The 57,671-nt window shown below is 72.1% G+C and carries 30 protein-coding genes (1 of these 30 running past the window's edge); 15 read left to right on the top strand and 15 right to left on the bottom strand.

What is annotated here, in order from left to right:
* The 3 genes in view from EF879_RS08155 to EF879_RS08145 are tightly spaced (at most 5 nt apart) and all read right to left on the bottom strand, a layout consistent with a single transcriptional unit that may run on beyond the window.
* Positions 1 to 20,273, bottom strand: partial view of a DUF6531 domain-containing protein gene (locus EF879_RS08155; RefSeq protein ID WP_123556360.1) — the 5' portion only. It extends 3,913 nt beyond the left edge of the window; 20,273 of the gene's 24,186 nt are visible here — the first part of the coding sequence; the start codon lies at positions 20,271 to 20,273; its stop codon lies off the left edge, out of view.
* A gap of 5 nt (positions 20,274 to 20,278) precedes the next feature.
* Complete coding sequence (locus tag EF879_RS08150; RefSeq protein WP_148086382.1) at positions 20,279 to 20,599, bottom strand: hypothetical protein; 321 nt, start codon at positions 20,597 to 20,599, stop codon at positions 20,279 to 20,281.
* A 5-nt stretch (positions 20,600 to 20,604) separates the two neighbouring features.
* Complete coding sequence (locus tag EF879_RS08145) at positions 20,605 to 21,009, bottom strand: YbaB/EbfC family nucleoid-associated protein (protein ID WP_123556356.1); 405 nt, start codon at positions 21,007 to 21,009, stop codon at positions 20,605 to 20,607.
* Between the two features lie 23 nt (positions 21,010 to 21,032).
* Here EF879_RS08145 and EF879_RS08140 point away from each other — a divergent pair, with 23 nt between their 5' ends.
* On the top strand, positions 21,033 to 22,241 hold the full coding sequence (locus tag EF879_RS08140; protein ID WP_158624135.1) for a S8 family serine peptidase: 1,209 nt from the start codon (positions 21,033 to 21,035) through the stop codon (positions 22,239 to 22,241).
* 5 nt (positions 22,242 to 22,246) lie between these two features.
* Here EF879_RS08140 and EF879_RS08135 read toward each other — a convergent pair whose 3' ends face one another.
* The 6 genes from EF879_RS08135 to eccD form a co-directional block, all read right to left on the bottom strand.
* The gene (locus EF879_RS08135; RefSeq protein WP_123556352.1) at positions 22,247 to 22,552 is read right to left on the bottom strand and encodes a WXG100 family type VII secretion target; all 306 of its coding nucleotides are present in this window, start codon (positions 22,550 to 22,552) and stop codon (positions 22,247 to 22,249) included.
* 2 nt (positions 22,553 to 22,554) lie between these two features.
* Complete coding sequence (locus EF879_RS08130; RefSeq protein ID WP_123556350.1) at positions 22,555 to 22,893, bottom strand: WXG100 family type VII secretion target; 339 nt, start codon at positions 22,891 to 22,893, stop codon at positions 22,555 to 22,557.
* 37 nt (positions 22,894 to 22,930) lie between these two features.
* Positions 22,931 to 24,448, bottom strand: a complete 1,518-nt coding sequence (locus EF879_RS08125) for a hypothetical protein (protein WP_123556348.1) — start codon at positions 24,446 to 24,448, stop codon at positions 22,931 to 22,933.
* A 15-nt stretch (positions 24,449 to 24,463) separates the two neighbouring features.
* The gene (locus EF879_RS08120) at positions 24,464 to 24,925 is read right to left on the bottom strand and encodes a hypothetical protein (RefSeq protein WP_123556346.1); all 462 of its coding nucleotides are present in this window, start codon (positions 24,923 to 24,925) and stop codon (positions 24,464 to 24,466) included.
* A 65-nt stretch (positions 24,926 to 24,990) separates the two neighbouring features.
* Entirely contained in the window at positions 24,991 to 26,400 is a 1,410-nt protein-coding gene (eccB, locus tag EF879_RS08115; protein WP_158624134.1) for a type VII secretion protein EccB, read from the bottom strand.
* A gap of 129 nt (positions 26,401 to 26,529) precedes the next feature.
* Positions 26,530 to 27,918 (bottom strand): type VII secretion integral membrane protein EccD, encoded by a 1,389-nt coding sequence (gene eccD, locus EF879_RS08110; protein WP_123556342.1) that lies wholly within the window; start codon positions 27,916 to 27,918, stop codon positions 26,530 to 26,532.
* Positions 27,919 to 27,963: 45 nt separating this feature from the next.
* Between eccD and eccCa the strand changes: the two genes are divergently transcribed.
* From eccCa to EF879_RS27170, 4 genes are all read left to right on the top strand, one after another.
* Positions 27,964 to 31,929 (top strand): type VII secretion protein EccCa, encoded by a 3,966-nt coding sequence (gene eccCa, locus EF879_RS08105; RefSeq protein WP_123556340.1) that lies wholly within the window; start codon positions 27,964 to 27,966, stop codon positions 31,927 to 31,929.
* A 66-nt stretch (positions 31,930 to 31,995) separates the two neighbouring features.
* The gene (locus EF879_RS27175) at positions 31,996 to 34,083 is read left to right on the top strand and encodes a hypothetical protein (protein WP_158624133.1); all 2,088 of its coding nucleotides are present in this window, start codon (positions 31,996 to 31,998) and stop codon (positions 34,081 to 34,083) included.
* A gap of 83 nt (positions 34,084 to 34,166) precedes the next feature.
* Positions 34,167 to 35,837, top strand: coding sequence for a right-handed parallel beta-helix repeat-containing protein (locus EF879_RS08095; protein ID WP_123556338.1), 1,671 nt, complete (start codon positions 34,167 to 34,169; stop codon positions 35,835 to 35,837).
* A gap of 9 nt (positions 35,838 to 35,846) precedes the next feature.
* Positions 35,847 to 36,875, top strand: a complete 1,029-nt coding sequence (locus tag EF879_RS27170) for a hypothetical protein (RefSeq protein WP_158624132.1) — start codon at positions 35,847 to 35,849, stop codon at positions 36,873 to 36,875.
* A 39-nt stretch (positions 36,876 to 36,914) separates the two neighbouring features.
* Here the strand turns inward: EF879_RS27170 and EF879_RS08080 are convergent, their stop codons facing one another.
* Positions 36,915 to 38,552, bottom strand: a complete 1,638-nt coding sequence (locus EF879_RS08080; protein WP_123556332.1) for a glycosyltransferase 87 family protein — start codon at positions 38,550 to 38,552, stop codon at positions 36,915 to 36,917.
* A gap of 240 nt (positions 38,553 to 38,792) precedes the next feature.
* On the opposite strand from EF879_RS08080, the gene EF879_RS08075 reads away from it, so the two are divergent.
* Together EF879_RS08075 and EF879_RS28035 are read left to right on the top strand one after the other, a co-directional pair.
* The gene (locus tag EF879_RS08075) at positions 38,793 to 39,950 is read left to right on the top strand and encodes a magnesium and cobalt transport protein CorA (RefSeq protein WP_123556330.1); all 1,158 of its coding nucleotides are present in this window, start codon (positions 38,793 to 38,795) and stop codon (positions 39,948 to 39,950) included.
* Between the two features lie 197 nt (positions 39,951 to 40,147).
* Complete coding sequence (locus tag EF879_RS28035; RefSeq protein ID WP_233604308.1) at positions 40,148 to 41,032, top strand: VOC family protein; 885 nt, start codon at positions 40,148 to 40,150, stop codon at positions 41,030 to 41,032.
* 146 nt (positions 41,033 to 41,178) lie between these two features.
* Here the strand turns inward: EF879_RS28035 and EF879_RS08060 are convergent, their stop codons facing one another.
* Entirely contained in the window at positions 41,179 to 41,937 is a 759-nt protein-coding gene (locus EF879_RS08060) for a FadR/GntR family transcriptional regulator (protein ID WP_123556328.1), read from the bottom strand.
* Positions 41,938 to 42,066: 129 nt separating this feature from the next.
* On the opposite strand from EF879_RS08060, the gene EF879_RS08055 reads away from it, so the two are divergent.
* The 7 genes from EF879_RS08055 (at position 42,067) to EF879_RS08025 (ending at position 49,479) form a co-directional block, all read left to right on the top strand.
* Positions 42,067 to 43,356, top strand: coding sequence for a sugar ABC transporter substrate-binding protein (locus EF879_RS08055; RefSeq protein WP_123556326.1), 1,290 nt, complete (start codon positions 42,067 to 42,069; stop codon positions 43,354 to 43,356).
* Between the two features lie 273 nt (positions 43,357 to 43,629).
* Entirely contained in the window at positions 43,630 to 44,559 is a 930-nt protein-coding gene (locus EF879_RS08050) for a carbohydrate ABC transporter permease (RefSeq protein ID WP_199736235.1), read from the top strand.
* Positions 44,559 to 45,374 carry a carbohydrate ABC transporter permease gene (locus EF879_RS08045; protein ID WP_123556324.1) on the top strand — a complete coding sequence of 272 codons (816 nt, stop codon included), beginning with the start codon at positions 44,559 to 44,561 and terminating at the stop codon, positions 45,372 to 45,374. The genes EF879_RS08050 and EF879_RS08045 overlap by 1 nt, the downstream gene beginning before the upstream one ends.
* A gap of 10 nt (positions 45,375 to 45,384) precedes the next feature.
* Positions 45,385 to 46,533 carry a galactonate dehydratase gene (dgoD, locus tag EF879_RS08040; RefSeq protein WP_123556322.1) on the top strand — a complete coding sequence of 383 codons (1,149 nt, stop codon included), beginning with the start codon at positions 45,385 to 45,387 and terminating at the stop codon, positions 46,531 to 46,533.
* A gap of 52 nt (positions 46,534 to 46,585) precedes the next feature.
* Positions 46,586 to 47,815 (top strand): D-mannonate dehydratase ManD, encoded by a 1,230-nt coding sequence (gene manD, locus EF879_RS08035; RefSeq protein WP_123556320.1) that lies wholly within the window; start codon positions 46,586 to 46,588, stop codon positions 47,813 to 47,815.
* Positions 47,805 to 48,374, top strand: a complete 570-nt coding sequence (locus EF879_RS08030) for a gluconokinase (RefSeq protein ID WP_123556318.1) — start codon at positions 47,805 to 47,807, stop codon at positions 48,372 to 48,374. The genes manD and EF879_RS08030 overlap by 11 nt, the downstream gene beginning before the upstream one ends.
* 406 nt (positions 48,375 to 48,780) lie before the next feature.
* Positions 48,781 to 49,479, top strand: coding sequence for an alpha/beta hydrolase (locus tag EF879_RS08025; protein WP_123556316.1), 699 nt, complete (start codon positions 48,781 to 48,783; stop codon positions 49,477 to 49,479).
* A 136-nt stretch (positions 49,480 to 49,615) separates the two neighbouring features.
* Here EF879_RS08025 and EF879_RS08020 read toward each other — a convergent pair whose 3' ends face one another.
* Entirely contained in the window at positions 49,616 to 50,797 is a 1,182-nt protein-coding gene (locus EF879_RS08020; RefSeq protein WP_123556314.1) for a hypothetical protein, read from the bottom strand.
* Entirely contained in the window at positions 50,794 to 52,407 is a 1,614-nt protein-coding gene (locus tag EF879_RS08015; RefSeq protein ID WP_199736233.1) for a hypothetical protein, read from the bottom strand. Before EF879_RS08015 ends, EF879_RS08020 begins: the two co-directional genes overlap by 4 nt.
* A 495-nt stretch (positions 52,408 to 52,902) precedes the next feature.
* Here EF879_RS08015 and EF879_RS08010 point away from each other — a divergent pair, with 495 nt between their 5' ends.
* Positions 52,903 to 53,952: an LLM class flavin-dependent oxidoreductase gene (locus EF879_RS08010; protein WP_123556312.1), complete on the top strand. Its 1,050-nt coding sequence runs from the start codon at positions 52,903 to 52,905 to the stop codon at positions 53,950 to 53,952.
* Positions 53,953 to 54,162: 210 nt separating this feature from the next.
* Here EF879_RS08010 and EF879_RS08005 read toward each other — a convergent pair whose 3' ends face one another.
* Positions 54,163 to 56,859, bottom strand: a complete 2,697-nt coding sequence (locus EF879_RS08005; RefSeq protein ID WP_199736231.1) for a polysaccharide lyase family 8 super-sandwich domain-containing protein — start codon at positions 56,857 to 56,859, stop codon at positions 54,163 to 54,165.
* 112 nt (positions 56,860 to 56,971) lie between these two features.
* Complete coding sequence (locus EF879_RS08000; RefSeq protein WP_199736229.1) at positions 56,972 to 57,187, bottom strand: helix-turn-helix domain-containing protein; 216 nt, start codon at positions 57,185 to 57,187, stop codon at positions 56,972 to 56,974.
* Between the last annotated feature and the right edge of the window lie 484 nt (positions 57,188 to 57,671).

Here is a 57,671-nt window from a genome sequence, read left to right as displayed (position 1 = left end):
CTGCCCGTGTACGGCAGCCCGCGAGCCTTGTCCTGGCCCGTGACGATCTCGCCCTCGGCACTGCGCAGCGCGGCCCACCGGCGGTACAGCCCCTCACCGACCCCGTAGACGGCCTCCTTACCCGCCTCGAGCGCGGCAGTCACCGCGATCAGCAGGTCGCTGTCCAGTCCACGCACCGTCTCGGGCAGGATGAGCTTGCCGGCGACCAGGATCGCCCCAACACGCAGCACCGCCGCCGGTCCGTGCTTCATCACGGCCACCGAGAGGAAGTGGCTGTCGGACGGGTCGGCGGAGCGGTCGCCGGCCACCGCACCTGATCCGCGCCGGAACCAGCGCCGCCGTTTCGAACCGCCGGCCTGGTTCGCCGGCGGCGTCGCCGAACGCGACGGCGCATTCGGGTCGCCGAGCAGCGCAAGGACCTGGTCCACCTCGTCGAGAGCCGCCTCGACGTGCCGCAGCGTGCGCAGCGCCGCGAGTGAGGTCTCGTCGTCGATCTCGTCGCGGCGGTGGAACACCCAGCCCTGGCCGAGGCCGAGCCCGGCCAACGCCGACGCGATCCCGGTCACGACGACGAAACCCAGGTTGCCCGGGGCGAGTATGGCCGTCATGCCGATGGTGGCCGCCGCGCTGACCGCGGTGGGGACCACCGACCGCAGCCAGTAGTGTCTGGCCGGGGCCATGCCGGGCGGCAGCGGGGTACTCGGCGTGCCGGCGGCAGGGGCCGCCGCCTGCCGTCGGGTGACCCGGCGGGCCAGCGCCGTCACCGCCCGTCCCGCGGCCTTGGCCGGACGCCCGAGGACGTCGCTGGCGAGGGTGCCCCTCCACAACATCCGACGGAGCCTGCGCCGCGTGCGGAGCGTCTCCCGATGCTTCGCGGCGTCCGCGAGCAGCTCCTGCCGGGCCCGTTCGAGATCGGCTCTGGCCTGCCGCCAGTTGTCGATCTCGCTCGGCGTGCCCGGCACCAGCGTCCCGGCCTCCGCCTGCCGGGTGAGTCGTTGTCGCGTCTCGGCGGCGACGTGATGCAGCTCCGCCAGTGTGGCGTCCCGCTTGCCGTCGGGCCGCTGGCGCACCTCGTGCTTGCGGTCCTCCCGCGCCTGCTTCTCCGGCCGCTCGGCCAGGTGGTCACTCGCCCCGGAGGCGCCCCCCGCGAGCAGCGGCTGCGCCAGGCCTGTCGCCGCCCGCGGACCATACTCGCCGAGCATGATGAACGCCTGGATGAGGGCTCCCAGCACCGCCGGCAGGGTCCGCTTGCGGTAGAAGGGCCACCAGTACGGTTTCGGCACGACGGGCGCATCCGAGGACGCCGGATCGCCGCCCTGCGGGCTGTTGGCGGGCGACGTGCCGGCAGGCGAGATACCGGCAGGCGACGCGCCGGCGGCCGGCCTCGGGCGTACCCGTCCCTGCAGCCGGTCCAGGTGCGCCTTCGCCGCCTTCGCCGAGTCCTCCACGCGACGCAGCGAGTAATCCTGATGAGGTTGCGCGATCGCGTTCCCCACCGTGCTGGAGGCCGTCTGGGCGAGCATCAGGGTCAGCGACCGTCCGGCCATGGTGCCCGAGGTCAGGGTGGCGACGATCGACGCGAGCGCACCGAGAATCCGCCCCGGGAAGTACACGCTCATCGGAGGCGACCCGGTGTCGGGCAGGTACGGCGCGACGGTCTCGGCCAGCTCACGACGGGCGGCCCGCCCGATCATCAGGCCGAGGGCGTGCTCCCGGGCCCGGTCGACCCGCCGGGTCGCCATCCGCCCGGCAAGCTGTTCGCCGGCGGAGATGACGAGGTTGCGCCGCTCCGACCACGACTCCGGCGGACCCACCCGCAGGGTGTCCACCAGCGCGACGACCTTCGCCCGGATCGCCTGCCGGGCCAGCCGGTCGGAGACCCCGTGCCGGTCCGCCAGATACCGCAGCTGGGCCGCGACCGCCTCGACGGCCCGGTTGTCGGGATCGGTCTCACCGCGCGCCTGGTGCACCAGGTCGGCCAACGCCGCGGTGGCCTCCAACCCCACCGCGTCCAGGCTCGCATCCGGTCGCAGCCGCAGCGACCATCCCTGCTGCGGGTCGCCGGTCAACGCCACGAAGCTGGGGCTGTCGGTGGGCAGGTCCACCCGCACCGCGACGTCGTACGTGCTGAACCGGTCGTCGTCCAGCATCACCCGCAGCGTCTTCCCGCCGTCGCGGAGCTCCGCGCCGCGCAGGCCCGCGTACCGGGCCGCCTCGGAGGCGACGTCCGAGAGCGCGTCCCGCGCCATCCCGGCGTCGGGATCCGCCCGCTCCCACCGGTGCAGCAGGGCAGCGACCGGTGGTTCCTGCGGCACGGCCCGGCGCGACCGGCTGATCGCCTGCCAGCGTCTGGCGAAGTCCTCCTGCCCTTCCAACACCCCCATCGACCGCAGCTGCTCAACCAGCCGGGCGTGCTCGACCTGGCGTCTCTTGCGCTGGCGGTTCTCGGTACCCGGGTCGAGCGACCGGCGCCGCGACAACGCGTCGTACGCCCGGGCCTGCGCGACGGCGGCCGTCCACTGTGCTGCCGCCGGACCTCCGAGCTGGTGGGCCTCCTCCGGCACCGGCACATCCTCGGCCAGGCGGTCGAGCCGGCGGCGGGCCCTGCGACGCGACCGCGGCTCGCCGGTTGTCGCCTCGGCGATGGCCCCGGCGACCCTCGGCGCGATGGCGCGGATGTCGTCACCCAGCGCCAGCGGCACCCGCACCAGGACCGAACCGTCCCGCCGCCGGATCGTCTCGACCAGGGTCTCGGGCGGCATGAAGTCGAACGCGAGCCGCAACCGCAGCGGAGCGCGACCACGACCACGCGACACCTCGAAGGTGCCGTCCTCGGCGACCCGAACCTGCTGTCCCGCGTACTCGGCCAGGTACGCCGCGACTCCGTGTCGCAGTGCCTGCCTCGACCAGTTCGGTTCGTGTAGGGCGGCCCAGTAGCGGCGAGCGGTCGGACCGAGGTTGCGCGTCCGCAGCTGCCGGTCGACGAGTTTCCACCGCCGTTGCGCGGAGCGGCCGTCGCGGGACGGGTCCAGCCCGAGGTGTTGGCGGATCGCCTCGATGTCCCGCACGAGCCTCGTCCATTCGTCCGGCTCGACCGCCACGGCGAGTTGCTGCACCTTCGTCTCCAGGTCAGCTATCCCGCCGATGTCGTGTGGGCTGAGCCGGTCCCGGCGCAGCCACCGCGCCGGCAGGTCACCGGGGGTGAGGAGGTTCTCCTGCTCGTGCTCGGGCCCGGCGTGCCACCTCCGCCGCCGCATCGCGGTGACGAGTTCCGCCGCCTCGTGGGCGAGCGTGGCGACGAGGTCGTCGGTGCTCGGGTGGTCCGGCGCGATCGCGATCCGGAACTCGGGCTTGCCGCTCTTCTGGTCGATGACGATCCGGCTCGCGGCCCGCAGCCGGGCACCCGACTCGTCGGTGAGACCTGTCTCGCTGATCCGGACCTGGGCGTCGACCGGCCGTCCCCGACGGGGATGCACCCGGATGTGCAGCACACCGCGCGTCCGCTCGGGTAGCGGCTCGATGCCCCGGACGAACGAGTCTCCGCGGGGTACCTGGCCGTCCGATCCCCCCAGTTCCCACCTGGTCTCCAGGTGCCGGCGCAGCGCGTCGAGCGTCTCCCGACGATGTTTCCGCCTGGCCCGTTTGGCGGCGGGCGTCGCCATCCGGTCCGCCACCTGTGTGCCGGGGACGACGGTGGCAGCGTGGTCCGCGACACCGGTCAGCCGCCCGCCCACCAGGATGGCGGCACGGTCCGCGAGGCGCGGTCCGGAGAGGCCGCTGTTCGCCAGCGCCAGCATCTCCGGGGTGAGGTCCACGGCGCGGGTCCGGTCACCGGCGGCGATCTCGACCACCCTGTCGCCATTCCACCAGGCGCGCATCGGAAGCCGCGAAAGGGCCTCGTCGATCGCCGCCCGGACCATGGCTTCCTCTCTCGTCGAGAGGTGGGACCGCCAGGTGGCGTCGGACGCGCGAACACGATCGACCACCTGTCGCAGCTCGCCGGAAAGATCGAGCATGGCGAGCCGGTCGTCCGCGTGCCGCGCCGCCGGGGCCATCGGATCGGGCACGCCGACACCGATCGCGTCCAGCAGCAGACCGAGTTCGCGTTCCAGGTCGGTCCGGCCGGCGGCCACCTCACGGGCCAGCAGCACGACCTCCGCGCGGTGACCGAGGTCGTGTGGACTCAGCTCGGTCCCGGGTGGGTCGCTGTCCGGGGTCAGGCTGTCCCTTGTGGATCCGCGCCTGAACCAGGTCTGGATGCGGTTCACCGGGCCGCGCGCGTGCAGCGCGTACGCCTCGCTCTGCTCGTGCAGGATGATGCGCCGGAGCTGGTCGGGGTCGGTGATCTCGTCCGACACCACGACCCGGACGTCGGGCGGCCCACCGGCCGGTTCACGGTCAGCGGAGGTGATCTCCTCCCGGTACGCCCGGATCCCCGGCGGGGTCCGGCCGACCTCGAACCTGAGCCGCGGAAGCCCCGACACGGGTGGCACCAGCAGCTTGTCGACAAACGTCCCCTCCAGGCCGGGGATCGACCGCATCGCCTGCGCGAGCGCCGAAGCCGCGACGTCGGGAGCCGGTCCGAACGGGTGCGCCGGGGCTCCGGGCACTTCCCGCGCGGTGTGCGACGTGTCCGGCAGCGTGCTCGGACCCGTGTCGGGTGAGGTCGGCGCCGAATCCAGCTCGCCGAACGTCCAGGTCCGGCCGTACCCGCCGGTCGTGAGCCGGCGCTTGACGTCGTCGACGTCCGAGGTGAGGAGCCGGAGGTGCGCCTGTCCGACGGTGCCGATCTGGGGCAGCCGTACCTGCCGGACCACCCGTTCGCCCGTGCTGCCGCGGCGTACGACGGTGATCGTCACCTCGTAGGCGACGTCGACGACGACGTGCGACAGCTCGCCCTTCCAGTGCAGGTTCGTCTCGTCGCGGTCTCCCCGGGTCGTCGAGGAGGTGGTGCTCGCCTGCTCACCGCCGGACAGCTGCACCCTGGTTTCCACGCCGCCGTCCTCGGCACTGGGCAGCCTCATGGCACCGGACCTGCTGACCGGCGACGGCCAGGTATGGGTGTCGGACAACGTGGAGGTCTGCTGACCGCGCTCGATACGGCCGAGCTCGCCCTCGCCGATCGGCTCGGATCGCAGGTTGGACGCCCGGGCCCGGACGTTCACCACCGCCATCAGGGTTCCCCGTCGGTGAACACGCCGGCCACGGACGAACCGCCGTTCCAGGATCGGTACCGTCAGGACGTCGTATCCGCTGTCATCGAACATCTGCAGCAGATTCGCGCTGGTGGTCAGCGAGTTGAGGGCCGCCTCGAGCTGCGACTGGTAACGCGTCATGCCCCGCGGGCCAAGGAGATCCGGGCGGGCAAGCCGGCGTCGAATGTCCTCGATCAGTGTGCCGTGCTGCACGAGGTCCACCCCGAACCTCGACGGCAGCGACACGGTGCGCACGTCACGCGGCCGGAACGGCCCCGTGGGCTCCGACCGTGTCGGCGGTACCATCTGCTGCACCGGCACCATCTGAAGAAACGCGACACCGAGCCGCAGGGTCGACTCGACCGGACGGCCGCTGACCAGACCGACCAGATCGACCACGTCATTCAGCACCTCGGGCTCGGAGCGCATGACCGCCTCGGGTGTGCGCTCGATCTCCGAGACGGAGACGGTACTGACCAGCACGCCCGTTCGCCGGACCAGGACGACGCCCTCCTCGCCGCCACTGCTGCGCAGCAGGAGCGTGTCCTGTCTGGTCGCCGATCCATCGGTGTCGCGGCCGGTTTTCGTACTGACGGCGGTGCTGGGCAGTGGTGGCGAATTGTCGGAGTCCTCCACAGGCATGCCGATGCCGGACACGTCCTCGGCGGACCGTTCGCCGGAGTGGCCCTCGCCGCTGGTCGAGCGGGCGCCGGACTCGCCCCGACTCGACTCCTCGCGGCTGTAGTGATGGTCGATCAGTTCCACGGTCGGCTCGCGGCCGACCGTCCGCCCCTCGTCGAGGTCGGTGATCCTGATCCTGACGGTGAGCACGGCCGTCCGGTAGCGCCCGACGGCGATCCGGGTGCTGATCTTCCACTCGTTGCCGTCGACGATCAGGTCGAAGAGGCTCTCCCAGCGTCTTCCGGACAGTTCGGCGGCGAGCCGCTCACCCAGACCGGGCATCTGCGACAGCGCGCCCGGCGCCACGGTCTCGATCTGCCGCAGCACCTGATCGAAGAGCTCGATGTGTTCCGGCGGCCCGCCGGACGACAGCGCCGGCGGCTGGGACGGCGGTCGCCGGGCCACCTGTGCGGGTGGGGACACCGGAGCGGGTGAGGACCCCGGGACGGGCCGGGAACCCGAGGCGGACGGTGGCGGCGGCGCGGGCGGGCCGGTTCCGACCGTCGCCCCCGCCGCGGGATCACCGGACGCGCTCGGCGTGGGCGACGGGGCCGCGGCCACGCCTGCCGCCGGGAAGCGGGTACCGACCTCGACGACGTGGTTGCGGCCCTGGTTGAGGGGAAAGAGCACCACGTCGTCGATGCCGGTGGCGCCGATCTGCTGGCGGTACCGGTTCGGCAGGCGCAGACTGGCGTCCTCGGGCGGCACGGGTGGCAGGGTGGGACCGTGCTCGAGCAGGTAGTCGATCCGGTCCACCGCGTCGGTGACGTCCTCCGGGAGGTCCACGTCCGGGAATGCCTCCATGAGGCGTTCCGCGAGCCGCGTCGCCAACCCGTCCGTGGTGTCGAAGCGCTCGTCGGCCAGGTCGCCCGGCCGTGGGCCACCGTGCTGACGCAGCTCCGCGCGGTACCGTCGTAGCACCCCGAGCGCGACGTGCCGGTCCAGGTGCAGGTACCCGCTGGCGTACCGCTCGATGGCATCAGCCACCTGGTCCATCGGCACCGGCAATTCTCCGTCGACCCACAGCGCCAGCGCCCTCGGCTCCGACCAGACGCGCACCACGGTCAGCCCGTCGACCCGCTCCGCTGCCACATCCGGGTCGCCGGTGATCCGGGCCCTGAACGGAATCCGGTAGACGTAATGGTTGACGACATTGACGGAGATCCGTTCGTGGCCTCGGCCGCTGATCGTCGTCTGCGAAACGCCGGCGACGCGGTCGGTGGCGACGTCGCCGCCGCCCACGTAGGGAGTGATCCGGCCTCCCCAACCGCGGCCCCGGTCGCGGCTCTGGGATACGCCGTCACTGACCAACGCGAGCATGACGTGCCCGATGTAGGCCTCCGGCCAGGAGCCCACGAACTCCGCGGGCTCGGTGTCGAACTCGACGGACACACCGGACGGCCCTGGCGCGGGCAGGAGCCCCGGATCCACCAGGGTGTCGGTTTCGTACGGGATACCCAGGAGCGGCCCGTCGTTGACCGCCATGGTCCCCACGTCGACCATCGCGCGCACCTTCTGCGCGCCACCGCGGGACGTGCCGCCGCGCAGGAGCACCCTGCGCGCCGCGCCGAGCAGTCCACGCCCGTCGATGGCCACCGTCTTTCCGAGCCGCTGCGCGCGCGGCGAGGGCGGCCGGTCCGGCGGCGGCGGATCGGGCAGCCGCCGCTGCGCGGTCTCCGGAAGCAGATCGGCCGGCAGTAGTACCGTGGCCGATCCCTGGCTCGTGGCGATCGGTGCCGAGCGGTTCGCTCCCGTCCCGGTCTGCGCGCCGTCGTCGACGAGCAACCATGCCCTCAGCTCGTGTCTGACGGTGAACACCGCCGTCGGCCCGGTCCCCTCGATGAGGGTCATCTGGTTGATCTGCAGCCTGTCGGTGACGCTGACGCTGTCGGTCACGTCCCCGGACAGGTCGACGTTGGCACCCGGCACCTGTGGGGTGGGCCCCTCCAGGCTCGCGTTGCCACCGACGGCCGTCACGCCGACACCCTCGTCGACCCCGACCGTTCGGGTGGTGATGCTCGACGAAAGGCTGCGGCGGACGACACCCTCGCCGGACGTGGTCCCCTCGAAGCACCAGTCGTCCTGTCTGAGCTGGACCACGATCGTGACGACCTTCGGTGGAAGGCTGGTACGGCGCAGGGTGAGGTCGACGCTGACCCCGTCCTGCGACGCCTGGTTGTACTGCGCCTCCAGCCACTCGGCCGAGATCGCGTTCACCGCCTGCAGGTTGTCGAGGTCGTCGACGATCTGCTGCGTGGACGGCCACTTCCCGTCGGGATACACCGGAAAGCCGTCCTGATCCACCTCCGGCAGAACCCCCTTCCGGGTCAGTGCCGCCTGCACCTGGGCGCGCAACCCGTCCGGGCCGTCGACGCCGGTCAGGTTCCCGGCGATACCGGGCCCCGAGCCCGGCACCTGGCCAGGTCCGTCACCCAGGAACACCGGCGGCTGGCCAGCCCGCCCCGGCGGCGGTTCGGACACCGGGTCATCACGCAACCGCACCCTGCCGTTGGGATCCCGCTGGAGAGCCTCCGCAGCCACCGGCAGGCCGTACCGGTAGGCGTCCGACTCGGTCATCCGGAACAGCGCCTCGCCCGGCACCGGGGTGAGGTGGATGGGTGTCGGCCCATCCTGGTCGAAGCGGTGCACGACGATCTCGTGCCGCAGCGGGATGTGGTATCCCTGGGTGTATCCGGTGGCACGCCGGTCGCTCACGTCGGTGTTGCTGAATTCCGCCGAGAACCCGTCGCTCCAGCCCCGACTTCCGTCGAACCTCGGCACGAAGCGCACCCTGGCGAGAAACTCACCGATCCCGGCGGCGATGTTCTCCAGCTGGGTGCCCTCGAACAACCTCTGGATCACCAGGGTCAGCTCCGCAGCACGGCCGCCGCCGGCCGTCGAGCCACCCGCGGTGTTGGCGAACGCGGTTCGCAACCTCTCCAGGTAGTACTTGAGAATCGGCCGGCCCACCATCCGGGCCTTCGTGTGGTCCGGAACGGTGCGGATCATGACCCGCGCCACCGGCTTGCCGTCGTCGGTGAGCACGGTGCTGATCCCGTGCGGATGGTTGGCCGCCTGCGCCAGCCGGGCCGGATACTCCTCGAACAGGAACACCGACAACTGCCGGGCCGGCGTGTCGCCCACCTTGCGGTTGTCGATGTCGAGCGTCGCCAGAATCGCGTTGTAGGCACGGGGTAGTCCGGTGAGCCCGGTCACCGAGTGCTCGGGGAACCGCTCGTCGCGCTCCCCCGGGTCGATCCGGACCACGTCGCTCGGAGGCGGTTCGGTGTACGGGTGTGGCACCCACATCCGCGCGGACAGGGGATCGTCGGGGGCGCCCCGGGTCAGTTTGACCCAGTCGCTCCACCCGTCCCCCCGTCCCGATTCCTGGGCCCGGCGCAGCGACTCGGCGGTGCGGACGCGGACTTCCCAGTAACCAGCGATGTCGACCAGTACCCCACCGAGCCGGTTGTCGCTGACCTGGCCGGGCAGGGCGTAACGGTCCCCCTTACCGAACGTCGAGAACCGTCGGGAGAAGCCGGCACCGATTCGAAGCTTGACCCTGTCACCCAGCAACTCCCGCACCGCGTCCCACACCGGAGCCCGCCCCGCCGGTATGAGGCTGGGGCTCAGCGTGAACGACGACTTCAGACCCAACTCTCGATTGAGGCCGGCACGGAGGCCGCGACTGCCCGGAGGATGCTGCGGCAACTGCGCCAGAATCATCCTGTTCGAGTTCGCCGGAGGTTGGGGAACCTCGACGGGCAGACCGGTCGGAACGAATCTGATGTGCACCTCGGCGTCCGAGCCGAGCTGGAACACCGTGCCGTCGTCACTCGCCACGTAACGCCAGCGAGTCAGGAGATCACGTTCCCAGCGCTCCGGAGCGAGCTCCGCCGCGACGGCGGTCGGCACCGGGCCCGACCGGCTCTCCGCCACCATGTCGTGGATCTTCTTCGCCAGCGCCCGACGGAACGGTAGGTCGCCGTCGGAAGCGGTGGCGTGCAACGCGACCCGCGGCATCGCCTGCATGAGGCGCGCCCGGTACGTGCCGTACTCACCGCGCGCCGCGTTCACCCGCTGCAGGAAGTCACCGACCGCCGCGGACCGCTGCGACGCGTCCGCGATGTCGAGCTGCGGCAGGTGGGCCACGAGCTCCGCGAACCGGTCACTCGCCGCCTTCGCCGCCGTGGCAGCTGCTTCGTAGGCCTTGGCCCGCCGCTCGTTTCGGGCGGCATCGTCCCTGGCGATCTGCAGCTGCGCACCCGCCGCCCACCTACGGCGCCACGCCAGGCCGTCGTAGCGGCTCCAGTCCCCACGGCGCAGCTCCGCATCCGACTTGTCCCTGGCCTCCTCGCGCAGATCCTGTCCACGCTTTTCTTCGGCCTTTCTCACCTGCTCGTCCGCGTCCCGTTGGGCCTTGCGGATCTCCTCGGCGCGGACACGCAACGCCTGCTCGGCCCTGGCTAGCTGGTCAGCCAGCGACCGAACAGCCTCATCGAACATCTCGACCAGGGCGGTGTGTTCGGGAAGGGCGCCGCTGGACAGCGCCTGCCGTGCCGCGGCGACCTGCCACCCCAACCTCTCGATCAGGCTGTCGAGGGTCCCAGACCGCAGCACCGCCACCTGTGGGTCGTCCTCCGGCGTTTCCGTCCGGGCGACCAGATCCACCGCCGACGTGGTCAGGCTGCTCTGCCGCGGAACGGTCGGCCAGTGCTCGGCGAGAATCTCCCGGGACACCTGCTCGATCGCCTCACGCAGCGCGGCCGCCTGGCGCTCCTGCGGCGCTGACGAGTCCGCGTGCAACCGGCCGAGCGCGACCAGGGCACCTTCCAGCGGTGTCCGGTCACCCGACCGCCACGCCACCGCGGCGCCGAGCCGGGCCGCGGCCTCGGCCCGGAGCCAGGAGAGGTCCTGGCCCTCCGCCATCCGCGACAGCAGCAGATCCCGCAGCCCGGTGTGGAAGGCCCCAGGTAGCTCCACCCTCTGGCCGTCGCTGCGGGTCAACCTGATCGGCGCGCCCGGTGACAGGTCCGTCGAAGGGGTCTGGACCTTCAGCTCGCCGAGCAGCGGCAGCGACTCGACGATCACCCGGTCGACCAGTCGAGGAGCGAGTTCCCGACGGAGATCGTCCGGCAGCGGTTCGTTGCGCAGCCCATCCAGATCGGCCATCGACAGGCCGTCGAGCAGGGTCCGTAGCATCCGGTCGTACTCGCCACGCCGGCTCGGCAACACCCGCTGCCGCAGACGGGCGAGAATCTGGACCGTCTGCAGGTCGCTGACCCCCGACCCCGGGTCGCTCTGGCGGACGACCTGACGGACGACCTCCACGGTGGCCCGCACCCGCAGTCGCTCGCCGATGTCAGCGGAGCCAACAAGCCTGTCGATCATCTCGCCGGCGACCGGTATGTCGATCGCCTTCCCGTCGCGGGTCCGCAACTCGCCCGGCCTCGGGGGCCATCCGCCGGTCTGCGGACCAGACCGCGTCAGCAGACCGACGTCGACGAGGTCGGCGACCGCCTGCCGGATTGCCTCGCGCACCTCCTGCTGCCGCGCCGAGGCACGCCACGGCGCCTCTGCTGCGGCGAGGCGCCGCAGCAGGGTCTCCGTCTCGTCCGGGTCGAGCGCCGGGCCGCCCCCCGCCGTCGTCGGATCGACCACCTCCCGGACGAGCCGGCTCAAGACTGCGTCGCGGACGGCGTCGGTTGTCGCCATGGTTGCGCCGGTGCCCGCCGGAACGGGCCGACCGACCCCGAGCCGGTCGAGCAGCCGGCCGATCCGCCGGTCGTACTCGGCGCGGCGGTCCTTCGCCGACCGGGCCCGGTCGACCAGCGCGGTACGCAGTTCCGCGACATCCTCCGGCCGGAACGCCACCCGCGAGGCCGCCCACGCCGCGGCGGCCTGCGCGGGATCTCCGCCCCGCCGCCGGTCGCCAGAGATCTCCCAGAGAGTTTCCCCGACCAGCTGGGCCACGGCGCGCCGGACGGCCGACGGCCGATCCTGGACCGGGATCGTCGGCGAGACGACGATCTCCACCTCGGTCACGCCGTCCGGGGTCTGCCGGCCCATCCTCCGGGTCGCCGTCCCGGCGTCCGCGAGCGGCTCGGAGACGACTCGGAACGCGACTGCCGGGGCGCGGCTGCCCTCGCCCGGCTCGGCCACCAGTGTTTCCAGGTCGGAGCGGAACGTCAGGGTGTACCCGGCGGGCGCCCGGGGGGTCCCATCAGCCGGCGTCGTCTCCAGGCCCTGGAGCGCTGCCAGAGCGTCGGCCCGGGTACCGGCCGGGTCGGCCGGAGCACCATGGTCGGGCAGACCGGTCACCGACCGCGGCGGCACGACCAGCTCCGGACGCGGTCCGGATGGGGCCGGGGTACCCGACCCGGACGGACCGGTCCGGGGCGGGGTGAGGCCCGATCCCGGGTCCCGGCGCCGGGACGTCCACCGTCGGCCTGTGGACCGTTCTATCAGGCCGGTGAGCCAGGCTGTGACGTCGTCATCCAGGTTGGAGGCCGTCCTCGGCAGGTTCGCCGGGTCCGGGAACGTCCCCGCACCGAGCAGGGAGATCCGGACGGGACGCCGCGCCCGGACGCGTGCCCGCCAGCGCCGGTCCGGGATCAGCCGCAGGACCGCGTCCGAGCCGAGCGACACCCGGTAACCAGGGACGTTGATGGTGGGCAGCACCCGTACGACCGACTCCAGGACCCGCCGCTCCACCGGGGACAACCCGCCCAGTGTCTCGGCGATCTCGTCCACGCCGGCCACCTCGCCGCCCGGGACGTCCGGATCCTGACCGGTCGGCGAGAGCTGTCCCGCCCCCGCTGCCGGTACGACGGCGGTGGAGCTCGCCGCCGGGACCGCGCCCCGCCCGTCAGGTCCGACACCACGGGCGCGACGACGCTCGACGGCCGCGACCCACTGGCGCAGGTGTGGGGAGAGGAGCCCAAGGCCAGCCTGGTTCGGCGCCGGACCGTACTCTGTGGCGAGTAACCCGAACCGCTCGGCGCGAGCCTCGAACTCGGCGTCCAGTTCGTCGAGCAGCCGGCCGAAGTTCTCCAGCACCTCGTTCGGTTCGGCGCGGTCCACCGCTGCCGCCCAGCGGGCCGCGACCCGCTCCCGCAGCACCGCGAACCCGTGCAACTCGCCGACGTCCGGCAGCGCGGCCCGCTCGGCTTCGCTCAACCGGCTGCCCCGGTCGGCGGAGCGGGCGACGCCGAGCTGCCGCCCGACTGCCGGCAGTGCCCGGTCGACGGCCAGCTCGACCCCGGTGGCCGGCTGCCGGTCCAGCGCGGGCAGTGCCGCGAGGTCGAGAGTCGGCACGGGAACCGTCACGGACCTGTTCCCCGACCCATCCGGTGCCAGCTCGGGCAGGGTGACCGCGACCTGCCCATCGGGCTGCAACGCGGCGGCCCGGACCAGCCCGGCCGTCACCGAGGAGGCCGTGAACGCGGTGAGCGCGGCCTCGGCGGCGGCGATCTCACGCAGCCGGTCGGGGTCCGGATCCGGTCGTCGCCTCCCGTCCTGGTCCGGGCTGAGGCGGTCGACCAGGTAACGCTCGTACGCGGAAAGCGGCGGCTCGGCCGGGTCGGACCAGACGGTCGGCGGGCGGCCCTCGACCAGATCCCGCATCCGCTCCTCGAGCGGTGCCCGCAGCGACGCGGCCAGTCGGCTGCTGAGCGCCACCTGGTGAAGCCGGGCCAGAGCCTTGAACCGCGGTACCGGGCGGACGTCACCGGCCCGCGGGGGGTAGAGCTGGTCCACCACCGCCTCGGCGACCAGAGCCGGCAGGTGCTCACCGCGACGCCCGGCCTGGTTCCGGTCGACCGCCGGCAGACGGACGTCGACCTGCTCGCCGTCCGGGGTCAGCACCGCGAGCGTCTGCCCGTCGACCCACCACGCCGTTCGGATCAATCCGGCGTCGCGCAGCGCGGGAACCACCAGGCTGTCGGCGAGCCGACGCGCCGCCTCGGCCGAGGCGGCGGCCAGCGGAGCGACCGGCAGGTCCGCTCGGGGCGGGGTGGGACCCGCCGACGACGAGGGCCAGCTCGCCTCCGCGGCGAGCCGCCGCAGGTGGGCCCGGACCTCGTCGCCGCCGAGCACTCCCGCCAACCCGGCCTCGAACGCCCGGCGACCGTCCAGCCCGGCACGCTCGGCCAGCGCGAACTCCCGGCGCAGATCCGTGTGGAGAAACGCCGGATCCTCACTGTTGACGCTCACCAGGACACCGGCCCTGACGAGCTGGCGAACCCGCTCGACCGGGTTCGACACCGCACCGGTCCGCTCGTTGGAGGTGATGGCGACGTCGAGCACCACACCCCGGCGGGCCAGCTCCGCCATCAACTCCGGGTCCTCGGTGGCCCGGATACCGTGTCGGATTCGTACCGGGTCCAACTCCAGGGCGGCCCAGACCCCCTCCGGGCCGTCCGTCTCGCCCGCGTGCGGGACCACACCCAGGCCGCCGGCACGGGCGATCCGGAACGCCTCCGCGTACGGCGCGAGCGAGTCTCTGGAGACTTCTCCGCCCAGCCCGAACCCGACCACTCCCCGGTCGCGGTACGCCACGGCCCACCGGGCCACCTCCTCGGCCACAGCCGGCTCGGTGCTGGTGGAGATCTCCGGGGTGAGGCGGACGACGATGCCGAACCGCTCCGCCGCCTCGGCGATAGCGCTGGTGTAGCCGTCGAACACGGCACGCCAGTCGACACCGTCGAAGATCGCGCCAGCCGGGGCGAAGATCACCTCCATGTACACGACGCCCTGCTCGGCCGCGGTCCGGGCGTACTCCAGCATCACCTGGCGGAAGTCCGACTCCGTCTGCAGCACCGGCCGGATCAGGCGCCAGGCAACCAGGAAGTCGTCGAAGTTCCGGTAGCGATAGCGCTCGGCCAGCTGCGCCGCGGTGTCGACACCCAGGTCGATGCCGTTGCGGCGCGCGATCTCCAGCAGTGTGCCGGGCGGCACCGTTCCCTCGAGGTGCTCGTGCAGGACGATCCTCGGACTCGTCCGTTGCAGCTCGAACCTCGGTTCTGGCGCGACCGGCAGGGGCGCGGCCGGGGCGGCCAGGGCCGGCACCCGCCCGGTTCCGACTTGGTACACCGCCGGCCCGTACGGCCGCAGCTCCCGCTGCAGCCGCTCCCGTTGGCCGAGGTCACGAGCGGAGCGCAGGGCGTCGGCGAGGTCCCTGCGCCCGGGCGCCGCGCGCCACACGGCCTGGGCCAGCTGCCGGTACCGTCGGCGCCTGGCAAGCGCCCCGGTCCGCTCCAGCAGGTCGGCGATCCGGCGCCTGCTGCGCGCCTCGGCGGCCGTGAGTTCGTCCAGCCGGGCTGACAGTTCCGGAATCGCGGAGGGGTCCGGGCGCCTGTCCGGCCCGAAGAGGTCGGCGTAGGTGGGAATCAGGCCCGGGTCGACGCCCTTCGGGACCGTGGGTTCCCGCCCGGCGGCCCAGTCGAGCAGCATCGCCACGGTGCCGCGCTCCCGGACCAGCGAGCTGTGCGCCTGCAGTTCCCAACGGAGTTCGGCGAGGTCGGCGGCCCGGTTCTCCTCGGCCGGGGACGGTCGTGCCCGCCGACGGCGACGCAGGCGCCGCTCCCGTTCGACCGCCCGCGCCACCCCGGCCACGACCGCCGCCCCGACCACCCGGGTCAGATCGGGCTGCCGCACACCCAGCGGGGCGATCCGGTCGATGTCGAGCTCCAGCTCGGTGATCAGCGGCGATCCCGGTCGACCGTCCGCCACCCGCACCACGAATCCGTCCGGTGACCCGGTCGGGTCCAACGGAGGCCGCAGGGTGAGCCGGATCCGCGTGGCCTGGCCGCCCGGCGGACTGGCCACCAGCAGGTCGCCGTCGAGGGTCAGCCAGTCACTCCGGTCCACCGCGCGAAGCGCCGCCTGGTGCACCGCGTCGACGCGCGCCGCGACCCCCGACTGGACGACCTCTTCGGTGCTCCGGGGCTGGGCCGCCCCCGGCCTGGGGCCCGGACGCTGCGACCGGGTGTCCGGGCCGCCCCGGCGCGAATCGCGGTGCAGGTCCTCGATGGCGCGCACCTGGTCCACGAAGGCGCGCCGCCGCTGTTCCAGTCTGGTCCGCTCGGTGCGGACCACGGCGTCCAGCCAGTCGGCCCTGGCCTCCAGCCGGTCCGCCCGCCTCGTCAGCGCCCGACGCCCCTGCGTCCGCCGGCCGGCCCGGTCGCGGATCTGCTCGGCCTGGTACCGGAGACTGTCAGCCTCGACCGCCAGATCCAGCAGAACGCCGCGCCGGTCGAGCAGGCCCTGGTACGTCTGCCGGGCCGACTCCCACGCCCGGCGCAGCGCCTGGTGCTCCGCGAGCCGGGCCGCCCGCTGACCGGTGGTGTCCTGCGCCGGATCCTGCCGCCGCAGCCGCCGCTCGGCCTCCGCGTGCGCCGCGATCACGGCGTCGAGCCCGTGTTCGAACTCGGCCCGGGCCGTCGCCGCAGCCTGCCTCGCGGTCGGCAGCACGTAATCGTCGAGTTCGCCGAGACGCGCCAGAAGTGCGGCGCGCTCGCCCGGATCTCCGGTCTCGTTCAGCGCCCGAACCGCCCGGGCCCGCTCGACCTCGTACGCGTCCAGTCGCTCGCGCCGCTCACGGTACGACTCGTACGCCATCCGAAGGGCGCTCGCGGAGATGACGTCGGTCCCTGCCGGCTCGCCCTCGGGACCGGGGCGGGTGCCGGACCGGTCCGGGCCGGGGGAAGGGCCGGCCACGCCGGGCGCGGAGTGCCCGCCGGACGGGGCCGGGGTCGGGGACGGTCCCCGGGGGACCACCTGGGCCGCGTCGGCGGCGCGGTATCCGGTCGCCACCGTCTCCTCGGCCAGCGCGACCGACCTGCGCCGTGCCAACACCGGGTCCGGCCCCGGCCCGAACCGGTCCGTCACCAGCCCTCGAAGCCGGTCGTCCCGCAGGTCCTCGGCCAGGGCCCACGCCTGCTGTGGGGTCAGCCGCTCCAGCCGTTCCTGGAACCGTCGGCGGACCTCCCGCCTTGCCGGCTCGAACCGCTGGTCCCCGGGCAGACCCGTACGATGGCGCTCGGCGAGCGCATACGCGGCGAGGGCGTCCGCACTGGCGAACCGGGGTTGGTCACCATTGTGGCCACCAAGCGCGGTTCCGATCTCGGTGAAGAGCAGCCGGCTCAGCTCGTCGAGGGCCAGGGTGGACAGTGCCGTGCCGTACAGCCCGCTGTGCGACAGCCGGAGCAACAGCGGCCGGACATTCACCTGCCGGGGCGCCGCGCCGCCGACCTGCACCTGGATGCGCTCGCCACCGGCCCAGGTGACGTTGACGGTCACCGGCCTGCGTCTGCGGTGTGGGCCGGTAGCGCCGACCAGGGCCAGCTCGGTGAACGCCTCGGTCAGCGCGGTGCGGGTCCGCGTCTGCTCGTGCGGCAGCAGGTCGGTGCGCCAGGCGGCGTCATGGGGAAGCAGCGGGTCGACGATCGCGCGTTCGTCCGGGCTCAGGTTCAGCAGGTTCAGCCGCGCCGGCGCGTGCGCGGCCTCCGGGTCGTCCCGGGTCGGCGTACCGACACCGAGGCTGTCCAGGAGCAGGCCGAGCTGCCGTTGGACCTCACGGACGGCAAGGTCCCGGTTGGCGGCCCGGTGCTCGACCAGCTCCCGCACCAGATACCGCACCTCGGCCCGGTGGCCCTCGTCGTGCGGCGTCAGTCTGGTGGCGGCCGGGTCGGCGCCGCGGGCGAGGGCGTCGGGCTGGCCGGCGCCTCGTGTCCGGCCGCGGATCAGCCGGCGGGTCCGCGCCACGAAACCGCCGGCACGCAGGGCCCCGTGCTCGGCGAGTTCGTGCTCGACGATCCGGCTGAGCCACACGTCGCGCTGGGACCAGCCCGGATCGAGCCGCGCCCCGGGCGGCAACCGGTTGGAGATGACAACCCGGATGACCAGGCTTCCGTCCGCCAGGCGTTCCGGCGTGCTGCTGCGCTGCGCCCGGATCCCCTCCGGCGTCGAGGCCACGGTGAAGAGCAGGTCCGGACCACCGGCCGGCGCCGGAACCCGCGCGGTCCTGGCCGCCGGGTCGAACTGCACCGGGCCGCTGAGGCCCGTGTTCACCCGTTGCTGCAACACCGCCCAGAGGCGCTCGAAGATGCCAACCGGATCCGCCTCGCCCACCCCGGCCGGCGCGCCCGGCTGCTCGACCGCGGTCCGCGAGGTGTCGGTGGGTCCCGTGCCGGTGCCGACCAGATCGGGAGCCCGCACCGGGTCCCCGTGCACCTCTCGTGGCGGCCTCGGCCCGTCCGGCTCGCTTCCCGGCGGCGTGCGCCGCCCGGCGGGCCGGTGCGCCGGTTCGCGCCGGGCCGCGGCCGCCGAGGCATCGGAGTCGAGTGGCGGGCGTAGCGGTGACCCGTCGTCCTGCGGTGTGGCGTCCGGCGCCGGAGTCTCCGACCGGGGTCGCTGCGGGCGGCCATCACGCGGTCCGCCGGTCCTGCCGGCGACCGGCCGCGCCTCTCGACCAGGCGCGGACGACGGATCCGGCGCCGGGTTCGGCGTACCACCGCGGATGGCCGTGCCCGGTGTGCCGGCCGCGGTGGAGGGAGCGGAGGTGCCACCCGACGCGGTGGGGGTGGGCGTTCCGGTCGAGGGGGACGGGGTGGGCGTCGTGCCCGTCACCGCGGCCGCGTTCGACGGGGCGGACGCAGCGGTCGGGTTCGACGGAGCCGGCGGGGTGGCGACCGCACCGGTGCCCGCCGCCGAGGCAACCGTGGCCGGGATCTGCGACCCCGGCGGTACGGCCGGCTGCCCCGTACCGCCGACAGGCGCGCCGGCTCCGACACCGGTTGCCACCGTCCCGGGCTGGCCGGCCGGACCCGCCGCCGGGGCGACCTGGCCGACACCGGAGTCCGCGGTGGGCGAGGTGACCCCGAAGACGCCGGGGGCGGCCGCATCGGCGAGATGGGGTGCATCGGCGCCGGTCACCGGGGCGGTGACGGTGCCGCCGGCGGTGTCCGTGCCGGCAGACGCGCCCGGTATCTCCGTACGGCCCTCCGGCGGCCGCGACTGGCCGTGCTCCGCGCCGCCCGACGGATCCGCGGTCCGGACGTCTGGACGGTCGCCGGTCTGGCCGCTGGTGTCGGGGCCGCCCAGAATGGGGCTTTCGGGCGCGCTCGATCCGATCGGCGTGCCGCCCCCCTGGCGCGTCTGCTCCCCCGGCCTGGGCGACCCGGCGTTTCCGTCCTGGTTTCCGGCACCGCCGGACGACGCACCGCCGGCCGACCCACCGGAGCCCGTCGAACCGCCGATACCACCACCCACCGTGCCGCCGGAACCCACCGGAGCACCAGCACCAACCGACCCACCAGAGCCCACCGAACCGCCGGCACCACCACCCGTCGGCGTCGTCGTGGTGGTCGTGGTCGGTGCCGACGGGTGCGTCGCCGATGGGGTTCCCGTCTGGTCGGGCGCGGGGGCCACCGGAGGCGTGCCCAGGTTCGACAGTCCGAGCGCGTCGCCGATTCGCTGGTAGCTCTGGTGAGCCTGGTCGCCGATCCGTTCCCGAATACCGCCTGCGACGACCTCGCCCAGCCCGGGGACGAAGTCGCTCAGGTTGACCGGTTGGTCGTACACCAGGCTGTTGACCGTCGCATTGCCGACGCTGTTGGCGAACGAGTCGTGCACGCCCTCGAGGAGGATGTCGCCCGCACCCTTCACCACCGGGTTCTGGCCGAGGGCGGCCTTGCCGAGTCCGAGCGCCGGTGCGGTGAGCTGACCCGCGACGCCTCCTGCCGCGCCACCCAGGGCGCTGTCCCGCAGCAGCGTCGGGTCGAAGCCGTCGCGGGTCCCCTCGATGATCTGGGCGGCCTGGGCAAGGATCGAGGTGAGCACCTCCTGCAGCGCCTCCTCGAACCCCTCCCGCACCAGCTTCGACACGAAGATGCGCGACAGGATCTCCATCAGTTGCCTGGCAGCCTGCGCGACCGCGGAACGGGCGATGGTGATCGGCGCGGCGCCGAGCAGCGCGGCGAACCCCCCGGTGAAGAAAGTCGCGACGAGGATCGCCGCCAGCTCGAAGCAGCACCACAGCACCGACAGGACGATGCTGTACTTCTCGTACTCGATGGCGAGCGCGGCCTGGTCGGCCTGCTCGGCGAGGCCGTCGGCACCCTTGGACAGCTCCTGAACGGCGCCGAGGATGTAGTGGGCCTTCAGCCGGAACGCCTCGGCGTCCGGACCGTGCCACAGCGCGGCCAGGTCATTCAGGGACGCTGAGGTGTCCTGGCCGTACGCTTCCAGGTCAGCCTTGAGGGCGCGCCACTCGGCTGCCTTGGCCCTAACCTGGTCCTCGTCGGTCAGCGGCCATGCCGATCCCCCGGCGATGGGCGCGACGACGTACGTCCAGACCCACTCCCACCAGCCCAGGTCTGGCTTCTCAACACCCATCTAGGTCAGACGGAGACACTCACACCTGGCTGTCCGAAAGCCTTTCCGGACATCCGGTCCGCCTCGGCAAGAGTCTCGAGTGCCTTCGTGGGTGCGTCACTGCCCTGCGCGATCGCGTCGAGAATCTGCTGCGCTGCCGTCGCGTACTCCTCGCTTCGCCTGGCGAAATCCGCCGCCGCATCCGATGTCACGGCGTCACCGGGCACGAAAGGGCTGGAGGAGGCAACGGCCTGAACCCGGGCGACGATATCGTTGCCGCGAGCCGCCATCGTCGCGAAGCGCGCGGCGGCAGACTCGGCGCCGGGCAGGACCCTGATCGTGGCCATCGTCCTCACTCCCCCATGAACGGCATCTGACGCCGGAACCGCTCCATCGCGCCGGTGAGGTCGCCGTCAGCGTACTGCTGAAGGGCTTCCTCGGAGGCGAACGGGCGGCAGATCTCCATGACCCGCCGCCGCGCTTCCTCGCCGGCAACCTCGATGGTGTCGAGGATGGTTTCGGCGAGGCGCTGTGAGTCGGGCTCGCGGTAGATCCGCGCGTCCAGGGACAGTTCGCGTGGCTTGCCGTCACTGCCCACCGTGACCCGCACCAGTCCGTCGCGCGAGACCGCGGTGACCCGGATATCCGCCAGTCTTTCCTGCAGAGTGGACATCGACCCGGTCATCTGGCGAAGCCGGTTGGCGAGTTCCTCCGCCTGCGCGCGCATCGCCCGCACCGTCTCGGGGTCGACCGTCATGGGATCACGGTACGCTGCGGACCGTGCGAGGGAAAGTCGGGTGTGGACGGGTCGTTCGACGGCCCGCGGCGGCCTGGGCCGCGGTGCTGGTGTTGCTCGCCGGTGTCGCGCCGTCGCTGGCGGCGAGACCTGCCCTGGCCGCCCCCGGTTGCTTCGGCGGCAAGCCCGCACCGGCCCCTCGCGCCACCGGCGACCAGTGGGCGCAGCGCTGGCTCGACCCGCGTCGGCTACACCGGCTCGGCACCGCCAGAACGGTCCGGGTCGCCGTGCTCGACTCCGGTGTGGACTCCTCCCATCGTCAGTTGGCCAAGGCCGTCGACCGGGGTTGGGACCTCGTCGCTGACGAGGCCGGTGGCACCATCGACTGCGTCGGCCACGGCACCGCGGTCGCCAGTCTGATCGCCGCCCGCCCCGACGGGGACGCCAGCCTGGTCGGCGTCGCCCCCGAGGCCCGGATCATCCCGATCCGGGTCAGCGAGAACGCCACCGGCTCAACCCGGTACCGGGACGTCACACCGGGCCGGCTCGCGGCCGGTATCCGCCGGGCGATCGCGTTGAAGGCCGACGTCATCCACGTCTCGTTCGCGGTCGGCAGCGGCAGTGCCGGGCTGCGGTCCGCGGTCGCGGACGCGGTCAGGCGACAGATCGTCGTGGTGGCGGCGGTCGGCGACGACACGGTTGGCGAAACCTACCCGGCGGCATACCCGGGGGTGCTCGGAGTCGGCGCGGTGGACCAGTCCGGGCAGCGCTGGACGGACTCGGGCTCCGGCCCGCACATGGACCTGATGGCCCCCGGGGTCAACCTGGTCGCGGCGGCCCGGGTCGACGGGCACGTCGCGATCGGCGGTACGGCGGCGGCCGCGGCACTGGTCAGCGGCGCGGCGGCGCTGGTCCGGGGCAACCATCCGAAGTGGACGGCAGCCCAGGTGGCCGAACACCTCCTCGCCACCGCCGATGGCACGCCCGGCGGGGCGTACAGCGTCGACTACGGCTACGGCAGTGTGAATCCGTACCGGGCGCTGGCCGAGCCGATCGGCACCCCGGTGCCGTCGCCCAGCCCGAAGCCGATGCCGGCGGCGGCCGTCAGGCCGTCACCGGAACCGGGGATGCCGGCGACCACCCGACGGGCACTGCTCTGGGCCGGCGGCGTCGGACTGGCGACCGCGCTGGTGGCGGTCGGATACGCGGCGGCGGTGGCGCTGCTGCGCCACCGCCGCCGGGTATCGGGCTGAACCGCTCAGATCTGGCCGGCGCGGGTGATCCGCGCCATGTTCTCGGCCTCGGCCTGCTGGAAGAGCTGGCTCGTCTCGTTGATCGCCTTGGTGATCGCCTGCTTGGCGAGCTGGACGTTCTTCATTGCGTTGTCCCAGTCCGCCTGCATGTCGTCGTACGAGATCGCGGAGCCACCCTGCCAGACACCGCCGGCGATCAGTGCGTCGATCTTGCTACGCAGCTGCTTCGACAGCGCGTCCACCTCGTTGATGTTGGCGAGGAAGTTCCGCTGGAGTTCCTCAAGCGACGCAAAGTCCACCAACAGCTGCATGGTCACGCTCCCCTCAGGATCGACTGGACGCCGCCGTCGCTGACCGCCACGAACGTATTGCTGGCCTGGGAGTCGTTGACCGCGAGGTTGTCGACGGTGAATCCCATGGCCTGACCGAGCTGCTGAAGGACCACGCTCAGCTGGTCCGCGGCGGTGTTGCCGGCCTCGGCGGCCATTTGGAAGCTCTCCGCCGCCCGGCCCTTGAACCGGTCCTCCATGCTCCGGCAGAGCGACCGCAGCTGCGTCACCAGTGCGGCGAGTTCCTCGGCGTTCCGTTCCACGTCGGCCGAGGTGGCCTGCATCAGTTCAAGATCGCCCTGTACGAGGTTCGCGTTAGGCATACCCGTTCCTTCCTCCCGACGACGCGCTCACCGCCCGTCAGGCTCCTGTCCCCCGAATCGTTGGGCGCGGCTCGCTGGTCGCGCTCTTCTTCGCCGCGGCGGCGGCGCCGCCGCGGTCCACTCCGGTGCCCCGGCTCGGCTTCGCCGCGGCAGCCGGGGCCGCGCGTCGCCGCCCCTCGCCGAGCGCCCCGGCGCGCTCCCGTCCCGGACGCGGTCCGCCGACCGTCTCGGGCGGCGGCATCATCGCCCGCGCGCTGAGTACCTGATGCCAACCGGTCGCGGCGGCGACCGGAGCGCCCATCGGCCCGTCGACTGCCGACCCGAGCGCGGTCGGAGACGGCATCTCCACCGCCGGCAGCGGCTGCGCGCCGCGCGCGGAGAGGGCCGTCGGCAGAGACTCGCTCGACGGCGGCTGCGCCAGCGGCTCGCCGAACCGGCCGGCGAGCGTGGCGCCGGGTGGACCGGAGCCGGCCGACGTCGTCGCAGACCAGGCGCCGGGCTGGCGGGGCGATGCGGCCGGGTGGAGGGGCGGCACGCCGAGGAGAAATCCGCGGCCAAGCAGGGCGCCGCCGGTCCCCGCCCCGCCGCTCTCACCGGACGGCGTGCTGACGTCGCCGCTCGGCACCGTCGGACCGAACCCGTGTTGCGACGTCGACCCGGCGGGGAACGATGGCGACGGCCGGCCGGAGTCGCCGTACGGCGGGACGGCCTCGGTGGAGACGCCCGGCGGCAGCGGCCCGGGTCCGTCGTACTGGATCAGCGACAGTGGGGTGATCTCCGGCGACTCCATGGACGGAGGCGTGTTGACCAACGGGTCGCTGAACTGGAAGACGACCGGCGTCGGTGACACCGGATCCGCGGTGTACGGCCGCCACGGATCTGCCTGGTCCGCGCCCTGGAAGGCGACCGGCACCTTTCCCGCCGACCCCATCCACTCGGCTGCCTTGATGAACTGCTCCCCCAGCTTCTTGCCGACCTCGATGATCAGGCGCAGGTACTTCTCGTGGACCTCCGCGTAGATGGCGGCGATCTGCGCCTTCAGCTTGGCTTCCTCGTCGTCGGGTATCTCGGGATTGTTGCGGGAGAGTTTGGGCGGAAACCCGTAGAAGGCGCCGTCGGCGGGGATTTTTGCCAGGTACTCGGCCTTGAACTGCTGCTCCAGCTCCTCCGCCTTCGCGTGGGCGTCCGCGATGTCCGAGGAGAGCTGATTGAGACGCTCGATTTTTTCGTCGAAGTGCTCGACCCAGTGGTCCAACCCGTACAGCGTCGCTCCGGCGAACCAGAAAAAGCGCCACGCGGCCTTCCCCGCGGACCACGCCTCACGGAGCCGGTGTGCCTGGGCGTCCAGCTGGTCGGCGGTACGCTGGAACATGCCCTGGATCTTCCCGTACTCCTTGGCGAGCTTGGCCGGGCCCTCCGGCTTCTCGCTGAGGATGACGCCCTTCACCTCGAAGAAGCTCTGGAACTTGTCCCATTGGGTGCTCCGCGGCGAGTCTACCTCTATCGACTGGCCGTCCGGCGATTCGTCATCGGTGAAGTAGTCGCGGCTGGGCATCGGGGTCGACCCGGGTCAGACGACGCCGGTGGGGGACGCGGCCGTGGTGGGGGCGGCGGGGTCGCGCGGCGTGGCGAAGAGGGCAATATCCTCGGCCGCAGGCTCGAAGAGCCGGGCTGACTGACGGTCGGTCCTGTCGTAGGCGTCCCCCATCGACCCGGCGGCGTTGCCCAGCGCGGAGAGCCCGAGCCGGGTCTCCTGGGCGAACAGCGCCAGGGCCCGGGTCTGCGCCACGGAGACGCTACGGAACCAGTTCCCCTCCTCAAGCTCGGTGTTCGTGCCGCGGGCGATCGGCTCGAGGCTGTTGGCGAACGCGACGACCTCTTGCTCGAAAGCCTCGGACTCCCCGCCGACGCCGCCGAGTGGCCCACGCGAACCGACCAGCCAGGTGGCGAACTCTTCGTGTGCCTCCGGATCGGTTCGGATCATGTTTTCCGCCAGGCCGTCCGAGGACGGCCCGGCCCCGTCGATCGTCATCTGTGACTCCACAGTGGATGAGCATCAGCGAGTCGGATAAATCGATCGCTAGCCGATGCTAGCCCTCATGGTCCAGACCCTGCCAGAGTCAATTCGCTCAGCACCGGCCCCTGCGGGAGCCGCTCGACCAATGTGCTCGGTTGCCGTACCGCCGCGACGTTGCGGTAGCCGAGCCGATCCAGCGCGGTTGCCGAACCGATCGCGTACCGCCAGCCGGTCTCGGTGACGAGGTAGACCGGACCGTCGACCGCGCTCGGACTGGCCATCGACCGGACGAGGGCCCCGCGCCGGGGCGGGACGACGACCTCGTCGGCGAGCAGCGCCCCGGCCGCCGAGGCGGGGGCGGCGGGGGCGGGGACGGCCGCCGGGTCGCGGGTCGGCACCGTACCGCCGACCGTCACCGCCCGCTGGTCCGAGCCGTCGGCGGTCACCGTGCAGACCACGCCGTTGCTGCGCGCCGCCGGAACGATCGCCGGCAGCCGGCCGTCGCCGGCGAGCGGGGTCGGCATCGGCTCCAGCTGGGTGACCCCGGCCAGTTGCACGGGGTTGCTGGCGATCGCCGGTGAGGTGTCGTCGGCCGTCGCCCGGATCAGCGCCTCCTGGAGTTCGGTCAGCGGTTGCAGCCCGTTCGGCCGCGCGACGAAGCGCCGCGCCTGCGTGCCCTCCTGCACGACGACGATCTGCCCCACCTTCACGGCCGCGAGCCCCTTCACCGACCCGCCTCGCCCGGCCACCTCCAACCGGTCCAGCGGCGGTCCCGTCGGAATGGCGGCGAGCCACGCGGGGCTGACCGGGACGATGTCCGGCCGGTTGATTCCCAGGGCCTGGCTCACCACGTCACGGTCGCGTACCTCGTGTCGGCTGCCGCCGTGGATGAGGAAGAGCTGCCCGGTGACGGCGTCGGCGACCGCCACCGCCTCTCCCGGCCCGAGCTGGCTCGGCGCGCTCCCCCGGCCCGCCACGGGCTGACCGCCGACCAGCACCACGCTTTCCGGTCGGCCGTTCGGCTGCCGGGCCGGCCGGACGCAGTACGACCAGGCGGCCCCGATCAGGTCCTTGGCCGCGGGCAGGACGGTCGGGGCGCCGGGAATCCCGACCAGCATGCCCCGGTTCCAGGTCAGGGAGGCGCGAGACACCCGGATCGGCTTCTCCGAGACGCCGCGCAGCAGCGCCGCCGAGGCGAAGTTCGCCACCGGGTAGAGCACCCCGTTGCCGCAGACGTACGGCGCGCCGGTCTCCGCCTCGATGATGATCTGTTCGCAGGACTGCCACCGCTTGTTGCCGGCCGGGCGGATGAATCCGTAGATCCCGACCGCGGCGACGGCGATGACCAGCACCATCACCGCGACCAACGTCGCGGCCGGCAGTCGGACACCCGACCATTCGAGCGGGTCCGGCTGGTGGGTCACGAACGAGGCGAGCAGCCGCCGGCGCAGGAACTGCCGCGAGTGGATGAGGTCCCGTCTGGTCAGCACCCCGCCGCTCCCCTCCGCCCCAGCCGCCACGCGGGCGCGGCGACACCACGGTCAACCAACGAAACCCCGGACGTGGACTCGCGCCAGCGGCCAGCCGCCCGGGCCTCGCGCGTCACCTCACGCCCCCGGTCAGCCACTGAGGCCCCGCACGTAACCGAACAGCCCGGACAGCTCCGCGGCGAAGATCACGCTGATCACGATCAACACGAACTCCGTGAGGTCGCCGATCCGGCCGAGCTGCGGCGACGCCTGCCGGTGGGCGTACGTGCGCCCGCTCGCGTACGCGACGGCGACGGCGAGCAACACCAGCGCCAGCACGGGGGCGACCGCCCGGACCCGGTCGTCAACATCGACGTCTGACCAGGTCAGCACGGCCAGCGCCAGTGCGGCCACGATCGCTGCCGAGAGCAGCGGCACCCGGTGCCGTACCGCCGCGAACGCCCGGGCCCGCAGGGCGCAGATCAGCACGACCGCAACCGCGAGCAGTCGGGCCGAAATGTCCTCCGGATCGGCCACCACGACGACGGTGCCGACCAGTGTCGCGCAGATTCCCCAGAGCAGTCCGGTGAGTATGTCGTCGCCGCGGCGGACCAGTACGGCGATCTGGTCCGGGGGCGGGAACGGTTCGTCCTCCGGGACCTCCGCCGCCGGTCTCGGCACGGTTGGAGCCGGCATCCCGGCCTGGTACAGCGCGATCCGGGGCAGCCACGGCGAGACGAGCACCAGCGCGGCGGCCAGGCAGCCGGCCGCCGCGACCGGAGTCTGCACCGTGGTCAGCACGGCGCCGACCGCGCCGAGCAGGCCCGCGACGACGACCCCCAGATGCACCTCGCGGCGGACCGGCACCGCGAGCAGACTCACCACGCCGGTGAGGACCACCGTCGCGCACCCCACCAGCAGCGTCGCGACATCGAGCCGCAGCGCATTGGTGACCAGCAGGACCGAGCCGACCACCGCGTACGCGTATCCGGCTACCGAGAACAGCAGCGCGATTCCCCGGTCCCGCCAGATCCGGGCGACCAGTGCGGACGCGGCCACCGCCAGGACCGCGGTGACGAGCGCCGAGACGGCGGCCGCGGTCCAGTTTGGACCCGCCTGCAAGACGAGCACCATGCCGAGCAGGAGGAACAGTGCGGTGGCGACGCCAGCGGCCCGACGGGTGTGCCGGCCGTCCCAGACCGCGCCGAGCCGTTTCGCCTCCTGACCCACCGCCTCGGCCAGGTCGTCGTACTCCGGCTCGGGCCAGTGTTGGTCCTGAGGGGACAGTAAGAGCGTTTCACCGTCGACGACGCCCGACGCGCTGAGCGAGCGCGACGAGTCGAGTACCCGGCCGTCGAGCCGACGCAGCACCCAGCCGTGGTGGGATACTCCCTCGTCGGCCAGGCCGTTTCCCGCGTGCCGGAGCAGGGTCGGCAGCAGCGTCACCAGCGGCAAATACTCGGGCACCGAGAGGTCCACCCGCCGCTGTGGACTCATCAGTACGATCCGGGTCAGTTTCGGCATCGCCGTCTGCGCCATGATGCTCCAGACATCGTCGACCGGCTACGTTCGGAGGTTCGGGCCGTGAGCATGGTAGTCCGCAAGCGTCCGGCTCGGCGGCCGGCGCCGCCCTATCCCAGTGGCGAGATCGTGCTCGAGTCCGCGCCCGAGATTCCGGCGCCGAGCGGTCGCGCGTGGACACATTTGCTGATGTTGCTGCCGATGCTCGCCGGCTCGCTCGCGCTGGCGCTGATGTTCGCCGGCCAGCGTGGCGGCCCGCTGGCGTACGTGACCGGTGGACTGTTCGGGGTCTCCGCCATCGGCATGCTGCTGATGCAACTCTCAATCCATGGCAGCGGCGCCAACAAGCAGGAAATGCACAACCGGCGCCGCGAGTTCCTGTGGGACCTCGACGCCTGCCGGAGAGCCGTCCGAAAAACCATCCGCGAGCAACGCAACGCCGAGTACTACCGGCACCCCGACCCGGCCGGGCTGTGGGCGCTGGTCGACAGCGCGCGGCTCTGGGAGCGCCGACGGTCTGATCTGGACTACTGCCTGGTACGCCTGGGACTGGGGCCGCGCGAGCTGGCGACCCGACTCGTCCCGGGGCCCACCACCGGACCGGAGCGGGCCGAACCGGTCGCCGCGGCGGCGCTGCGCCGCTTCCTCGCCGCCTACCGCGAGGTCTCCGACCTGCCGGTGGTGCTGGCGCTCAACGGGTTCGGCCGGATCTACGTCCAGGGCGACCTCGGCCAGGCTCGCGGGATGGTGCGGGCGCTGCTGGCCCAGGCCGCCACCTTCCACGCCCCGGAGGACCTCCTGATCGGCGTCTGCGTCGGCGAGTCGGCCCGGACCCGCTGGGAGTGGACGAAGTGGCTGCCGCACACCCAGCACCCGGACGCGGTCGACGCGCTCGGGCCGCTGCGGCTGATCGCGCCCGGCGTGGTCGGGCTGGAGGCGATGATGGAGCAGTTGCTCGCGAACCGCCCCCGGTTCGACGCCAGCGTCTCCGAGTCGCAGCACGCCGGCCCGCACATCATCATCGTGGTCGACTCCGGGGACATCAGCGGCGCCGACTACCTCACCGCCGAAAGCGGGGTGGAGGGGGTGACGGTGATCGACCTGACCACGCCGCCCCCGCGCAACCTCGACCGGGCAACCCTGGTGCTCGAGATCGCCGACGACGGCACGATGACCGCCCGTACCTTCGACGGGACCCGTCCGCTCGGCCGCGCCGACGCGCTCGGGTTGGTGGCCGCCGAGGCGCTGGCGCACCAGCTCGCCCCGCTCCGGCTCGTCTCGGCCAGCGGCAGCGAACGGACGATGAACGCCGAGCACGGGCTGGCCGACCTGCTCGGCATCGGCGATCCCCGAACGCTGGACGTCCGGCAGACCTGGGCACCCCGGCCGACCCGGAAGCGGCTCCGGGTGCCGATCGGAATCGGCCCGGACGGCGAGCAGATCGAGCTGGACCTCAAGGAATCGGCCCAGGACGGCATGGGCCCGCACGGACTGCTGATCGGGGCCACCGGCTCCGGCAAGTCCGAGCTGCTCCGGACCCTGGTACTCGCGCTCGCCGTGACCCACCCGCCGGAGATCCTCAACTTCGTGCTGGTGGACTTCAAGGGCGGCGCGACCTTCACCAAGCTCGACCTGCTGCCGCACACCAGCGCGGTCATCACCAACCTCGCCGACGAGCTGCCGCTGGTGGACCGGATGACCGACGCGGTCAACGGCGAGCTGGTCCGCCGGCAGGAGCTGCTCCGCAAGGCCGGCAACTACGTCTCGCAGCGGGACTACGAGCGGGCCCGGGCCGCCGGCGCACCACTGGATCCGCTGCCCAGCCTCTTCATCGTCTGCGACGAGTTCAGCGAGCTGCTCTCCGCCAAGCCCGACTTCATCGACATGTTCGTCCAGATCGGACGCGTCGGTCGGTCGCTCGGTATCCACCTGTTGCTGGCCAGCCAGCGGCTGGAGGAGGGCCGGCTGCGGGGCCTGGACACCCACCTGTCGTACCGGATCGGGCTGCGGACGTTCTCCCCGACCGAGAGCCGGGTGGTGCTGGGGGTCGCGGACGCGTACGAGCTGCCGCGCGCTCCCGGGCACGGCTTCCTCAAGTACGGCACCGAGCCGATGATCCGATTCCGGGCAGCCTACGTCTCCGGCACCTACCGCGGCCACGAGGAGGCGGGCACCGGCGACGGCCCGGAACCGGAGGTGTACGAGTTCCAGTCCGGCTACGTCGCCCCGGTGGAGAGCGAGGACGCCGCGTCGGAGACCGACGAGCCCGACGCCGGAAACGACGTCGGCGGGCAGAGCCTGCTCGACATCCTCACCGAACGGCTGCACGGCAAGGGCACCCCGGCGCACCAGGTGTGGCTTCCCCCGCTGGCCGACCCGCCGTCGCTGGAGCAGCTCACCGGTCCGCTGGCCCGGCATCCGGAGCGGGGATTCGGCGTCGCCGACGACCGGCTCGCCGGGCAGCTCCAGGCCCCGCTCGCCCTGGTCGACAAGCCGTTCGAGCAGCGCCGGGACACCCTTACCCTGGACCTGTCCGGTGCCTCCGGCCACGTGGTGATCGTCGGTGCGCCGCAGACCGGCAAGAGCACCATGCTGCGTACCCTGATCTGCAGCCTGGCCCTGACCCACACGCCGCGCGAGGTGCAGTTCTACTGCCTGGACTTCAGCGGTGGCAGCCTCACCAGCCTCCTCGACCTGCCGCACGTCGGCGGGGTCGCGCCGCGGCGCGACGTCAACCGCGTCCGGCGGACCGTCGCCGAGGTGGTCGAGGTCCTCAACCACCGGGAGCAGCTCTTCGTCGAGCGGGGCATCGAGTCGATGGCGATGTTCCGCCGCCTGCGGCGCGCCGGGGAGCTGCCCGACGAGCGGCACGGCGACGTGTTCCTGGTCGTCGACAACTGGCAGACGCTCCGTAACGAGTTCGAGGACATCGAGGACCGGGTGGTCGACCTGGCCAACCGGGGGCTGTCGTACGGCATCCACATCGTCGGTGCCGCCTCCCGCTGGTTCGACCTGCGCGGACCGATCCGCGACCTCTTCGGCACCAAGCTCGAACTCCGGCTCACCGACCCCTCCGACTCGTACATCGACCGGCGGGCGGCGGCGAACGTCCCGGAGAAGAGCCCGGGCCGGGGCATCACGCCGGACGGGCACCAGAGCCTGGTGGCACTCCCCCGGATCGACGGAAAGAGCGACGTCACCGACCTGGCCGACGGCACCCGGGCGCTGGTGGAGGCGGTACGCACGGCGTGGTCGGGGCCGCCGGCACCCGCCGTACGGCTGCTGCCGCAGCGGGTGCCGTACGCGGACCTGCTCGTCGGCGACCAGGACCAGCCGGGGATCCCGATCGGCATCGCGGAGAACGACCTCCTACCGGTCCGGTTCGACCCCACCGGCAGCGACCCGCACCTGATGCTGTTCGGCGACAACGAGTCGGGCAAGTCGACCTTCCTCCGCGTCTTCGCCCGCGGCATCGCGGAGCGGTACACGCCGAAGGAGGCGCGGATCATCGCCATCGACTACCGGCGGTCGCTGCTCGGCGGGCTGCCCGAGAGCCACCTGCTCGGCTACGGCACCTCCAACGAGACCAGCGCTCAGCTCCTCGGCGACGCAGCCGTGGTGATGCGGGAGCGGCTGCCCGGCCCGGACGTCACGCCCGAGCAGCTCCGCGACCGGAGCTGGTGGAAGGGGCCGGAGCTGTTCGTCCTGGTCGACGACTACGACCTGGTGGCCGGCGACCACAACCCGCTGCGGGTGCTGCACGACTTCCTCGCCCAGTCCCGGGAGATCGGGATGCACCTGATCATCGCCCGTCGCTCCGGTGGCGCGAGCCGGGCCTTCTTCGACCCGATCCTCAAGCGCCTCCGGGACCTCGCCACCCCGGGCATCGTGATGTCCGCCGACCGGGACGAGGGAGTGCTGCTCGGCAACGTCCGCTGTGGACCGCTGCCAACCGGGCGAGGCTGGTACGTCACCCGCAAGGAGGGCGCGCGGCTCATCCAGTGTGGATGGTTGGAGCCGGTCACCTGACGGGCTGTTCCGTGCGTCCGACTGGCGCTACCGTGTGCGTGGACTTCTAGCCGTAGGGGGAGTTCGATGGCGGAGCCAAGGATCGACATCAAGGACCTCAACGCGCTGCAAACCTATGGCACCCAGATGCAGTCCGCCGAGGCTCTCGGTGATCTTGACGCGATCAACCAGCAGAAGCCGATGAGCAGCACGGCCCAGACGCTGAAGGGAGTAAACCCAGACTTTCTGGAGGCGAGATCCTTCGCCGAGAAAGCCAGGGTCCAGTCCGACGCGCTCGAACGATTCATCTCCGATGTCCGCTCCGGGGTCGACGCCTATGCTCACTTCGCCCTGGGAAGCATGGCCAGATATCTGGAGGCCGACCTCAGGAGCGAGGCGAAGATGGCCAAGATCGAGGAGGCCATCCGGAGCAACGCGCTCAAGGGCCAGTTCAACCCGTACGAGGCCGGCGAACCGTACGCGAACTTCGGCTGGGACAACCTCAGCGCGCTGCTACAGGCGCACCAGGCCGGACGCCACCTCACCGGATCCCAGTACTACGACAGCCAGCCCGCCGGGGGCGGCGCAGCCGCCCCGCAGGGTGGGGGCGAAACGGGTGGCAAGACCCAGTGGCGTACGGGCATTCACTACGGTGACACCTTCCTGAACGTCCACCGCATCGTCACCCAGGAACCGGCGCAGCTGCTCGAGACGTTGGCGGATCTCTGGGGCAACGCTGCCAACAGTCTCTATGCGGTCAAGGAGCACATCACCACGCGGACCAGGGAGCTGCGCAAGGACTGGGACAGCCCCTCCGCCGAGGTGCTGGCTGAACGAGTTGAGGAGTCTGCGACGTCGATCGACGCCTGGGTCGACAACACCAGGTGGCGGTCGAGGTGGATGGCGTGGATCAGTAGTGGGCTCCACTCCGCCCAGTTTTGGCTCAATCTGACGGTGCCACTTGTGAAGGCTGTCATTGCGACGATCGACAAACTCGCCGCCGACCCATTGACCGACAACACCGAGCAGATCGATAAATTTCAGAAGCTGCTCAAGAAATTCGATGACGAGGCCGTCAAGGTAGCCGAGCGGCTGGTCGCTTACTACACCAGTGGTGGTTCCTGGGTTTCGCTGCCCAAGTATCCCGGGCTCCTCGGAATCCCGGCGGCGACCGCACCACCCGACGGATGGGAAAGCCGATTCCGGAACGGCGGGAACGGTGCGCCCCGCACCCCGGGCGGCGGCCCCGGCGCGCCCGGTGGCGGCGGTGTCGGCACCGGCAGCAGAGGCGCACCGGGCGCGGAGGCCGCACGTAAGCAACTGGAGGACCTCCGTAAACAGCAGGAGCGGCTGCGCAAGGAGGAGGAGAAGCGGCGGAAGGAGTACAACGACGCCGTACGCAAGCTCAACGAAGACGCGAAAAAGCAGCAGGAACAACTGCGCCAACAGCAGGAGCGACAGCGCCAGCAGGAGGAGGAGGAGCTGCTGAAGCAACAACAGCAGCAACAGGGGCAGGTCGATGACAGCCTGCCCAACGGGCAACAAGGCTCTCCTCCGCTGACCCAGCAGGATCTCGACGACCTACAGCGGCAGTTGGAGGAGCAACTCGGGCAACTGCCACAGCCGACGCCGCCGCCGGGCCAGGACGATGCCGGGCTGCCCGGCTGGGTCCCGACTCCGATCCCGGGTGGGATCGGCGCCGGGTTGGGTGGGCTCGGGTCCGGGCTCGCCGGCGGCGGCATCGGTGGTGGCGGCGGGATCGGCGGTGGCGGCGGCGGTGGCTTCGGCCGGCCCGGCGTCTCGACCGGCATCCCGACCAGCGGCGCCGTGGACCTGATGGGACGCGCCGGCAGCGGCCCCGCGACGACCAGCGTCGGCACGCCCGCGCTCAGCGGTCGGGCGACCGGCGCCGGTGTGCCGTTCGTCCCGCCGATGTACCCCCCGATGGCCGGTGCCGGTGCGGGCGGCGGCCCGACCCTGGGTGGCCGGCGCAGTCGCCCGGTCCTGCCGGAGGAGGCGCCGAAGCCGGCCGTGAAGCCGCGCGTGGTCGACCCCGAGGGCGACGGCACGACCACGGCCCGCCGGTACCGGGACGGTGACCGCCGCGCGACGGTGACCGAGCCGGCCCGCAGGCCGGAGGTCGAGGGGGGTCAGGCACTCGGCCGGTTGGCGTGATCGTGACGGCTTCCCCCCGCGGTCCCTGCTGCTAAAGTCCTCTCAGGACCATTCTCTTTCCCTCCCATCCCCTCCGCGGAGCCATGACACACACCGTTCAGGTCTCGGCCGCCTTGCCCGGGGCGTACCCCACCATCGCCGACGCGATCCAGAACGCGCCGGACGGAGCGACGATCATGGTTGCCCCCGGTGAGTACCACGAGAACCTGACCGTGTCGGGCCGCCAGCTCGGCATCGCGGCCAGCAACGGACCGGGCACGGTGACCGTGGTCGCCCGGAACCCCGGGGCGCCGGTGATCGACTGTCAGCGTGCCACGGTGGAGCTCGCCGACCTCGTGCTGGAGGGCAGCGACGAGCCGACGGTGAACGTGACAGGTGGCAGCGTCACGATCCGGGACTGCGTCCTCGCGGCCGGTCCGGCGGCGGCGATCCGGATCAGCTCCCGGGCCAGGTTCGAGCTGGCCCGGTGCAAGGTGTCCCGGGCCCACGTCGGCCTCTACCTGGACAACTGCGCCGGTACGGCGGTGGACTGCCAGGTCACCGACGTGGTGGAGGACGGGGTCATCATCCGCTCCGCCGACCCGGTGCTGCGCAACTGCACCATCACCGACTGCGGCTACCGCGGCATCTACGTCTACGAGTACTCGCGGCCGACGATCGAGAACTGCGAGATCGCCCGGGTCGGCGAGGTCGGCATCGCGGTCGCCCAGCAGAGTTCACCGACCCTGCGCGGCTGCTGGGTACACGACGCCCGGGGCGTCGGAATCAGCCTGGGTGCCGACTGCGGCGGCGAACTGGTCGACTGCCGGACCGAGTCCACGGCGAGCCCCGGCATCCTGGTGCCGCCGGGCTCCCGGGCCGAGGTCACCACCAGCGAGCGCCGGCGCCGGGGCCAGGTCGGCGCCGCGGAGCGGGCCGGCGCGGCAGACGACGGCAAGGTCGAGCGGCTGCTGGCGGAGCTCGACGCCCTGATCGGCCTGCCGGGGGTCAAGCGCGAGGTCCGGGCCATCGTCGACGAGATCCAGGTGAACGAGTGGCGGCGCAGCGGCGGCCTCACCGTCGCACCGACCACCAACCACATGGTCTTCGCGGGCGCCCCGGGCACCGGCAAGACGACCGTGGCCCGCCTGTTCGGCCAGCTTCTCTCCGCCCTGGGCGTGCTGCCCCAGGGCACCGTCAAGGAGGTCGCCCGCCGGGACCTCGTGGGACAGTACCTGGGCCACACCGCCGAGAAGACGACGGCGGCCTTCGAGGCCGCGCTCGGCGGGGTCCTCTTCATCGACGAGGCGTACACCCTGTCGCGGTCGTTCGGCTCCGGGGGCGACTTCGGCCAGGAGGCGATCGACACCCTGGTCAAGCTGATGGAGGATCACCGGCACGAGGTCGCGGTCATCGTCGCGGGCTACACCGACGAGATGCAGCACTTCCTGGACGCCAACCCCGGCCTCGCCTCGCGGTTCAACAAGACGATCGAGTTCGAGAACTACACCGCCGAGGAGCTGGCCGAGATCTTCAACTCGATGGCCGAGTCGAACGAGTACGCGATCACCGAGGAGGTGCGAGACGGCCTCATCCGGTACTTCGCCGGGCGGATGCACGACCGCAACTTCGGCAACGGCCGCGAGGCGCGCAAGCTCTTCGAGGGGATGCGGAAGGCGCAGGCACAGCGGCTACGCCAGCTCCGTCGGGTTCCCACGCCCGAGGAGCTGCAGCTCCTCGTGGTGGAGGATCTCATCGAGGCGACTCAGGCGTAGCGGGGAGCCGTGATCTGTCCCGAGTGCGGCCAGGAGGCCGAGGCCGGTGCCGCCTACTGCCTGAACGCCGCGTGCGGTGCGCGGCTTCCGGGCGCCGGCTCCACACCGTCCCGGGAAACGGCCAGTTCGGCGACCTCCGCGCCCCGCGACGCCATCGAGGACCCCGGGCCCGGGTCACCCCCCACCCCCGCACCGCCCAGCAACGGCGGTCCCACCAACGACGGCCCCACCAACGACGGCCCCGGCGCGGCGCCGCCGTCGAGCGGCGGGTCGGAGGCAGCCGCCCCAGTAGCCGCCTCCGGCGGCGGGTTGGTCGGCTCGGGACGGTCGGCCCCTCGACCCGGGCCGACCGTCCCCGTCAGCCGACTGCTTCCGGTCGGCGCGGTCGTGCTGGTCCTCGTCCTCGCCGGGTCGATCGGACTGTTCACTCGGGATCGCGCCGGGCCACCGGAGCCGGTCCCGGTCGTGGTCGCTCCGACCGGGATGCCGGTCGAGCTTGCCCCGAGCGGAGTGCCGGTCGACCTCCCGGGAGTGACCGCCACCCCGGCGCCGGCCCGCTCGCCGACGCCAAGCGCCAACCCGGCACCCACGCGTCGCACTCCGGGGACGGGAGCAGCCCGGACGACCCCGGCCGGGCAGCCGAGGCCGACCTCGCGACGTACGACGACCGCACCGGCCCGGCCGGCTCCCACCACCCCCAGCCGGACCAGCAGCGGGTCACCGTACCTGACCGCGTCGGTGAGTGCGTTCTGCCGGGGCGGGGGGAGCTGGGCCTTCACCATCTCCGGGCGGCTGCACGGCGCCTCCGCCGGCTACTACCCACACGGGTGGGTGTACCACTCGAACCGGAGCGGGGGCTACGGCTACCCCATCGACGGCGACAGCTCGACCCACTTCTCCGGCACCGTTCCCCCGGACTGGGGCGGCGAACACACGTTGACCGCCCCCTCGGCGCGGTGGGAGCTGGAGGTCTGGCTCAACCGACGGATGGACGGCGAGGGTCTCCTGGCCAGTGGCACCGTCCGCAACCCCTGCTGACCGGCCGAACACCGCCGGACGGTGGGCCGGCGGTGGGGCCTACTCCGGGTCGAGTTCGTCGCGGTACGTCGCGATCGGCCGGCCGTCGACGCCGTACGCGGTCAGCTCCCCGTGCGCCAGGTTCGCGGCCCGGAACGAGAAGACCCGCTGCCCGGGGTAGACCGGCAGCAGCGGGATGCTCCGGGCGACGCCCCCGGGCGCGGACCGGTACTCCAACCGGCTGACGGTCCCGTCGACCACGCCGTTGACCCGTACCTTGGTCCGCTCGCGGCCCACACCGAACCGGATCGGCGCCCCGGCTGCGTAGTCGGCACACTGCACCTGGCTGCGGCAGACGAAGAAGTACCGGGGATTCGACACGTCGGTCACTCCGTACGCCTTGAAGGTCGGATCGGCGCCGGCCGGCAGCGGCTGGACGGCGAAGAAGGCGACCGTGGCGGCCGCGGCGGTGCCGACCCGCCACCAGCCGCGCGCGGTCGAGGTACGTCTCCCCGCGGCCACCGCGGCAACGGCGACCCCGCCGAATCCGGCCAGGCAGACGGCGACCACCGCCAGCGCCCGCGCGTTCTCGAAGAGGAACTGCATTCCCGGGGTCAGCGCGACCTGGTTGAGCAGCGCGCCGAGGGAGAGAACCATCACGACCAGCAGGGCCACCCCGGCGACGCGCCGGGCGAGCCCGGCGGCGCCGATCAGGAGCATCGCGGCCAGCACCGGCCAGATCTGGTGGTGGGTCCAGGAGACCGGCGAGGCGGCCACCGTCGCGCACCCGACGAGGACGGCCGCGTGCCCGCCCTGTCCCGCCAGGTCCACCTGCCGCGCGCGCAGCAGCGCCACACCACAGACGACCAGCACCAGGGATGCCCAGAGCAGGGGGAACGTCTCGGCCGCCACGCCCGCCCGCAGCAGCACGCCGTGTAGGGACTGGTTGCCCAGCGAGGCCAGGTTGCCGATCCGCTCGGTGTGCACGACCGTGCCGGTCCAGAAGGTCCAGCTGTCGGTGGGCAGGACGAGGGCGCCGAGAAGGCCGCAGACCAGGAAGGCCGCCGTGGCGCGGAGGGCGGCGCGATACCGGCGGGCGAGGAGGAAGAACACGACGAACAGCAGGGGGGTCAGTTTGATCGCGGCGGCGACGCCGACGAGTACGCCCCGGTGGCGCGCCGGGGTCAGACCCATGCCGTCGACGAGGGCCAGCAGGACGACGAAGACGCTGACCTGGCCGAACCGCAGGTTGCTCTGGGCCGGCGCGGAGACGAGCAGGGCGCAGGCGATCGCCGCGACGACGACCGGGCGTCGCTCCGGCCGGCCGACGACCCGGCCCACCGCCGCCGCGGTCGCGGCGATCGCCAGACAGGTCAGGGCAAGCCAGCAGATCTGGAGGAGCGGTTCCGGCACCAGCCCGATCGGCCAGAGCACGAGGGCCGCGAACGGCGGGTAGGTGAACGGCCCCCCGTTTGCGGCGACGAAGTCGTACAGCGGGTGCCCCGCCTGGAGGTGGCGGACCGCCCCGTAGTAGATGTGCAGGTCCGAGAGCCGTTCCCAGGCGGGTCGGCGCAGGACCAGCCCCGCGGACACCACGGCGGTCACGGCGAAGAGTCCCCAGAGCACGGCCGGGCGGCACCAGCGGGCCGCCGCCCGCCGTACGCCGGTCTCCGGGCCCCGCGTCAGCCGAGCCGCCATGGCGTGAGTCTAGGCCGTCGGCGTTGTCGGCGACTCGGGGTGCGAACGGTCGCCGGCCGGCCTACGGTGAAGGTGCCGGTGTTTCCCCCGGGGTGCCGACCAGCAGCGGCTACGTCGTTCCCGGCTGGGCGGAGGTGAGGCGGGCTGACGACCCGACGGGCCGCCGGCCGTACCTGGTTGATCCGGTCCTTCGGAAGCTCGCCGCACACGTCGATCGGCGTCTCGTTGGGGAGGCTTGCCATGTCCGACTGGCGTTCGCGCGCCCTGCGTCCGGCGAAGCGCGCCCTGCGCCGCTCCCAGGACCGCTATCCGCAGTCGCCCCCGGAGCTGTCGATGGACCCTCGTGGCGGCGACCAGACGACGGCGCCGCCGGCCGAGGAGAGCGTCGTGACCTCGGCGATCTACCGGGACGGGCACCGGGTCGACGGCCCGCCCAGCCTGTCCGAGACCTGCCGGCGGCTCCGGGAGCAACCGGGCACCATGGCCTGGATCGGGCTGTACCGGCCGAGTGAGCGGCAGCTGCTCACCGTCGCGGAGGAATTCGGCCTGCACGAGTTGGCCGTCGAGGACGCCATCGTCGCGCACCAGCGCCCCAAGCTCGAACGGTACGGCGGCACCCTCTTCGTGGTGCTCCGGGCCGCCCGCTACCTCGACGAGGCCGAGGAGGTCGACTTCGGCGAGGTCCACGTCTTCGTCGGGGCGAACTTCGTCCTCACCGTACGGCACGGGCAGGCCCCCGACCTGACGGCGGTGCGCCGGCGCATGGAGGACGACCCGGACCTGCTCCGGCGCGGCCCGGAGGCGGTGCTCTACGCGATCCTGGACAGCGTCGTGGACGGGTACGCGCCGGTGGTCGGTGGGCTGCAGAACGACATCGACGAGATCGAGACCGAGGTCTTCGGCGGGGATCCCCGGGTCAGCCGCCGGATCTACAAACTCTCCCGCGAGGTGATCGAGTTCCAGCGGGCGACCCGCCCCCTGCTGGACATCCTCCATGGCCTCGAGGCCGGGTTCGAGAAGTACGGCACCGACGAGGAGCTGCGGCGCTATCTCAACGACGTCGCCGACCACGCCACCACGGCGGCGGAGCGGGTGAACGAGTTCCGGCAGATCCTGGCCGACATCCTCACCCTCAACGCCACGCTGGTCTCGCAGGCCCAGAACGAGGAGGTCAAGAACCTCACCGAGGCGAGCTACGCGCAGAACGAGGAGATCAAGCGAATCTCCGCCTGGGCGGCGATCCTCTTCGCCCCGACCCTGATCGGAACGGTCTACGGAATGAACTTCGACCACATCCCCGAACTGCACTGGGTCTTCGGCTACCCGTACGCGATCTTCCTGATGCTGCTCGTCTGCACCACCCTCTACGTGATCTTCAAACGCCGCAACTGGCTCTGATCTCCCTCGGGCAGGCCCCGGCCCTCCGGGGCGGATCCGCCGTTGCTGGGGGTCGGCTCCCCCGGTGTTCCGACCCCGGCCGGGCGTGCCCCGGCCGTCGGCGGGCTATCCTCGATCGCCAGGCGGCGCAGCTCCGCGACCGCCCCGGACGAGGGCGCTGCCGTACCCGGACCTGCAAAGACGGCGCGCACAGACACATGACTCCTGTCGACCTGATCGAGATCGCCGGTTCGCTGGTGATCCTCTCGGCCTTCGCGGCCGCCCAGACCGGCCGGCTCACCCCACGGTCCCGGAGCTACCTCGGGCTCAACATCGTCGGCTCGGCCGCCCTCGCGGTGATCGCCCTGCTGGACCGGTCCTGGGGCTTCCTCCTCCTGGAGGGGTGCTGGGCGCTGGTCTCGGCGGCGGGGCTGGTCACGGTGGTACGCGAAGATCGCCGGAAACCAACCCCGTCGGCTCCGACGGTGGATATCGTGACCTCGTCGGCGCCGACCGCCACCGAGCCGGCGACGCCGGCCGACCCGGCGCCCCGGGACCGGCGCCCGGACGCCCGCACGGACGGAGGGAGCATGATGGCGCAGGTCGTGGATCCCTCGTCGGTCTCCATCGGGTTGCGTACCGCCGCGCACGTCGGGATCTCCGTCACCGACCTGGACCGCTCGGTCGCGTTCTACCAGGCGCTCACCGGTTTGGCGCCGGTCGTTCGGGACGAGACGATGCGCGGCGACGGCTTCGCCCGCTCCCAGGGGCTGCCCTGCACCCGGCTGCGCTATGCCACCTTCCACCTGGACAATCTCGGCATCGACCTGATCCAGTTCCAGGAGCCGGCCGGCGACCCGGCGACGGTGGCGGCCAACCGCCCCGGTTCGATGCACCTCTGCTTCGAGGTGGCGGACCTACGGGCGGTCTACGACCGGATGCGGGACGCCGGGTTCGCGTTTTTCGGCGAGCCCTACACGTTCGTTCCCGAGGAGGTGTCGCCGCCGGAGGCGGCCGGCACCGAGGTCGCCTACTTCAACGACCCGGACGGGACCAACCTCGAACTCATCGCGCCCCGCGGCGGCTTCGCCCGCCCGGCCTGAGCCGCCGGTCACCCTGCCGGCCGGCACGGGGCTCCGAACCGAGGACGGCGCGACCATCACGGTCGGAACCGGGGTGCGGCGCGGTGCCGGAGCGGAGCGCGCCCCGGGGCACCGCCTCGGCACCCCGGGGGAACGGTCGGCGCGGCTCAGGAGTCGGCGCCGCTGCCGCTCTGGGCCCAGATGGCGCTCATCTCGGTCATGGCCTGCTCCATGATCTTCACCATCGCCCGCCTGGCGCCCTCGCCATCCCGGTGCTGGATCGCCTGTGCCACGTCGGCGTGCAGTTGCAGCGCCGCCTCGTGGGGATAGTGCGGCATCAGGTCGTAGTGGTATCGACCGGCGAGGACCTCCGCGACGAGTTCGTGCAGCTTGACGAACATCTCGTTCCCGGACCCGACGAGGACCTGGCGGTGGAACTCGATGTCGAGTCGGAGAAACTCGGCCTCGTCCCCGGCCTTGCCCGCCGCCCACATCTTGGCGGCGAGCCCGACCAGGTCGCTGGCCTGCTCGGGGGTCGCCCGCGCGGCGGCCAGGGAGGCGGCCTGGGGCTCGACCGCGGCCCGCAGTTCGGTGATGGAGCGCAGCTGCGCGATCCGGCCGGACGAGGCGAGCCGCCACCGGATCACCTGGGGGTCGAAGACGTTCCAGTCGTCGGCGGAGCGGATCAGCGTGCCGACTCGGCGCCGGGACTCCACGAGCCCCATGGAGGCCAGCACCCGCAGCACCTCCCGGACGACCGAGCGGGACACGGCGTAGCGCTCGACGAGGTCGTCGATGTAGAGCACCGAACCGGGGGCGAGTTGACCACCGCAGACGGCGGTGCCGAGCTGGTCGAGCAGCCGGGCGTGTAGTCCCGACTCGATCCCGAGTCGGGCAGACGCGTCCTCAGACGACGACAGGGTCATAAATAAAGCCTATCAGTTAAGACACTGGCCTTGCTTAAGTCTGGTTTATCGACTTAGCATCCGGCATTAAGCGGATGTAGGGCATCCGCAGCGGCACCCAACGGCGGGTCGGCCGCGACGGAAGGGGAGATGGACGTGTTACGTCGATCGATAATCGGAACCTCACTGGCCGTGGTGGCTGCCCTCGGCCTGTCCGCCTGCGGCGGCGGAGACGACGGCGGCGACTCGAACACGCTCCGCGTGACGCTCGTCAACCACGTCTGGACCGAGAACATCAAGCGGGCCCTGCCCGAGTTCGAGCAGCAAACCGGACTCAAGGTCGAGGTCACCCAGCTCGGCGAGGACCAGCTGTCCGACCAGTACAACGTCAAGCTGAACGCCGGCTCCAGCGACATCGACGTGATGATGTACCGCCCCCTGCAGGAGGGGAAGCTCTTCGCCAAGAACGGCTACCTGGCCGACCTGACCGAGAAGGCGAAGGGCGACGCCCAGTTCGCCCTCGACGACTTCCAGGCCGGGCCGCTCCAGGCCACCACCTACGAGGACAAGGTGGTCGGGATCCCGATCATCACCGAGCAGGAGGTCCTCTACTACCGCAAGGACCTGCTGGAGAAGGCCGGCTACAGCGCCCCGCCGAAGACCCTCGACGAGCTCAAGGCGGCGGCGGCGAAGATCGAGGCCGAGAACCCGGGTATCGCCGGCTTCGTCGCCCGCACCGGCAAGGCCGCGGCGGTCACCCAGTTCTCCAGCTTCCTGTTCAGCTACGGCGGCGACTTCGTCGACGCCAGCGGCAAGGCCGTGATCAACAGCGAGCAGGCCAAGCAGGCGTACGCCTTCTACGGCGGGCTGCTGCGCGAGCACGGTCCGGAGAACATCAGCACCGACATGAGCTGGTCCGAGGCGATGGCGATCTTCACCCAGGGCAAGGCCGCGTTCTACACCGAGGCCAACTCGCTCTACAAGAACGCCACCGACCCGGCCAAGTCGAAGGTCTCCGACACCGTCGGCTTCGCGCCGTTCCCGGCCGGGCCGGCCGGCTCGAAGCCGTACAACATCCCGTCCTGGGCGCTCGCCATCAACGAGGCGTCGAAGAACCAGGCCAACGCCTGGAAGTTCATCCAGTGGGCGGCCGGCAAGGAGCAGGCGCTGAAGCAGCAGAAGGAGGGGGTGCCGGGTGCCCGGACCTCGGTCTGGGAGAACCCGGAGGGGATCTCGACGTACCCGAAGGACCTGGCGGACGCCATCTCGATCAGCACCGCCAACGGTGTGGGGCACGACCGGCCGCTCGTGGTGAAGGTGGCCGAGGCCCGCGAGATCGTCGGCCAGCCGATCGTGGACGCGATCACCGGCAAGGACGTCGCCGCCTCGGCGGACGCCGCCAACGAGGCCTTCCAGAAGCTGCTGGACGACGAGAAGTAGGTCACGGAGGTCGACGGCGTGGGGCGGCGGACGTCCGCCGCCCCACGCCGTCGCCCCGCCGCCACCCCGCTTCCCCGGGGTCACCGGCCCGGTGCGTTCGGTCCCGGCCCCGCCACCGACCCCGCCGGCCCCGCGTCCGGTCCACCGCCGGCGTATCCGGTCCCGGGCGGTCCGTCGGCGCCGACCACCTCCGGGCGTGTCCGGCCCGCCGCCGGCGACGCCCCACCGGCCTGCCGAACCGCCTCTCACGGCCCCCCGTAATCCGGAGATCTGATGGCAGTCAACCCCACCACCCCGACGCTCGAGGGTGATTCCGCCTGGAGCCGCTGGGCGAACCACCACCGCAAGTGGCTCTTCGCGGCGCCGGCGATGACGTTCGTCGGCGCGCTGATCGTCTTCCCCCTGGCCTGGACCGTGTACCTCAGCCTCACCGACGCCGAGGGCTCGGTCCGGGCGGAATCCGAGTTCGTCGGCTTCCAGAACTACCTGGAGGTCCTCTCCGACACCGACCGGTTCTGGCCCGCGGTGGCCCGGACCGTCGCCTTCACCGGGGTCGCGCTCCTGTTCGAGGTCGTCCTCGGCATGGCGATCGCCCTGCTGCTGTGGCGCCCGTTCAAGGGCGAACGGTGGGTACGGGTGGCGATCCTCATGCCGCTGGTGGCCACCCCGGTCGCGGTCGGCATGATGTGGCGGCTCATCTTCGACCCCAACATCGGGGCCGCGAACCAGATCCTCGGATGGTTCGGGATCGGGCCGCAGCCATGGCTGGCCGGGCAGCACAGCGCGCTGCCGACCACCATCTTCATCGACGTCTGGCAGTGGACCCCGATGGTGGCGCTGATCCTCCTCGCCGGGCTGACCTCGCTGTCGAACGAGCCGGACGAGGCGGCGCGGGTCGACGGGGCCAACGCGTGGCAGCGGTTCTGGCACGTCACCCTGCCGCTGCTCATGCCGACGGTGATCGTCGCGATCCTGCTGCGCGGCATCGACGCGCTGAAGACCTTCGACATCCTCTACGCCACCAAGGGTCGCGGCGGCGGCTCGTACCACGAGGTCGAGACCCTGAACGTGTACGCCTACGGCCTGAGCTTCGACTACAACAAGTACGGCATCTCCTCCACCGTACTCATCATCTTCTTCCTGATCATCATCGGCTCGATGTGGCTGCTGACCTCCCGTAACAAGAAGAAGGACGCGCAGTGATGGGCCGCGTTACCCCGTACAAGGTCTTCCGGGCGGTCGCGCTGACCGTCGTGGTGGTCGCGCTGGTGGCCCCGCTGCTCTGGATGATCGCCGCCTCGTTCAAGACGAACGTCGACATCTACGACTCCAGCAAGACGTTCGTTTTCACGCCGACCATCGACAACTACACCAAGGTGCTCCAGCAGGCGAACTACCTCCAGTTCATCGGCAACAGCCTCTGGGTGGCGTTCGCGGCGACCGCGCTCTCGCTGCTGCTCGGCGTGCCGGCGGCGTACTCGATGAGCCGGTTCGGGATGCGCAAGTCCGCCCTGGTGGTGCTGATGGCCCGGGTCATCCCCGGCGTCTCGCTGCTGGTGCCCTGGTACTACGTCTTCAGCAACCTGCGGATGGTCGGCGGCTTCACCGTGCTGATCCTCAGCCACATGTTCGTCTCGCTGCCGCTGATCGTCTACATCATGATGGGCTTCTTCGACGGCCTGCCGCTCGAGCTGGAGGAGTCGGCGCAGGTGGACGGGCTGACCCCGATCGGCGCGTTCCGGCGGATCACGCTGCCGCTCTCCGCACCCGGCATCGCGACCGCCGGCATCCTGTCCTTCATCTTCTCCTGGAACAACTTCATGTTCGCCCTGGTGCTCTCCGGAGCCGACACCAAGACCCTGCCAGTCGCGATCTTCGACTTCGTCGGGTACGCCAGCATCGACTGGGGTGGCCTGATGGCGGCGTCCACCGTGGTCACTTTGCCGATCATGCTGATCGCGCTGTTCGTGCAGAAGTACGTCGTCTCCGGCCTCACCGCCGGCGCCACGAAGGGCTGACGCGAGAAACATGACGACGATCGCTCGGATCGAGACCTTTCTCGTCCCACCCCGCTGGCTGTTCGTCCGGATCGAGACCGAGAGCGGACTCGTCGGCTGGGGCGAGGCGACCTGCGAGGGCCGCTCGGAGACGGTCCGCACCGCCGTCGAGCAGCTCAGCGAGCTGCTGGTCGGCCGGGACGCGCTGCGGATCGAGGACCACTGGCAGGTGCTGACCAAGGGGTCGTTCTACCGGGGCGGCCCCATCCTGGCCAGCGCCGTCTCCGGGCTCGACCAGGCGCTCTGGGACATCGCCGGCAAGCACTTCGGGGCCCCGGTGCACCAACTGCTCGGCGGCCCGGTCCGGGACCGGATCCGGGTCTACGGCTGGGTCGGCGGCGACGAGCCCGACGAGGTCGCCGACCACGTGGCCGCGCAGGTGGCGGCGGGGCTGACCGCGGTGAAGATGAACGCCTCCGGCCGGATGAGCCCGCTGGCCTCGGTCGCCGAACTCGACGGGGTGGTCCGCCGGGTCGCCGCCGCGCGAGAGGTGCTCGGAGAGCACCGGGACGTCGCCGTCGACTTCCACGGCCGGTTCACCCTGGCCAACGCGCGCCGGGTCGCGCCGCTGCTGGAGCCGTACCGGCCGTTCTTCCTGGAGGAGCCGGTGGTGCCGGAGAACTCGCACCTGATCGGCGAGTTCGTTCGCAGCACCAGCATCCCGGTCTCCACCGGCGAGCGCCTCTACAGCCGGCAGGAGTTCCTACCGGTGCTCCAGGCCGGCATCGCGGTCGCCCAGCCGGACCTGTCGCACGCCGGAGGCATCACCGAGGTACGCAAGATCGCCGCGCTGGCGGAGACGTACGACGTCCAGTTGGCGCCGCACTGTCCACTCGGGCCGATCGCGCTCGCCGCCTGCCTCCAGGTCGGCTTCGCGACCCCGAACTACCTGATCCAGGAGCAGAGCATCGGCATCCACTACAACCAGGGCGCCGAGGTGCTCGACTACGTCCTGGACCGGGCGCCGCTGACCTTCGTCGACGGGCACATCCTCCGGCTCACCGGCCCCGGCCTCGGCATCGAGATCGACGAGAACGCGGTACGGCTGGCGGACAAGCGCGGACACCACTGGCGGGGACCGATCTGGCGGCACCCCGACGGTTCGTTCGCCGAGTGGTGACCCGGCCGGCCCCGCGACATTCCATTCACCAACCATCCGAGAAAGGCACGCCGTGAAGATCGTCGCCGCGGACGTCATCGTGACCAGTCCGGACCGCAACTTCGTCACCCTGAAGATCACCACCGACGAGGGGATCACGGGGCTGGGCGACGGCACTCTCAACGGGCGCGAACTCTCCGTCGCCTCGTACCTGCGCGACCACGTCGTTCCGCTGCTGATCGGCCGCGACCCACACCGGATCGAGGACACCTGGCAGTTCCTCTACCGCTCGGCGTACTGGCGGCGCGGCCCGGTCACCATGGCGGCGATCGCCGCCGTCGACGTGGCGCTCTGGGACATCAAGGCCAAGGCCGCCAACATGCCGCTCTACCAGCTCCTCGGCGGGGCGTCCCGGACCGGGATCATGGCGTACGGGCACGCCTCCGGGCGGGACCTGCCGGAGCTGTTCGACTCGATCCGCCACCACCTGGAACTCGGCTACCGGTCGATCCGGATCCAGACCTCGGTGCCGGGAATCAACGCGGTCTACGGCGTCGCCGCCCAGCCGAGCGTGGACGGCAAGCGGTACGACTACGAGCCGGCGCAGCGCACGCCGCTCCCCGTCGAGGAGGACTGGGACTCCCGGGCGTACCTGCGGCACCTGCCCGGGGTCTTCGAGGCGGTCCGCAACGAGTTCGGCCCCGAGCTGCCGCTGCTGCACGACGCACACCACCGGCTGACCCCGATCCAGGCCGCCAAGCTCGGCAAGGCCCTCGAACCGTACGACCTGTTCTGGCTGGAGGACTGCACCCCGGCCGAGAACCAGGAGGCGCTGCGGCTGGTCCGGCAGCACACCACCACCCCGCTGGCCATCGGCGAGGTCTTCAACACGGTGTGGGACTACCAGACCCTCATCCGCGAGCAGCTCATCGACTACGTCCGCTCCTCGGTCACCCACACCGGCGGGATCACCGCGATGCGCAAGCTGCTCGACTACGCGGCGCAGTACCAGATCAAGTCCGGAATGCACGGACCGACCGACGTCTCCCCGGTCGGGATGGCCGCGGCGCTCCACCTGGACCTGGCGATCCACAACTTCGGGATCCAGGAGTACATGCGGCACGGCGAGCTGACCAACGAGGTCTTCCGGCAGTCGTTCACCTTCGCCGACGGCTACCTGCACCCCGGCGACCAGCCCGGAATCGGGGTCGAGCTGGACGAGGAGGCCGCGGCTCGCTTCCCGTACGTGCCGGCGTACCTGCCGTACAACCGGCTCAAGGACGGGACCGTCCATGACTGGTGACGGCGACTCCGCCGTCGCGCGCCCGACCCGGCACGTCGTCGTGATGGGGGTGTCCGGGTCGGGCAAGACCACCGTTGCCAGCGGGATCGCCACGGCCACCGGGCTGACCTTCGCCGAGGCGGACGACTTCCACCCCGCCGCCAACGTGGCGCTGATGCGCGCCGGCGTACCCCTCGACGACGCGCACCGCTGGCCGTGGCTGCGCGACCTGGCCGCCTGGATGGCCGACCGCGCCGCCGAGGGGACCTCCACCGTGCTGGCCTGCTCGGCGTTGAAGCGCGCCTACCGCGACGTCCTCCGCCAGGGGCCACCCCGGCTCGACTTCGTCCTGCTACACGGCCCCGCCGAGGTGATCCGGGAGCGGATGACGCGCCGAACCGGGCACTACATGCCGGCGAGTCTCCTCGACTCGCAGCTCGCCACCCTCGAACTCCCCGAGCCAGACGAGCACGTCCTCACCCTCGACGTCTCGTTGCCCCCCGAGGAGCTCGTCGCGGCGGCGGTCCGCGCCCTCAACTTGGCGGGAAGGAAGGGCCCCCTCTTATCGGATTCGGTATAGGAAGGGGCCCTTCCTAACCCGCGGACGCTCGGTCCCGCCCGGCCGTCGCTGACGGCCCGGGCGGGACCATCGGCCCGATGATCGCGGCCACGCGGTCCCCACCGGGGTACGGCCCGGCTCCCCGATCGGGTCAGCCGTCTCCCCGATTCGGGGGGGACCGCTGCCGGTGCACCCCGGCGCGACGACCGCACCTGCTGCGACTGCTGTGGCTGCTGCGACTGCTGAGCACGCCGGTGCTGCTGAACTTCAGCGCCGACAGCCCACCCGACCGCTGGCGGATCGTGCACCAGCGCAGGTTCCTTCCTGGTCAGACCAGGTCGGACGGGCGGGTTATCCGACCGGAGGCCGGGGTAGCCCCGTTCCGACCGTCAGCTGCCGGCGATCGGTCGGCCGGAAGGAACCCATCGTGCAGGAGCCCGCGCTTCCCCACCTCCAGCCCGAGGAGAACTCCCACCACGGCCGCCTGGCGGTACGGCCGTACCCTCCGGTCTCCGCGCCCGCCCGGACCGGCCTCCTGACCCAGGAGGGGCCGACCGGGGAGCTGCTCGCGCTGCGCTACGTGCCACCCGCCGACGGGCGGCCCTACCGGCTCGTACTGCTGCTGCACGGGGCTGGTGGCACTCCCCGGCAGGCGGTGGACCTGCTGCTTCCGGCGGCGGACGAGCGACGGCTGCTGTTGGTGGCGCCCAAGTCGACCGCGAGCACCTGGGATCTGATCCTGGACGGCTTCGGGCCCGACGTACGCCGGATCGACCGGCTCCTGGAGGAGACATTCGAGAGTCACCCGCTGGACCGATGTCTGGTCGGCGGCTTCTCCGACGGCGCGTCGTACGCCCTCTCGCTCGGCCTGACCAACGGTGACCTGTTCGACGGGGTCGTCGCCTTCTCCCCTGGTTTCGCGGCGCCGCTGGTGACCCACGGCCAGCCGCCGGTCTACGTGTCGCACGGTGTGGCCGACCCCGTACTACCGATCGACCCGTGCGCCCGACGCGTCGTTCCACATCTGCGGCGGCTCGGTTACGACGTGCGCTACGAGGAGTTCGACGGCGGTCACGAGGTACCCGCCGAGGCGGTGGACTCCGCACTCCGGTGGCTGCTCCGCTGAGGTGTAAGGAAGGGCCCCTTGTTATACCAAAAGCGATAACAAGGGGCCCTTCCTTACACCCCAGCCCACACGGGTGACGAATCGACGGCTACCGGCTGACCGCCTCCCGGGTCCGCTCCGCACCGGTGTCGTCGGGTCACCGGTTGCGCCGCACCCGACGCCCGCGCTCGCGCGCCTCGCGGCGGGCCGCGTCGATGACCTCCGGGCGGAGCAGGTGCCCGAAGCCGGCGCGGTCGAGCCGCAGGGCGAGCGACCGCCGGTCGGTCGCGAGGGCGGTGGCGGTGGCGTCGAGGTCCCAGTCGTGCGCGGCGAACTGGGAGAGCAGGTGCCCCCGGCGCGCCTGCGCCGCGGAGAGCCGGAAGGTCTTCAGGTACGCCAGCCGCCCGGCGTTGTCGACGATGGCTTCGCCGATGTGGTTCTCCCGGTCGGGGTCGAAGGCGGGCAGGAAGCGGGCGAGGGCGAACCGGCCCATCCGGTACACCAGCGTGCTGGTCAGCCGCTCCATCCCGAGCAGCCCGCCCGCCATCTCCAGCTGGAACGCGGACCACGCGGCGCGCGTCCGGACCAGCTCGGCCCGCAGGTCCGCAACGCTGGCCACCCGTCCGGCGTCGATCCGGGTGGAGAACTCGCCCACCGTCGGGTACAGGTGGGCGTAGTGGTGGACCAGTTCGCCGTAGAGGTCCAGCAGCAGCGTCGGATGCAGGGCGCGGTAGTCGTCGGGATGCGGTACGACGAAGGCCGCGGCGAGGGCGTCGGCGGCGTAGAGCAGCATCCCGCACTGGTTGGGATGGATCTCGAAGACCCGCAGCGCGTCCGCGAGCCCGGTGATCTCGGCACCCGTGTACGCCTCCTCGGCCCGTGGCGAGAGGCCCCGGGTCACGGCCCGCCGAGTCCACTCCTGCCAGGCGATCGACGGCCCGCCGACGTGGAGGGCGAGGTAACCCTCCATGGCCAGGTGCAGCGGCAGGAAGCGTAGCCGGTTCTTCTCCTCTCGGCGGGCCATCCGACGACGGAAGTGCAGCCCGATCCCCGGGAGCCGGGCGTCGGCCGGGTCGGTCAGCTGGGTGCCGTACGCCGCGACCGGGCCGCCGCCCGGGGTCCAGCTCGCCACGAACGCGTGCGGGACGTACGCGACGTACGCGGTGCGGGGCCCGACGGCCACGAGCGTCGGGTCGTCCGGGTCGTAGAGCCGGGCGTGCAGACGCAGGTCGGTGATGGGTTCGTCACGCAGCAGCGGCACCAGCCGGAGGGCACCCCACCGCTGGCCCGGTCCGGCGGTCAGTCCGGCAAGGCTCAGCCCGTTGCGGATCACGGTCACCTCGACGCTCCGGCGGACGGCACGCCTGCCTCGGCTCCCGTCGCCTCCCCGGCCGGCGTGGCCGGTGCCGGCTCCTGCGCGACCGCCGCGCCGGCTCCCACCTCGGTCCCGGCGGCACCGGCTTCCGCCACGGTGCCGGCAGCGCCGGTTCCCGCCGCGGTCCCGACGGCGCCGGCGTCCGCCGGGCTCTGTGCGGCGTCGGCGAGGAAGCGGGCGACCCGGTCGTCGAGGTGGCGACGCAGCTCGGCGAAGGTGGCGGTGCCGGTGGCGAAGCGGGCCAGCTCGACGAGGGCGGCCAGGTCCTCGGCATCCCGGACGCCCACCGTCGGCACGGTGGCGGCGAGCCGGCGCACCTCGAAGGTGTCACTGTCGTACACCGGATTGAGGTGCACGACCGAGGTCCGCCGGTCGGGGTCGAGCCGGGCGAACCACACCCGCAGCACCTCGGCGGCCAGCCCCGGCGGATCGTTGTCCCAGCCGTCGGAGACGACGACGAGGCGGTCGGGACGCCGTTCGAGCCCGTCGAGGAGCCGTTCGCCGAGCCTGGTCGGGCCGACCGGGTGGACCAGCAGCGGATCGCCGCGATGGGTCAGCCAGAGTCCGGTGTAGTCGGTGGCGAGAGCCTCCAGCAGGTAGTGGGCCGCCAGCGCCACCGCGAGCGGTCTCCGGCGCTTGACCGACGAGCCGGCGGCCGAGTAGCTGTCGTCGAGAACGGCGACCACGCTGCCCCAGGTGCCGGCCTGCCGGCCCACGGCCCGCCGGGTGGCGGTGCGCAGCGCCTCGGTCAGCTCGGCGCGCCGCCGCGCCCGCTCGGGACGGGGCAGCGACAGGACGTAGAGGGCGAGCCGGGTGAGCGGCGTACGGCCCAGGTCTGCGGTGACGATGTCGTCGACGTCGAGTCGGCGGGCCGACTCCTGCAACCGCAGCCGCTCGCCGCGCGTCATCGACGCGGCGTTGTGGGCCAACAGCCGACCCCGGTCGATGCCGTGGTGGGCGGCGAGTCCTTCGGCCACGGTGTACGGCAGGGCGAAGAGCGCCTGCTTGTCGAAGTGCGCCCGGCGCCACGTCTCCAGGATCGGGGTCGTGTAGCGCCTCGCGCGGCGCCAGTCGAACAGGAACGTCCCCACCTCGCCGGGCAGCGCCAGGTGCGCGTGCCGGGCCGCGACGGAGAGCGACCGGCGGTACTTGACGGCGTCGAACGGCAGGTCCGGTCGGCCGGCCACCCAGTCCCGGATGATCGCCCGGGTCCGCCGGTTGTTCACGCCGAGCCGGCGCAGCTCACGGATCACCCGGTAGACCCGCTGCGGCGGCAGGAACCGTAGCCGCGCCGCGATCAGGCGCCCCTCGACCGCCCGCTGGGCCGGGCTGGCCAGGTGCGCCGTACGCAGCAGGTTCGTCACCACCAGGGCCGCGTTGAAGTGGTTGATCTCCAACGCGAGCGTGGCCGCGTAGAGATCGCGGTAGTTGCCGAGGACATACTCGTGCAGGAAGCCCAACGACATGCGCTGCTCGGCGGCGTCGGCCCGGAACTCGCGCTGCCCGGTCGACGTGATGGCCGCGTTGACGAACATGACGACGTCCTCGCAGGCGATCTGGTCAGACCGTGACATGACGACCGTCGACCTCCCCCGACGCGGTCCTCGGTGCCGGCGGAGGAATGGGGGCACGAACTGCGAAGCGTCGCTTCAGAGGCGGGTTTCGGAAGTCGTACCGGAGTCCCGCGGCCGGCCGGGTCACCTTAGCGCCCCGCCCCGACCACGGGCCAACCCATTCTCCGGCCGGCGCCGCAGCCGCGGGCCTACCCCGCCGGCCCCCACGCCCGCAGGACGGTGCCCCGGGCCAGCCCGGACCGCCAGGCCGCCGGGCTGCCGGGCTGCCGGGTCACCGGGCCACCAAGCCACCAAGCCGCCAGGCTGCCGGGCCGCCGGGCCGCCAGGCCGGGTCCGGCTGGGGATAGCCGGAGCAGGAGACGGGTCGCCGGGCCTGCCCGACGTCCGCCCATGCCGGGGGGTCGGGGCGGGAATGCGATCGCCGGCTGCGCCGTTACCCGGCCGGAGGGTGCCGGGCGTACGGTGTGACCGGCGCGAATGGCCAGGAGGAGTGAGATGGCGACCCGGGTGGAGTTCGGTCTGGACAGCTTCGGCGACGTCACCGTCGACGAGGCGGGGCGAAGGCTGCCGTACGGGCAGGTGATCCGGAACGTGGTCGACCAGGCCGTGTTGGCGGACCGGCTCGGCGTCGACGCCTTCGGGCTCGGTGAGCACCACCGCGACGACTTCGCCGTCTCGGCGCCGGAGATCGTGCTCGCCGCCATCGCCGCCCGGACCGAGCGGATCCGGCTCGGCACCGCGGTCACCGTGCTCAGCTCCGACGACCCGGTACGGGTCTTCGAGCGGTTCGCCACCCTGGACGCGCTCGCCCGGGGACGCGCCGAGATCATCCTGGGCCGTGGCTCGTTCGTCGAGTCGTTCCCGCTCTTCGGCTACGACCTCGCCGACTACGACCGGCTCTTCAACGAGAAGGCCGAACTGATGGCACGGCTGCTCACCGAGGAGCCGGTGACCTGGCAGGGGACCGTCCGCGCCCCGCTGGAACGGCAGCACGTCTATCCCAAGACGGAGTCGGGCCGGATCCCCACCTGGATCGGGGTCGGCGGCACTCCGGAGTCGGTCGTCCGGGCCGCCCGGCTCGGGTTCCCGCTGGTCCTGGCGGTCATCGGCGGCGACCCTGCCCGGTTCGCGCCTCTCGTCGAGCTGTACCACCGCGCCCTGGCCGAGTACGGGCGGGATCCGCTCCCGGTCGCGGTGCACGCGCCCGGCTTCGTCGCCGAGACCGACCAGGAGGCGGCCGACCTGCTGTGGCCACACGTACGGACGATGTTCAACCGGATCGGCCGCGAACGAGGCTGGGGGCCGATGACCCGGGAGCGCTTCGACGCCAACATCGCCGAGGGCTCCTGGCACGTCGGCTCCCCGGAGACGGTCGCCCGGAAGATCGCGGCGACGATCCGGGTCCTCGGGGTCCAGCGCTTCTCGCTGAAGTACTCGAACGGCACCCTGCCGCACGAACACCAGATGAGCAGCATCGAGCTGTACGCCACGCGGGTCCTCCCCCGGGTCCGCGAGCTGCTGGCGGCATCAGCCTCACCGAGCTGAACGTCGGACAGGGCCGGACCACCCGGCCGGGCGCGGCCGGCTGAGGGAGGCCGGGGTGCCGCCCCGTCGCCCGTCCGGTCGTCGGGGCACGCCGGTGGTGACGAGCCCCGACCGGGGAACCGGCCGGCGGGCTCGCCGAGTCGTTGCCGAATCGGGAGCCGCGCCTCCGGCCGAATCCTCGTCCGCGGCGGAGAACCGCCGTCCGGAGCCTCAGCGCAGGGTGGCGGTGAAGCTCCGGCCGTAGGCGTGCCACGTGCGGACCTCGATCCGGGTGCCGCCGGGAACCCGGCGCAGCCGTACCTCCGGGTCCGCCGTGACGGTTCGCAGCCGCCGGCCGCGCAGGGTGACCGCGACGGTGTCGCGCCGGGTGGTCGGGTCGGCGACCGCGATCGCCAGTCCGCCGTCCGGTTCGGTCCGGATCAGCACCGAGGCCGGTCCGTCGATGCTGAGCCGCGGGCCGCGGGTCCGGCCGGAGACGGGTACGTCGTGCCGGCCCGGCGCGAAGACGTTGGCGGCGAGGATGCCCAGCCCGGCATGCCGGACCGCCTGGATCCGGGTGGTGTTGACCAGGACCTCCAGCGGCCCGTTCCGGTACGTCCGCAGCCGCTGCTCCGTGGCGTTCGGCACCAGGGCGTACGCGAACGCGGCGGGCGGCGCCCCGGCCGGCTGTTCGACGGTGACGCTGAAGACCTGCCGGGTCACCGGGGTGTCGGGGTTGGCGGTCCGGACCACCCGACGACTCCGGGTGACCGTGTCGAGCGAGACGGTCGGCGCCGGCCCGGCCAGGAAGACGTAACCGACCGCGGTGCCCTGGCTGGCGTTGGCGTACCGCAGCCAGGCCAGCCCGGCACGGGTCCCGCCGCCGGCGGCGGCGACGCCGGGTCCGCTGCTGCCGGGTGCGGTGTCCCGGGTTCCGCTCGCGCTCCCGCCGACCATGCCGGGCCACGGGCGGCCGTCCCGGAGGAGCCCGGTCACGGTGATCGCGTCCGTCGGTCGGGCGATCCGGCTGTCCACCGTGGTCGTCACCGCCCGCCCGGCGCCGTCCCCGACTCCCGCGGCGAGCACCACGATCTCGTCGTCGAACATGAACCACGACTTCGTCGCGGTGGCGTTGCGGTACGCCACGAAGTCATCGGGCAGCTGCCCCGCCCGCTTCGCGAGGTACGCCACGTCGTCGCTCTGCACGAACCCCGCCGTCCCGTACGCCCCGAGGCTGGCGCCGCCGGAGTGGTCGTGGCTGCCGCGTGGGAAGTAGACGTAGGTGTTCTGCGACTCCGAGGAGGAGGTGAAGCCCCGCTCCGGGTTGTCGTACCAGGGCGTGCCGTACAGCTCGGGCACGCTTCGCCGCTCCTCGACCGGGGCGGTCACCCCGGCCAGCCGGTACGGCGAGACGACCGTGTAGTAGTCCACCCCGTACGCCTCGGTCTGGTCCTGGCCCGCGAGGTAGAGATGGTGGGCACCCTCGCCCTGGAACCAGGGCAGGAGGTTCTCACCGTTCATGTACTCGTACTTGCTGATCCGGCGGGAGTTGCGGGCCAGCGCGAAGGCGTATCCGGGGCGGTGGTGCACGGTCCGGTCCATCGCGTTGAACGCGGCGTGCCGGGCGGGCGGATTGAGGTCGGCGGCCGGGGTGGTGGAGTCGGCGAGGATGTCGGCGTATCGGGCGATGCTGACCGGAGAGACGAAGCTGGTCGGGTTCAGCGTGGCCCGGGAGTTCTCCCGAACGAACTTGACGTAGCCGCGCAGGGCCGCGGCGTCGGCGTCGGCGGCGTGCCCGGAGAGGTCGACCACCGCCTCGACCACGGCGGCGACGTCGGTGTACCCGGTGGTGGTCCGGGAGACCGCGCGACCCTTGACGATCTCCATCATCCAGCCCTCGAAGATGAGCGGGGCGAAGGCGTTGGCGACCCAGCCCTGCACCACCCTGACCAGTTCGTCTCCGGTCAGGTAGCCGGTCCCCTGAAGGATCTTGATGGTCTGGACGACCCGGGTGAGCAGATTGCGGCCGTACGAGCCGGTGTAGGCGACCGAGGCGTGCTGGATGAAGGAACCGTCGGCGTAGTAGCCATCGGTGACCCCGTGCCGGAGCTGGTACGGGTCGATGGTGGCGAAGACCGTCAGCTGGTCCGCGACGGCCTTGCTGATCCGGGCGTCGTCGCCGAGGACCGCACCCTGGAGGATCCGGTTCGTCGTGATGTCGACCAGGTTGGCGCCGGTGTGGAACCGCGAGTCGAGGTCCACGTCGCCGTCCCGGCCGTTGCGCAGGTAGCCGTCCATCGCGGCGACGTAGGTCGGCGTGAGGTCCGGCCGGTACGCCGCGAGGTCGGCGTGCAGCAGCACCAGGGTCCGGCTGACGTGCCAGGAGATGCCGATCTCCCAGTTGTGCCAGTTGCCGTAGTAGCCCCGGTCCTGGTCGCCGTAGTACTGGTCGTAGAGCCACGCGAGGCCGTCGATGACCCGACGCCGTACGGCGGTGTCGCCGGCGAGTGCCCCGCCGGGGACCCGGGTGGCGAGTGCGATCTCGTAGAGGTACTGGAACGACGTGGTCAGGTTCGGGTCGCTGGTGCCGAGCGGAACGCCCTGGAAGAGTTCGCCCGGGCCGGCGCCGTCCAGCGCGGCGAGCCGGGTCCGCGCCGTCGTCTCGATCGCCGCGAGCTTGCCGGCGACGTCGGGCCGGGCGTTGACCTCGGCGGTGCCGGCGAAGACCGCGACCATGTTGTCCCGGACGGCGGCGTGCGCGGTGGCCGGGTCGACGAGCGTCGTCCCGTCGGACCGGGCCGGTCCTCCGGACGCCCGGTCCGGTGGGGACGCCGCCCGCGCCCGCAGCGGCGGCGTCAGGGCGACCAGAGCCGCCGCCGGAAGGGTCGTCAGCAGGGTACGACGCGGAACCGGCACGGGAACCCCCATGATCGACGGAAGCCTTGCCGCATTCAACCAACCGGTATCAGGCTGGTCAATGGGCCTGGGCCACCGGGATGACCGCGGATTGGGTCCGTCAGCGCAGACCGCGGCGGACCGCTCAGAGCAGACCGCGGCGGACCGCCCAGACCACGGCGGAGATCGGCGCCGGCACCCCGAGCCGGTCGCAGATGGCCCGGACCCGGCGCCGGACGGTCCGCTCCGACATCCCGATCCGGCGGGCGACCGCGTCGGTCGGCAGCCCGTCGGCGAGCAGGCGCAGCAGGTGCAGTTCCTGGTCGTCCAGGGGTTGGCGACGCACGATCGGTACGGTCACGGCCCCACTCCTCACTCTCGGTCCGGTACGGGTCCCATCCGCCGGGTCCGGTCCGCCGGGGCCGGTGCCGGGCACCGTCGCGTTCGGACGGTGCGGGCCGGTGTCCGACGCCGGTGGCCGGGACCCGGTGGTCGCTGGCGTCGGCGGCGGGCGGCCGTACCCGGCCGTCGTCTGCGGCGGACCGGTGCTCCGCGCCGGCGCCTGAAACGTTTCAGCTCACGGGAGAACGGTAGGTCTCCGCTTCGGCGCGGGTCAAGCACTCCGGCACGATCACCTGATCGTTACCGGGCGATCCGATCGACGCGTACCACCCGGCGACCCCACCCTCAGCGGTTTCCCCCAGTTCACCGGATTCGACGTCCACCACACGGGTGTCATGCTTGGGCCGGTGGCGGCCGACGGACCAACGGGGTACCGACGGACGAAGCGACGCACCGGTCGGGACGGGCGGGTCGGCCGCCGATCCTCCGGCAGGACCGAGCAG

It is taken from the genome of Micromonospora sp. HM5-17 (assembly GCF_003762835.1).
Taxonomy (GTDB): domain Bacteria; phylum Actinomycetota; class Actinomycetes; order Mycobacteriales; family Micromonosporaceae; genus Plantactinospora.
This window is presented reverse-complemented; position numbering and strand designations above follow the sequence as displayed.

What these genes read in the sequence shown, in the direction of transcription:
- EF879_RS08010 (WP_123556312.1), top strand. Translation starts at nt 52,903, where the DNA reads ATGGCGACCCGGGTGGAGTTCGGTCTGGACAGCTTCGGCGACGTCACC.
- EF879_RS08015 (WP_199736233.1), bottom strand. Translation starts at nt 52,407, where the DNA reads ATGTCACGGTCTGACCAGATCGCCTGCGAGGACGTCGTCATGTTCGTC.
- EF879_RS08080 (WP_123556332.1), bottom strand. Translation starts at nt 38,552, where the DNA reads ATGGCGGCTCGGCTGACGCGGGGCCCGGAGACCGGCGTACGGCGGGCG.
- EF879_RS08125 (WP_123556348.1), bottom strand. Translation starts at nt 24,448, where the DNA reads ATGCCCAGCCGCGACTACTTCACCGATGACGAATCGCCGGACGGCCAG.
- EF879_RS08120 (WP_123556346.1), bottom strand. Translation starts at nt 24,925, where the DNA reads ATGACGATCGACGGGGCCGGGCCGTCCTCGGACGGCCTGGCGGAAAAC.
- EF879_RS08060 (WP_123556328.1), bottom strand. Translation starts at nt 41,937, where the DNA reads ATGACCCTGTCGTCGTCTGAGGACGCGTCTGCCCGACTCGGGATCGAG.
- EF879_RS08150 (WP_148086382.1), bottom strand. Translation starts at nt 20,599, where the DNA reads ATGGCCACGATCAGGGTCCTGCCCGGCGCCGAGTCTGCCGCCGCGCGC.
- EF879_RS08045 (WP_123556324.1), top strand. Translation starts at nt 44,559, where the DNA reads ATGGGCCGCGTTACCCCGTACAAGGTCTTCCGGGCGGTCGCGCTGACC.
- EF879_RS08095 (WP_123556338.1), top strand. Translation starts at nt 34,167, where the DNA reads ATGACACACACCGTTCAGGTCTCGGCCGCCTTGCCCGGGGCGTACCCC.
- EF879_RS28035 (WP_233604308.1), top strand. Translation starts at nt 40,148, where the DNA reads ATGACTCCTGTCGACCTGATCGAGATCGCCGGTTCGCTGGTGATCCTC.
- EF879_RS08030 (WP_123556318.1), top strand. Translation starts at nt 47,805, where the DNA reads ATGACTGGTGACGGCGACTCCGCCGTCGCGCGCCCGACCCGGCACGTC.
- EF879_RS08075 (WP_123556330.1), top strand. Translation starts at nt 38,793, where the DNA reads ATGTCCGACTGGCGTTCGCGCGCCCTGCGTCCGGCGAAGCGCGCCCTG.
- EF879_RS08005 (WP_199736231.1), bottom strand. Translation starts at nt 56,859, where the DNA reads ATGGGGGTTCCCGTGCCGGTTCCGCGTCGTACCCTGCTGACGACCCTT.
- dgoD (WP_123556322.1), top strand. Translation starts at nt 45,385, where the DNA reads ATGACGACGATCGCTCGGATCGAGACCTTTCTCGTCCCACCCCGCTGG.
- eccD (WP_123556342.1), bottom strand. Translation starts at nt 27,918, where the DNA reads ATGGCGCAGACGGCGATGCCGAAACTGACCCGGATCGTACTGATGAGT.
- EF879_RS27175 (WP_158624133.1), top strand. Translation starts at nt 31,996, where the DNA reads ATGGCGGAGCCAAGGATCGACATCAAGGACCTCAACGCGCTGCAAACC.
- EF879_RS08135 (WP_123556352.1), bottom strand. Translation starts at nt 22,552, where the DNA reads ATGCAGCTGTTGGTGGACTTTGCGTCGCTTGAGGAACTCCAGCGGAAC.
- EF879_RS08055 (WP_123556326.1), top strand. Translation starts at nt 42,067, where the DNA reads ATGGACGTGTTACGTCGATCGATAATCGGAACCTCACTGGCCGTGGTG.
- EF879_RS08050 (WP_199736235.1), top strand. Translation starts at nt 43,630, where the DNA reads ATGGCAGTCAACCCCACCACCCCGACGCTCGAGGGTGATTCCGCCTGG.
- EF879_RS08145 (WP_123556356.1), bottom strand. Translation starts at nt 21,009, where the DNA reads ATGACGGTCGACCCCGAGACGGTGCGGGCGATGCGCGCGCAGGCGGAG.
- EF879_RS08130 (WP_123556350.1), bottom strand. Translation starts at nt 22,893, where the DNA reads ATGCCTAACGCGAACCTCGTACAGGGCGATCTTGAACTGATGCAGGCC.